This is a genomic window from Proteus sp. Marseille-Q3619 (genome assembly GCF_965283115.1).
The window spans coordinates 3,921,430-3,979,100 of record NZ_CBDIMP010000001.1 but is presented as its reverse complement, the minus strand read 5'-3'; the positions used below and the strand labels follow the sequence as shown (position 1 = coordinate 3,979,100).

The 57,671-nt window shown below is 37.7% G+C and carries 51 protein-coding genes, 2 tRNA genes and 1 pseudogene (2 of these 54 only partly in view); 25 read left to right on the top strand and 29 right to left on the bottom strand.

Going from position 1 to position 57,671, the window contains the following annotated elements; all coding sequences use genetic code 11:
- Together pdxH and anmK are read right to left on the bottom strand one after the other, a co-directional pair.
- Positions 1 to 396 carry the 5' portion of a pyridoxamine 5'-phosphate oxidase gene (pdxH, locus tag ACWPWK_RS18640; RefSeq protein WP_109372409.1) on the bottom strand. Its footprint begins 258 nt before the window's first position, so the window shows 396 of its 654 coding nt (coding positions 1-396); its start codon is at positions 394 to 396; its stop codon lies off the left edge, out of view.
- A gap of 43 nt (positions 397 to 439) precedes the next feature.
- The gene (gene anmK / locus ACWPWK_RS18635; protein WP_109372410.1) at positions 440 to 1,552 is read right to left on the bottom strand and encodes an anhydro-N-acetylmuramic acid kinase; all 1,113 of its coding nucleotides are present in this window, start codon (positions 1,550 to 1,552) and stop codon (positions 440 to 442) included.
- A gap of 221 nt (positions 1,553 to 1,773) precedes the next feature.
- On the opposite strand from anmK, the gene ACWPWK_RS18630 reads away from it, so the two are divergent.
- A complete protein-coding gene (locus tag ACWPWK_RS18630) occupies positions 1,774 to 2,241 on the top strand; it encodes an outer membrane lipoprotein (protein WP_075672187.1) in 468 nt (155 codons plus the stop codon).
- Positions 2,242 to 2,551: 310 nt separating this feature from the next.
- On the opposite strand, the pseudogene slyA reads toward ACWPWK_RS18630, so the two are convergent.
- Together slyA and ACWPWK_RS18620 are read right to left on the bottom strand one after the other, a co-directional pair.
- A pseudogene (slyA, locus tag ACWPWK_RS18625) lies at positions 2,552 to 2,979 on the bottom strand (transcriptional regulator SlyA).
- 451 nt (positions 2,980 to 3,430) lie between these two features.
- Entirely contained in the window at positions 3,431 to 3,670 is a 240-nt protein-coding gene (locus ACWPWK_RS18620; RefSeq protein ID WP_109372412.1) for a DUF1289 domain-containing protein, read from the bottom strand.
- Between the two features lie 185 nt (positions 3,671 to 3,855).
- Between ACWPWK_RS18620 and gloA the strand changes: the two genes are divergently transcribed.
- Both gloA and rnt read left to right on the top strand, forming a co-directional pair.
- Positions 3,856 to 4,263, top strand: coding sequence for a lactoylglutathione lyase (gloA, locus tag ACWPWK_RS18615; protein WP_036937247.1), 408 nt, complete (start codon positions 3,856 to 3,858; stop codon positions 4,261 to 4,263).
- A 95-nt stretch (positions 4,264 to 4,358) separates the two neighbouring features.
- Positions 4,359 to 4,997, top strand: a complete 639-nt coding sequence (gene rnt, locus ACWPWK_RS18610) for a ribonuclease T (RefSeq protein WP_075673239.1) — start codon at positions 4,359 to 4,361, stop codon at positions 4,995 to 4,997.
- A gap of 122 nt (positions 4,998 to 5,119) precedes the next feature.
- On the opposite strand, the gene ACWPWK_RS18605 is transcribed toward rnt, so the two are convergent.
- Positions 5,120 to 5,461 carry a Grx4 family monothiol glutaredoxin gene (locus tag ACWPWK_RS18605; RefSeq protein ID WP_006537039.1) on the bottom strand — a complete coding sequence of 114 codons (342 nt, stop codon included), beginning with the start codon at positions 5,459 to 5,461 and terminating at the stop codon, positions 5,120 to 5,122.
- Positions 5,462 to 5,964: 503 nt separating this feature from the next.
- Between ACWPWK_RS18605 and ACWPWK_RS18600 the strand changes: the two genes are divergently transcribed.
- Both ACWPWK_RS18600 and sodB read left to right on the top strand, forming a co-directional pair.
- Complete coding sequence (locus ACWPWK_RS18600) at positions 5,965 to 6,780, top strand: sulfite exporter TauE/SafE family protein (protein WP_109372413.1); 816 nt, start codon at positions 5,965 to 5,967, stop codon at positions 6,778 to 6,780.
- A 284-nt stretch (positions 6,781 to 7,064) separates the two neighbouring features.
- Positions 7,065 to 7,643, top strand: a complete 579-nt coding sequence (gene sodB, locus ACWPWK_RS18595; RefSeq protein ID WP_109372414.1) for a superoxide dismutase [Fe] — start codon at positions 7,065 to 7,067, stop codon at positions 7,641 to 7,643.
- 137 nt (positions 7,644 to 7,780) lie between these two features.
- On the opposite strand, the gene cydH is transcribed toward sodB, so the two are convergent.
- Entirely contained in the window at positions 7,781 to 7,864 is an 84-nt protein-coding gene (gene cydH, locus ACWPWK_RS18590) for a cytochrome bd-I oxidase subunit CydH (protein ID WP_103004765.1), read from the bottom strand.
- A gap of 268 nt (positions 7,865 to 8,132) precedes the next feature.
- Between cydH and purR the strand changes: the two genes are divergently transcribed.
- A complete protein-coding gene (gene purR, locus ACWPWK_RS18585; protein ID WP_023582340.1) occupies positions 8,133 to 9,158 on the top strand; it encodes an HTH-type transcriptional repressor PurR in 1,026 nt (341 codons plus the stop codon).
- A gap of 26 nt (positions 9,159 to 9,184) precedes the next feature.
- On the opposite strand, the gene punR is transcribed toward purR, so the two are convergent.
- On the bottom strand, positions 9,185 to 10,087 hold the full coding sequence (gene punR, locus ACWPWK_RS18580) for a DNA-binding transcriptional activator PunR (RefSeq protein WP_109372415.1): 903 nt from the start codon (positions 10,085 to 10,087) through the stop codon (positions 9,185 to 9,187).
- A gap of 118 nt (positions 10,088 to 10,205) precedes the next feature.
- Here punR and punC point away from each other — a divergent pair, with 118 nt between their 5' ends.
- Positions 10,206 to 11,423, top strand: a complete 1,218-nt coding sequence (gene punC, locus ACWPWK_RS18575; protein ID WP_109372416.1) for a purine nucleoside transporter PunC — start codon at positions 10,206 to 10,208, stop codon at positions 11,421 to 11,423.
- Positions 11,424 to 11,728: 305 nt separating this feature from the next.
- Positions 11,729 to 12,883 carry a cyclopropane fatty acyl phospholipid synthase gene (gene cfa / locus ACWPWK_RS18570; protein WP_109372417.1) on the top strand — a complete coding sequence of 385 codons (1,155 nt, stop codon included), beginning with the start codon at positions 11,729 to 11,731 and terminating at the stop codon, positions 12,881 to 12,883.
- Between the two features lie 87 nt (positions 12,884 to 12,970).
- Here the strand turns inward: cfa and ACWPWK_RS18565 are convergent, their stop codons facing one another.
- Entirely contained in the window at positions 12,971 to 13,642 is a 672-nt protein-coding gene (locus ACWPWK_RS18565) for a riboflavin synthase subunit alpha (protein WP_109372418.1), read from the bottom strand.
- A gap of 308 nt (positions 13,643 to 13,950) precedes the next feature.
- Here ACWPWK_RS18565 and ACWPWK_RS18560 point away from each other — a divergent pair, with 308 nt between their 5' ends.
- The 4 genes from ACWPWK_RS18560 (at position 13,951) to pykF (ending at position 17,538) form a co-directional block, all read left to right on the top strand.
- Positions 13,951 to 15,324, top strand: coding sequence for an MATE family efflux transporter (locus ACWPWK_RS18560; RefSeq protein WP_109372419.1), 1,374 nt, complete (start codon positions 13,951 to 13,953; stop codon positions 15,322 to 15,324).
- A 148-nt stretch (positions 15,325 to 15,472) separates the two neighbouring features.
- A tRNA-Val gene (locus ACWPWK_RS18555) sits at positions 15,473 to 15,549 on the top strand.
- A 29-nt stretch (positions 15,550 to 15,578) separates the two neighbouring features.
- A tRNA-Val gene (locus ACWPWK_RS18550) sits at positions 15,579 to 15,655 on the top strand.
- Positions 15,656 to 16,125: 470 nt separating this feature from the next.
- Complete coding sequence (gene pykF, locus ACWPWK_RS18545) at positions 16,126 to 17,538, top strand: pyruvate kinase PykF (protein WP_109372420.1); 1,413 nt, start codon at positions 16,126 to 16,128, stop codon at positions 17,536 to 17,538.
- Positions 17,539 to 17,652: 114 nt separating this feature from the next.
- On the opposite strand, the gene gadC is transcribed toward pykF, so the two are convergent.
- Positions 17,653 to 19,209: a glutamate:gamma-aminobutyrate antiporter gene (gadC, locus tag ACWPWK_RS18540; RefSeq protein WP_109372421.1), complete on the bottom strand. Its 1,557-nt coding sequence runs from the start codon at positions 19,207 to 19,209 to the stop codon at positions 17,653 to 17,655.
- A gap of 103 nt (positions 19,210 to 19,312) precedes the next feature.
- Positions 19,313 to 20,704: a glutamate decarboxylase gene (locus ACWPWK_RS18535; protein ID WP_109372422.1), complete on the bottom strand. Its 1,392-nt coding sequence runs from the start codon at positions 20,702 to 20,704 to the stop codon at positions 19,313 to 19,315.
- Positions 20,705 to 21,148: 444 nt separating this feature from the next.
- Here ACWPWK_RS18535 and ACWPWK_RS18530 point away from each other — a divergent pair, with 444 nt between their 5' ends.
- The gene (locus tag ACWPWK_RS18530) at positions 21,149 to 22,207 is read left to right on the top strand and encodes a linear amide C-N hydrolase (protein WP_109372423.1); all 1,059 of its coding nucleotides are present in this window, start codon (positions 21,149 to 21,151) and stop codon (positions 22,205 to 22,207) included.
- 265 nt (positions 22,208 to 22,472) lie between these two features.
- The gene (locus tag ACWPWK_RS18525; RefSeq protein ID WP_036913221.1) at positions 22,473 to 22,712 is read left to right on the top strand and encodes an Lpp/OprI family alanine-zipper lipoprotein; all 240 of its coding nucleotides are present in this window, start codon (positions 22,473 to 22,475) and stop codon (positions 22,710 to 22,712) included.
- 89 nt (positions 22,713 to 22,801) lie between these two features.
- On the opposite strand, the gene ACWPWK_RS18520 is transcribed toward ACWPWK_RS18525, so the two are convergent.
- The 11 genes from ACWPWK_RS18520 to ydiJ form a co-directional block, all read right to left on the bottom strand.
- Positions 22,802 to 23,323, bottom strand: coding sequence for a hypothetical protein (locus tag ACWPWK_RS18520; protein ID WP_109372424.1), 522 nt, complete (start codon positions 23,321 to 23,323; stop codon positions 22,802 to 22,804).
- Between the two features lie 106 nt (positions 23,324 to 23,429).
- Entirely contained in the window at positions 23,430 to 24,347 is a 918-nt protein-coding gene (locus ACWPWK_RS18515; RefSeq protein ID WP_109372425.1) for a L,D-transpeptidase family protein, read from the bottom strand.
- 117 nt (positions 24,348 to 24,464) lie between these two features.
- A complete protein-coding gene (gene sufE, locus ACWPWK_RS18510) occupies positions 24,465 to 24,893 on the bottom strand; it encodes a cysteine desulfuration protein SufE (protein WP_109372426.1) in 429 nt (142 codons plus the stop codon).
- A gap of 21 nt (positions 24,894 to 24,914) precedes the next feature.
- A complete protein-coding gene (gene sufS / locus ACWPWK_RS18505) occupies positions 24,915 to 26,153 on the bottom strand; it encodes a cysteine desulfurase SufS (RefSeq protein ID WP_167392476.1) in 1,239 nt (412 codons plus the stop codon).
- An 11-nt stretch (positions 26,154 to 26,164) separates the two neighbouring features.
- A complete protein-coding gene (sufD, locus tag ACWPWK_RS18500) occupies positions 26,165 to 27,472 on the bottom strand; it encodes a Fe-S cluster assembly protein SufD (RefSeq protein WP_109372428.1) in 1,308 nt (435 codons plus the stop codon).
- Positions 27,447 to 28,193 (bottom strand): Fe-S cluster assembly ATPase SufC, encoded by a 747-nt coding sequence (sufC, locus tag ACWPWK_RS18495; protein WP_023582353.1) that lies wholly within the window; start codon positions 28,191 to 28,193, stop codon positions 27,447 to 27,449. Before sufC ends, sufD begins: the two co-directional genes overlap by 26 nt.
- 44 nt (positions 28,194 to 28,237) lie before the next feature.
- Positions 28,238 to 29,740 (bottom strand): Fe-S cluster assembly protein SufB, encoded by a 1,503-nt coding sequence (gene sufB, locus ACWPWK_RS18490; protein ID WP_109372429.1) that lies wholly within the window; start codon positions 29,738 to 29,740, stop codon positions 28,238 to 28,240.
- Positions 29,741 to 29,757: 17 nt separating this feature from the next.
- Complete coding sequence (sufA, locus tag ACWPWK_RS18485; RefSeq protein ID WP_036913225.1) at positions 29,758 to 30,126, bottom strand: Fe-S cluster assembly scaffold SufA; 369 nt, start codon at positions 30,124 to 30,126, stop codon at positions 29,758 to 29,760.
- Positions 30,127 to 30,544: 418 nt separating this feature from the next.
- Positions 30,545 to 31,165, bottom strand: a complete 621-nt coding sequence (locus ACWPWK_RS18480) for a hypothetical protein (RefSeq protein ID WP_454209230.1) — start codon at positions 31,163 to 31,165, stop codon at positions 30,545 to 30,547.
- A 174-nt stretch (positions 31,166 to 31,339) separates the two neighbouring features.
- The gene (gene menI / locus ACWPWK_RS18475) at positions 31,340 to 31,753 is read right to left on the bottom strand and encodes a 1,4-dihydroxy-2-naphthoyl-CoA hydrolase (RefSeq protein WP_109372431.1); all 414 of its coding nucleotides are present in this window, start codon (positions 31,751 to 31,753) and stop codon (positions 31,340 to 31,342) included.
- The gene (gene ydiJ / locus ACWPWK_RS18470) at positions 31,750 to 34,806 is read right to left on the bottom strand and encodes a D-2-hydroxyglutarate dehydrogenase YdiJ (protein WP_109372432.1); all 3,057 of its coding nucleotides are present in this window, start codon (positions 34,804 to 34,806) and stop codon (positions 31,750 to 31,752) included. Before ydiJ ends, menI begins: the two co-directional genes overlap by 4 nt.
- Positions 34,807 to 35,022: 216 nt before the next feature.
- Between ydiJ and ydiK the strand changes: the two genes are divergently transcribed.
- Positions 35,023 to 36,135 (top strand): AI-2E family transporter YdiK, encoded by a 1,113-nt coding sequence (gene ydiK, locus ACWPWK_RS18465; RefSeq protein WP_109372433.1) that lies wholly within the window; start codon positions 35,023 to 35,025, stop codon positions 36,133 to 36,135.
- Positions 36,136 to 36,590: 455 nt separating this feature from the next.
- Here ydiK and ppsA read toward each other — a convergent pair whose 3' ends face one another.
- A complete protein-coding gene (gene ppsA, locus ACWPWK_RS18460) occupies positions 36,591 to 38,963 on the bottom strand; it encodes a phosphoenolpyruvate synthase (protein WP_109372434.1) in 2,373 nt (790 codons plus the stop codon).
- 218 nt (positions 38,964 to 39,181) lie between these two features.
- Here ppsA and ppsR point away from each other — a divergent pair, with 218 nt between their 5' ends.
- The 10 genes from ppsR (at position 39,182) to ACWPWK_RS18410 (ending at position 50,624) form a co-directional block, all read left to right on the top strand.
- Positions 39,182 to 40,048: a posphoenolpyruvate synthetase regulatory kinase/phosphorylase PpsR gene (gene ppsR / locus ACWPWK_RS18455; protein ID WP_109372435.1), complete on the top strand. Its 867-nt coding sequence runs from the start codon at positions 39,182 to 39,184 to the stop codon at positions 40,046 to 40,048.
- A 121-nt stretch (positions 40,049 to 40,169) separates the two neighbouring features.
- Positions 40,170 to 41,219 carry a 3-deoxy-7-phosphoheptulonate synthase gene (locus tag ACWPWK_RS18450; protein WP_109372436.1) on the top strand — a complete coding sequence of 350 codons (1,050 nt, stop codon included), beginning with the start codon at positions 40,170 to 40,172 and terminating at the stop codon, positions 41,217 to 41,219.
- A 260-nt stretch (positions 41,220 to 41,479) separates the two neighbouring features.
- Positions 41,480 to 41,662 (top strand): hemin uptake protein HemP, encoded by a 183-nt coding sequence (hemP, locus tag ACWPWK_RS18445; protein WP_109372437.1) that lies wholly within the window; start codon positions 41,480 to 41,482, stop codon positions 41,660 to 41,662.
- Positions 41,663 to 41,743: 81 nt separating this feature from the next.
- Positions 41,744 to 43,918: a TonB-dependent receptor domain-containing protein gene (locus ACWPWK_RS18440; RefSeq protein WP_109372438.1), complete on the top strand. Its 2,175-nt coding sequence runs from the start codon at positions 41,744 to 41,746 to the stop codon at positions 43,916 to 43,918.
- 71 nt (positions 43,919 to 43,989) lie between these two features.
- Complete coding sequence (locus ACWPWK_RS18435) at positions 43,990 to 46,017, top strand: TonB-dependent hemoglobin/transferrin/lactoferrin family receptor (protein WP_109372439.1); 2,028 nt, start codon at positions 43,990 to 43,992, stop codon at positions 46,015 to 46,017.
- A 35-nt stretch (positions 46,018 to 46,052) separates the two neighbouring features.
- Positions 46,053 to 47,102 (top strand): hemin-degrading factor, encoded by a 1,050-nt coding sequence (locus tag ACWPWK_RS18430; protein WP_109372440.1) that lies wholly within the window; start codon positions 46,053 to 46,055, stop codon positions 47,100 to 47,102.
- Between the two features lie 15 nt (positions 47,103 to 47,117).
- Positions 47,118 to 47,933 carry a heme/hemin ABC transporter substrate-binding protein gene (locus ACWPWK_RS18425; RefSeq protein WP_109372441.1) on the top strand — a complete coding sequence of 272 codons (816 nt, stop codon included), beginning with the start codon at positions 47,118 to 47,120 and terminating at the stop codon, positions 47,931 to 47,933.
- Positions 47,933 to 48,937 carry a FecCD family ABC transporter permease gene (locus ACWPWK_RS18420; RefSeq protein ID WP_109372442.1) on the top strand — a complete coding sequence of 335 codons (1,005 nt, stop codon included), beginning with the start codon at positions 47,933 to 47,935 and terminating at the stop codon, positions 48,935 to 48,937. Before ACWPWK_RS18425 ends, ACWPWK_RS18420 begins: the two co-directional genes overlap by 1 nt.
- Entirely contained in the window at positions 48,934 to 49,728 is a 795-nt protein-coding gene (locus ACWPWK_RS18415) for a heme ABC transporter ATP-binding protein (RefSeq protein ID WP_109372443.1), read from the top strand. The genes ACWPWK_RS18420 and ACWPWK_RS18415 overlap by 4 nt, the downstream gene beginning before the upstream one ends.
- Before the next feature lie 527 nt (positions 49,729 to 50,255).
- Complete coding sequence (locus ACWPWK_RS18410; RefSeq protein ID WP_109372444.1) at positions 50,256 to 50,624, top strand: helix-turn-helix domain-containing protein; 369 nt, start codon at positions 50,256 to 50,258, stop codon at positions 50,622 to 50,624.
- 92 nt (positions 50,625 to 50,716) lie between these two features.
- On the opposite strand, the gene ACWPWK_RS18405 is transcribed toward ACWPWK_RS18410, so the two are convergent.
- From ACWPWK_RS18405 to arnA, 7 genes are all read right to left on the bottom strand, one after another.
- A complete protein-coding gene (locus ACWPWK_RS18405; RefSeq protein WP_109372445.1) occupies positions 50,717 to 51,736 on the bottom strand; it encodes a lipoate--protein ligase A in 1,020 nt (339 codons plus the stop codon).
- 77 nt (positions 51,737 to 51,813) lie between these two features.
- A complete protein-coding gene (locus ACWPWK_RS18400; RefSeq protein WP_036937364.1) occupies positions 51,814 to 52,305 on the bottom strand; it encodes a C40 family peptidase in 492 nt (163 codons plus the stop codon).
- Positions 52,306 to 52,454: 149 nt separating this feature from the next.
- Positions 52,455 to 52,853, bottom strand: coding sequence for a 4-amino-4-deoxy-L-arabinose-phosphoundecaprenol flippase subunit ArnF (gene arnF / locus ACWPWK_RS18395; protein ID WP_109372446.1), 399 nt, complete (start codon positions 52,851 to 52,853; stop codon positions 52,455 to 52,457).
- Positions 52,850 to 53,191, bottom strand: coding sequence for a 4-amino-4-deoxy-L-arabinose-phosphoundecaprenol flippase subunit ArnE (gene arnE / locus ACWPWK_RS18390; RefSeq protein WP_109372447.1), 342 nt, complete (start codon positions 53,189 to 53,191; stop codon positions 52,850 to 52,852). Before arnE ends, arnF begins: the two co-directional genes overlap by 4 nt.
- Positions 53,191 to 54,855, bottom strand: a complete 1,665-nt coding sequence (gene arnT, locus ACWPWK_RS18385; RefSeq protein ID WP_109372448.1) for a lipid IV(A) 4-amino-4-deoxy-L-arabinosyltransferase — start codon at positions 54,853 to 54,855, stop codon at positions 53,191 to 53,193. The genes arnE and arnT overlap by 1 nt, the downstream gene beginning before the upstream one ends.
- Before the next feature lie 7 nt (positions 54,856 to 54,862).
- Positions 54,863 to 55,756 carry a 4-deoxy-4-formamido-L-arabinose-phosphoundecaprenol deformylase gene (arnD, locus tag ACWPWK_RS18380; protein ID WP_109372449.1) on the bottom strand — a complete coding sequence of 298 codons (894 nt, stop codon included), beginning with the start codon at positions 55,754 to 55,756 and terminating at the stop codon, positions 54,863 to 54,865.
- A 9-nt stretch (positions 55,757 to 55,765) separates the two neighbouring features.
- Positions 55,766 to 57,671: the 3' portion of a bifunctional UDP-4-amino-4-deoxy-L-arabinose formyltransferase/UDP-glucuronic acid oxidase ArnA gene (gene arnA / locus ACWPWK_RS18375; protein ID WP_109372450.1), read on the bottom strand. 77 nt of this gene lie beyond the right edge of the window; the window shows 1,906 of its 1,983 coding nt (coding positions 78-1,983); its start codon lies off the right edge, out of view — the gene reads right to left on this strand; the stop codon is at positions 55,766 to 55,768.

Below are 57,671 nucleotides of genomic sequence, written 5' to 3'. Positions count from 1 at the left end.
ACGACTATGAAAATATTTAATCACTTCGAGTGAAGAGAGCCTCTCTGCTTTACCTAAAAAGCAAACTTGTCTTTCCAAGGGATACCAAGGAAACAACAGACTGATTTTTTGGTTATGCTCTAAATGACTGGCTTTGCGGCTACCCAAATTGGTATAGAACACGAGCCCTTTCTCATCAAAGTGTTTTAGTAACACGATACGTTGATAGGGTTGTCCATTTTCATCAACTGTGGCGACACACATGGCAGTAGGATCGCTTAAACGTGCTTCACAAGCCTGTTTTAACCACTTTTCGAACAAGACTAATGGCTCTTCTGTTAATTCATGACGTCGTAATCCGCCTTTCATATATTCACGGCGTAAATCTGCAACATCAATAAAATCAAGTTCTGTCATTTTTCACTCTCTCTTTTGAGAAACTGCGTTCAGCATATCACGCTTAACGAGGATTTGTAGGGTAAATCGCCCCTAAAACGGTTTCTCTTGATGCCCCTGTTACAGAAGGCAAATTCCCTGATTCATTTGCAATAGTTCGAGCGGCTAACCAAGCAAATGCCAACGCTTCCATATCATCGCCACTTAAACCATATTTATCCGTTGTTGCGACTTCTGTACCTGGTAATAATGAAGCTAAACGATGCATAATTTGTCCATTTCTCGCTCCACCACCACAAACGAGTAAACGTTCACATCCACCGTTTAATTGGATCTGTTGCACAATACTTATCGCGGTTAATTCAACTAAAGTGGCTTGTACATCTTCAGGAAAAACATTAGGTACTCTTGCTAAATGGTAATTTAGCCATTGTGTATTAAAATATTCTCGCCCTGTACTTTTAGGTGCTGAACGCGAAAAATAAGGATCTGAAAGCATATCTTTCAATAAAGTTGCGTTTACAGTGCCGGTAGCAGCCCATTTACCATTATCATCATAGGGTGTTTGGTTATGGATCCAATTCCAACTATCTAATAGCATATTTCCGGGTCCTGTATCGTAGCCTTTGACTGCAATACCAGGTAATAACAATGAGATATTGGCAATACCACCAATATTTAAAATAACACGTTTTTCAACAGAGTGTCCTAACACGGCAAGATGAAAAGCGGGTACTAAAGGTGCACCTTGTCCGCCATAAGCAATATCTCTGCGACGAAAATCACCAACTGTCGTAATTCCTGTGAGTGCAGCAACACGGTTGTTGTCACCAATTTGCATAGTAAATGGCATATCACTTTCTGGCTCATGCCAAACGGTTTGTCCATGACACCCTATCGCCGTAATATCACTCGCGCTAAGTTTTACTTTTGCGAGTAACTCTATAATTGCTTGCGCATAAAGTTCGCCCAGTTGGGCATCTAATAGGCCGATTTCATGCAAGGTAGTAGGTTGCCCTTGGCAAACAGCTAAAATTCGTTGGCGTAGATTTTGTGGATAAGGCAGAAAGTGATTTTCTTGTTGTGCTACGAACTTATTATTGATTGCAGCTAATACAACATCAACACCATCTAAGCTTGTGCCAGACATCACGCCAATGTACCGCCCTGCTATCATGTTCTTTTCCTTATAATCAAGATGATGCAAATTTTTAACATATAATGTTATATTCTCTTTTTTCAGAAATCTCTTCTGTTTTTACGATCGGCCTTTACTATATAGTAAGCTATATATTATTAAAATCAGTGTCGACATACGCAAAAAACGAGCTATAACTGATACTAGATAACATTGGTATAATCTGAACAATTTACCTCAGATTTTCTTTAGGAGTGACTATGTTTAAGCATTTACTTATTGGTCTTTTTACAATGACTGTACTTACTGGTTGTGTGAATACAAATTCACTATCTGGTGACACTTATACCGCAAGCCAAGCAAAACAAGCTCAAAATATTACTTATGGTACAGTGGTTTCTGTGCGTGCAGTAAATATTCAAGCGGGTAGCGATGAGAATATTTTAGGCGCTATCGGTGGTGCCGTTCTTGGTGGTATGCTAGGTAACACTGTGGGGGGTGGTACAGGTCGTAATCTTGCAACAGCCGCGGGTGCAATAGCAGGTGGTATGGCAGGACAACAAGCACAAGGCGCTTTAAATACCACTAAGGGTGTTCAAATTGAAGTCCGTTTAGATAGTGGTAGAACTGTCGCTATCGTTCAAAAAGCAGATAATACTGTTTATAGCCAAGGTCAACGTGTTGCAGTTATTGGCAACGGAAATAACTTAACTGTTTCTCCTCGCTAATGAACAACAAAAAACAGGCAACATTAAAGTTGCCTGTTTTATTTTATGACTCAATAATAAGTAACCTAAAGAGAGAACGAATATATAATCTAGTTATGACAATTAGGATTATATAATGATTTTTGTTATATACTCGTCATATTTCAAATTTCAGTATTGTTGACATCGTTTACTCGCACCAGTGACATATTTTATATATCCCTAGTGACTCATTCACTTGTTATCTAGCTGAACATCAAATTATTTAGAGTATAGTTATTATCATGTCATTAATCTTATTTAAATAGAATATATATTAAATTTGAAATTATTAGTCATTTAACCTATTTATATTTTTTTCTAATTTTTGGATTGTACCTATTAGCCTTTCGATTTCGTCTAGTTGGATACCACCTAATATTTCTCGTCTCGTTTTTTCTATAACAGTATAAACCTCATTAATAAAAGGCTCAGATTCTTTTGTTAATTTTATACGTTTTGCTCTACGATCATTTGCACATGTATGCCGACATATCAGCTTTTTTCTTCCAGTTGATCTAAGGTTCTCACTAAAGACGGTTGCTCGATCCCTATTGCTTTTGCCAATTGGATTTGTGACTGATCTGGAGGTAATTGGCTGATATTGTACAAAGTAACCCAGTGGGTTTGGGTTAATTTTAATGGTTTGAGACGATGATCAATTAAAGCACGCCATAATCGAACTAAACGCGCTAAATCAGCTCCTAATGTTGATTCCACTTATCTCTCCTTAATTAGCATTTTCAGTCAACTTATTACAAAGTTTAGATATTCATTTTTAATACAATATTTACCTATTCTTTTTAATTAAAACATTACCTTTAATAACTAATATAGTTATAACCCCATTTATTAGATAAGTAATTATTTTCCAGATATAATTAAAGCTTTTCTTTCTAGCAATGAAAGTTCATAAAGAATAACCTTGTTATAAAAACTAATCTATATTTTTTTACATAATAATTATTATTATTTTAAATCCAACACTAAAACCAAGAAAAAAACCATTTTTATCAATTGATTGCAAATAAAAATAGAGCAATAACACTTTAAAGTTATAACTTTATATTAATAAAGAAAAAATAATAAACCACATAACTACAATAAATAACAATAATGAATTAAAAAGATAGTTAATTATTATTTTAATATTAAAAAATAAGTAGCACATTTAAAATAAATTGAGTTGATCATTTTCTCTTTCAATTGAAGAACTCAGTTTTTTTAATGTTCTTAAATAACGTTGCTGACAAAGTCGTAATATATTTCTTTTCTCTTGTTGATTCATTGTTGACCAATTAAACCGCTCTTGGCGACTGCGATAGCACCCAACGCAATATCCTTGCGCATTCATTTCACAACGCCCAATACAAGGACTAGGAATATCAAAAAATTCTAATTGTTCTTGCATTTGATTTTCCCTCCCTATTGTTTGTTACAATAGAGTATAGTTAATAGAGATATTATCTGCACGACATGATTTATTGAACTGTTAAAGGCGTAGTAAAATTGAACTTTAGGGCTTTAACGCGTTATAGTACTCCGCCATCAGTTTAACTGTAGGGTTTAATCATTAGAAAAACACAAGAGGTTTATATGCGAGTACTTCATACCATGATCCGTGTGGGCGATTTACAACGTTCTATCGACTTTTATACCAAGGTTTTAGGTATGCAACTTCTACGCACTAGCGAGAATGAGGAATATAAATACTCGTTAGCTTTTGTTGGTTATGGTGATGAAAGCACTGGTGCGGTTATCGAATTAACCTATAACTGGGGTGTAAACAGCTACGAAATGGGAACCGCTTTTGGGCATGTAGCATTAGGTGTTGATGATGTTGCCGCAACCTGTGAAGCCATTCGCCAAGCTGGCGGTAATGTTACCCGTGATGCGGGTCCAGTAAAAGGTGGCTCAACAATTATTGCTTTTGTTGAAGATCCTGATGGATATAAAATCGAGCTCATCGAAAACAAAAGTGCAAGTCACGCTCTAGGTAACTAATATTTATTAAAACCAGAAAGATAACATGTGTATCTTTCTGGCCTTACTGATTATCAATTTCCGATATTCTATTTTTATCGGATAAGTACAACTTAATGCCTGATATAAATAATCCCAATAAGCTTTGTAACCGTTTTCGGGGTTACTACCCTGTTGTCATTGATGTTGAAACAGGTGGATTTAATGCGAAAACAGACGGTTTACTTGAAATCGCCGCCATTACACTAAAAATGGATGAGCAAGGTTGGCTAAAACCTGATAACACATTACATTTTCATGTTGAACCCTTTGAAGGGGCTAATTTAGAGCCAGCAGCCTTAGAGTTTACAGGTATTGATCCAACTAATCCTTTACGTGGCGCAGTCAGTGAATATGAAGCCTTTCATGCCATTTTTAAAATGGTACGTAAAGGAATGAAGGATGCAGATTGTAATCGCGCTATTATTGTCGCTCATAATGCAAATTTTGATCACAGCTTTGTGATGGCTGCTGCTGAGCGTGCTGGATTAAAACGTAATCCTTTTCACCCTTTTGCCACCTTTGATACAGCGGCTTTAAGTGGATTGGTATTAGGGCAGACAATTTTGGCTAAAGCCTGCATCACTGCTGGCATTCCCTTTGATAGCAAATTAGCGCACGGTGCATTATACGATACTAATCGCACATCATTACTTTTTTGTGAATTAGTTAACCGTTGGAAAAAGCTTGGTGGATGGCCATTGCCTACACCTTGAAACTATGATTTCGCTGATACATTTATGAATAACAGAAAAAAGCCAGTTCAATGATGAACTGGCTTTTTTATCGAAGATCTCATTATTTTTATGCGTTTCAATACCGAAACAATAAAAATTAATTACTGTGCTTCTTCTTCACCACGGTATTTATCAGCAGTCTCTTTTAATAACTTCTGTAATTCACCGCGCTGATACATTTCTAAAATAATGTCACATCCACCGACTAATTCACCATCTACCCATAATTGTGGGAAGGTTGGCCAGTGTGCATATTTTGGTAGTTCTGCACGAATATCTGGGTTTTGCAAGATATCAACATACGCAAAACGCTCACCACAAGCAGAGATAGCTTGAACTGCCTGAGCAGAAAAACCACAACTTGGTAATTTTGGTGAACCTTTCATGTATAAAATAATTGGGTTTTCATTGATCTGGCGTTCAATTTTTTCAATAGTCGTCATTTGTAAGTCCTTACAGCCTTTTATATTCGATATGCTTTATAGGGGAAAACATGAAAGAAGAATACCACTTTATATTAGAAACCTCTATATAAGTTTAGTTCTCGATATAAAACAATAAGTTGGTATTAATCTATGAGATTATTGATGAGAAAAAACACAATAAAGCATAAAAAATAAATCAATGCGTTACCGATGGTTATGAGTGTGTTTTATCCTATTAGCTCCCTTTTTATTTTTGCAGTTTTTCCTTTCTTAATTTTAAGCGCATTTTTTCTTCACTTGATTTTAAAGTATATAAAGCACTGCTTTATTATGAAATGAAATAACAACGGCTTTAGGTGGTGTTGGTTTATAGAATAAGCAAGAAGAAAAGAACAAGTCACTTTTATATCAAAATCAATATATTAAATTTCATAATCTATACATTAAGATAAAACGCTACTTTATTAAAAGGATATAATGTATATAAATAAGTTTGTTATAAACCTTGATGAGTATTAACTATGGATATGATTTTGCTGTTTCTTTTAGTGGGATGTATCACTGGCTTTTTTGCTGGACTACTTGGCATAGGAGGCGGTGCAATCATTGTTCCAGTAGTTATGTATGTAGTGAGTCAACAAGCTATCCCAACAGATATGGTGATGAAAATTGCCTTATCTACCTCGTTCTCTGTCATTATATTTTCCACAGCATCTTCAGCGTATTCACATAACAAACATAAAGCCATTTTATGGCAGCAATTTCCTCTATTATCTATCGGCACTATCATTGGTATGCTTGTTGGGACATTTCTGGTACAAAAAATGTCAAACACGATATTGCAAATCGTGTTCTGTATTTTCATGGTATATACCATCTATGGATTATTAACCAAAAAGAAAGAAGCAGAACGCATAGAAAATGTGAAAGATCCTGTTGTTTCAAAACCGGCATTAACCAGTGGTGGCTCTTTAATTGGCTTTATATCCAGCTTTATCGGCATTGCTGGTGGGACTATCACCATTCCTCTTTTAAGTCATTGGGGATTTAATACACGCAAATGTATTGCAACCTCTTCAATGATTGGTGTCATCATCGCTTCCATTGGCACAATCATGGGTATTATCTATGGTTGGAATCAAACAAATATTGATGACTATTATTTAGGCTTTGTTTATTTACCTGCCTTTATTGGAATAAGCATTACCAGCATTCTCTTCGCCCCTGTCGGTGTAAAAGTTGCTTATCGCCTACCTATTCCAAGAGTTCGCCAAATATTTGCATTATTTCTATTCTTAGTCGTAGTGAAAATGATGTATACACTGATGATAGAGTAAGCAGAAAATGCAACAATCAGAGGATATAGGCTCTAAACACAGTCGATATTTTACTGCTTTACGAGTTGCTCTGTGGGATATACTCTTATGAGTATAATTAATCTATATGGCTTATAACTATAGATAAAAGATATTTAGCTGTTATTTCAGCAGATTTTTGTTAAAATAATTAGCAAAATAGTAACAACTTAGTGATTCATTTGCCTCATTCTATCAATTCAAATGATTTTGATGGAATGATTTCAGGCACAAAACCCGAAATAGATAGTTTAAAGGAGTACGCAATGTCTTTCGAATTACCAAAATTACCTTATGCGTTAGATGCTCTTGAGCCACACATCTCTAAAGAAACTTTAGAATATCACTACGGCAAACACCACCAAACTTACGTAACCAATTTAAATAACCTGGTTAAAGGTACTGATTTAGAAAGCAAATCCTTAGAAGAAATCATCAAATCTACTGATGGTGGTATCTTTAATAATGCAGCTCAAGTATGGAACCACACTTTCTACTGGAACTGTTTAGCACCAAATGCAGGCGGCGCACCAACAGGTAAAGTTGCTGATGCTATCAACAAAGCATTCGGCTCTTTTGAAGAGTTCAAAAAGCAATTTAATGATGCGGCAGCTAAAAACTTCGGTTCAGGTTGGACTTGGTTAGTTAAAAAAGCAGACGGTTCAGTTGCGATTGTTAACACGTCTAATGCTGCTACTCCAGTTTCAGGCGCAGACAAACCACTGTTAACAGTAGACGTATGGGAACATGCTTACTACATCGACTACCGTAATGCGCGCGTTAAATATTTAGAAGAGTTCTGGGCACTGGTTAACTGGTCATTTGTTGAAGCTAACCTTGCTTAATTGAGCTTGATAATCAAAGGTGAGTGATTGAGATTCATTTTTGGTGACAAAATAACAAAGGGCCTTGAGCCCTTTGTTATATTCAGATATTCGATAATCTATTATTTAAATTGATCGGATATTCTATAAAGCAGTGATTAGAACAACATAGTCGAAAATAAAACAATCATAACAAGCGCTGCTACTGCTGTACTCAAACCAAATTTCAGATCCGTATCCATCTATTTCTCCCTCAAAATGATTATAATACACTTTTTTAACCATAACCTTGTCATGGTTAATTATTATCACATATCAAAATTTGCTAAAATAGCGACTAGTGCACAATTTATAACATTGATTAATACTTTCACTTTTGAGCTAGATCATACAAAATTCACAGCTAATCGCTAAATTATTGCCAGTGTTTGCCCTATGTATGACTATACTGGCAGTTAAACCATAAAATTAGATAAAAGAGACCAATGAAGGTCAGGAGTTTTCCACACCATGGCAACAATAAAAGACGTGGCAAAACGCGCAGGCGTATCAACCACGACTGTTTCTCATGTGATCAACAAAACACGTTTTGTTGCTGAGAACACACGGGCAGCAGTTTGGGCCGCTATAAAAGAATTAAATTATTCGCCTAGTGCCGTTGCGCGTAGTTTAAAAGTCAATCACACCAAATCTATTGGCCTGTTAGCCACGTCCAGTGAAGCTCCTTACTTTGCTGAAGTGATTGAAGCTGTTGAAAATAGTTGTTATAGCAAAGGCTACACACTGATTTTATGTAATTCACATAATAACCTCGATAAACAAAAAGCCTATTTAGCGATGCTGGCACAAAAACGTGTTGATGGGTTATTAGTCATGTGTTCTGAATACCCCGATCACCTTCTGACACTGTTAGAAGGCTATCGTAATATTCCAATGGTTGTCATGGATTGGGGTAAGGCGCGTGGTGACTTTACCGATACGATTATCGATAATGCTTTTCATGGTGGCTATATTGCGGGTCGTTACCTTATTGAACGTGGTCATCGTGATATTGGTATTATCCCTGGTCCATTAGAACGTAATACCGGTGGTGGTCGCTTACAAGGTTTCTTAAAAGCCATGGAAGAAGCAAAAATCACAGTAAAAGATGAGTGGATTGTACAAGGCGACTTTGAGCCAGAATCTGGTTATAAAGCCATGTATCAGATGCTAAATCAAAAACATCGCCCTACTGCTGTTTTTTGTGGTGGTGATGTGATGGCAATGGGCGCAATTTGTGCCGCTGATGAGCTAGGTTTACGTGTTCCTTTCGATATTTCCATTGTGGGTTACGACAATATTCGTAATGCGCGTTATTTTACGCCAGCATTAACCACAGTCCACCAGCCAAAAGAGCGTTTAGGTCAAATGGCTTTGTCAATGTTGCTTGATCGCATCGTCAACAAACGCGAAGACGCCCAAACAATCGAAGTTCATCCACGATTAGTTGAGCGCCGTTCAGTTGCTGACGGTCCTTTTATTGACTACCGTCGTTAATTCAGATTTATTCGGCTATCTGATTTCTAGCGAAGCCATTCCTCATTTAAGGTTTGGCTATCTCCAAGATAATCTAACAACCATGTCAAAGCGGGTGATTCACTTTTATCGACCCACGTCAGGCAGCATGGGCTGTCTGGCAATGGTTGTGCCAGTTGTAAAGTAACCAGCTTACCTTGTTCAATTAAAGGTTCAGCACGATGCCAAGGCACCATTCCTACGCATAATCCCGCTAACAAGCATTCAAGCCCCATATCCCATGTCGGAACAACCATTCTACGCTGATTATTTAGCGCCCAAGTGTCACGCTTTGGTAAACTGCGTGAAGTATCTTCTAAGCATAAACTTGGATAAGGTCGCATCTCATCATCCGTTAATGGATGTTGTGCTTTCGCTAAAGGGTGATCAACATGACAAACACAGCGCCAAGGCATAAATCCCATATCTCTAAAACTATAACGTTCACCAATTGGTGAGGCTCTTGTTGCACCAATCGCTAAATCAACACGACCATTAACTAAGGAGTCCCATACGCCATTAAACACTTCAGGGTAGACATACAGCTCAATATCAGGAAAATGGCGGTAGAAATCGAGAATAAGTTGTTGTGTTCTTTCAGGTTTAACAATGCAATCAACTGCTATACTAAATTGACCGCGCCACCCATTAGAAACTTGTTGACAAAGATGCCGAGTGTCATTCATTTTTTTGATAACAGATCGTGCTTCTTTGATGAAAATTTTACCTGCATCGGTTAATTCTACATCACGGTGACGGCGCTCAAACAAAGGAACGGCAAGCCATTCCTCTAATTGCCGAACAGTGTAACTAACGGCGGATGGCACTCTGTGCAATTCTTGAGCAGCGGAGCTAAAACTTCCTGTTCTTGCAACTGCATCAACAACTTCTAAAGAGTATTCTGACCACATAGAGTTTATTCCTTTGAAAATTTTTCACAGCATTAACCAAATATTCCCGTTTCACAAGTAAAATAGGTCTTAGTTACAATACATAAAATGTTCTACATCACATAGCATAGAAAATAAAATGAATTCTAAAACTTCCACACAATCAAAAACACCTATGAGCTTTATGGTGTACCTAGCGGGTTTGAGTATGCTAGGTTACTTAGCTATTGATATGTACTTACCTGCATTTGGTATGATGCAGCGTGAACTCTCTATCAGCGAAGGTGCTATTAGTAATAGCTTAAGTATCTTTTTATTTGGCTTTGCTGTTGCTCAATTACTTTGGGGACCTCTTTCTGACAAAGTCGGTCGTAAACCTATTCTACTTATTGGTTTAAGCCTTTTCTCTTTAGGCTGTCTTGGTATGCTGTGGGTTGAGAGTGCAACTGGCTTACTTGCTATGCGCTTCCTACAAGCTTTCGGTGTTTGCTCTGCCGCTGTTATTTGGCAAGCTCTTGTCATCGACCGTTTTGATGAATCTCGCGCTCAGCACGTTTTTGCTTTAATTATGCCACTGGTTGCATTATCACCAGCACTTGCACCTTTAATCGGTGCTTCGTTATTAAATCACGGTGGCTGGCGTATGATTTTCATGGTGTTAATGGCTGTAACATTAGTTCTAATGTTACCGACATTAATGCTAAAAAACATTAAACAAAAATCAGTCACTGATGAAAACCAATCTACCGCTTCATTTACGACTTTACTAAAATCCCCTCTCTACACAGGTAACGTATTAGTTTACGCTTCTTGTAGTGCAGGTTTCTTTGCTTGGTTAGCTGGCTCACCAATCATTCTTGAAAAGATGGGCTACTCTCCACAGGATATCGGTTTAAGTTATATTCCACAAACTATTGCATTTATGGTAGGTGGTTATGGCTGTCGTATTTTACTGTCAAAAATGACAGGTAAAACGCTACTGCCACTGTTGTTAATTGGTTATGCTGTCAGTATGACTGCGTTATACCTTGTTGCTAAATTTACTGAGCCAACATTAACGACTATTTTAATTCCATTCTGTATTATGGCTGCAATGAATGGTGCATCATATCCAATCGCAGTATCTAATGCTTTATCTGCTTACCCTGAAATTAGTGGTAAAGCAGCTGCATTACAAAATGCACTTCAACTGGGTCTTTGTAGCTTAGCAAGTTTTATTGTGTCCGCATTTATCAGCCAACAACCTCTGATTAACACCACTGCAATTATGGCGTTAACAGCAATTCCAATGGCGGTTGGCTACTTTATTCAGCGCAATAAATCTGTTACCAAGCACACGATTCAAACCGCAGAATAATCGCTCTCCTTATTTTAAGAATCATCTTAAAAAGGCCATTTTATAAAAAATGGCCTTTTTCTTTTCTAGAGAAAAATATGCTACGTCTCTATACTTACCTATACGCTGTAATAGCGTTTTGTTTATTTTTCTTTCGGATTTTGAGACATTAAACAGATTATTTGCTGATTATGTCAGATTAGTTGTTTTATTAATTCTATTCGTTCAATTCATAATGAACACAATACCATTTTAATACTATCAATCTGTACACATCCTTTCTTAGCTTTATGTTTCAAAACCCGCTTAGTTTACGCGGAGAGTATATGAGTACATCTTGTGTAGAAGAAGGCCGAAAGACCTCCAACGATCCTTATGAAAAGATCGTAATAGAACTGTTAACTCACACAGATATTCGAATTAATGGTTCAGAACCTTATGATATTCAGGTTCATAATCAGAATTTTTATAAAAGAGTATTACAGCAAGGCTCATTAGGTCTCGGCGAAAGTTATATGGATGGTTGGTGGGATTGTGAGCGGCTGGATATATTCTTTCATAAAGTCTTACGTGCTGGTCTTGAAAATAAGCTCCCACAAAATCTACGTGATATTTTCAAGATTGCGACAGCCCGCCTTTTTAATCTGCAAACACAAAAACGCGCATGGATGGTAGGTAAAGAGCATTACGATCTTGGTAATGATCTATTTACCGCCATGCTTGATCCTAATATGCAATATTCCTGTGGTTACTGGAAAAATGCAGATAATTTAGCCCAAGCCCAAGAGCATAAATTAGATTTAATTTGCCGAAAATTAGATTTAAAGCCAGGTATGACCTTATTGGATATTGGCTGTGGCTGGGGTGGACTAGCAGGCTACGCAGCCAAATACTTTGGCGTATCTGTTACGGGTGTCACCATTTCTGTTGAGCAACAAAAACTAGCACAAGCTCGATGCCAAGGACTTGATGTTAATATTATTTTAGAAGACTATCGTGATTTACATGAAAAATTTGATCGCATAGTTTCAGTGGGGATGTTCGAACACGTTGGGCCTAAAAATTATGCAACTTATTTTGATGTAGTTCGTCATAATTTAAAAGAAGATGGTCTGTTTTTATTGCACACCATTGGTTCTAACCGCGATAAAGTGAATGTAGATAGCTGGATAAGCAAATATATCTTTCCTAATGGGTGTTTACCGTCTATTCAAAAAATTGCTCATGCAATGGACAATAAATTTGTGATGGAAGATTGGCATAACTTTGGCGCTGATTACGATAAAACATTAATGGCATGGTATCAGCGTTTTTTAGCGTGTTGGCCGAATATTGAATCTAACTACACACCGCGTTTTAAACGTATGTTTAGCTATTATCTTAATGCCTGTGCTGGCGCATTTCGTGCCAGAGATATTCAGTTATGGCAAATAGTACTAAGCCCTAAAGGCCATATTGGCGGTTTACAGATCCCTCGTTAATTATTTTTTTATAACAAGAGAAAAGCCAGTTTGATTGATAAACTGGCTTTTTCTTTGGTTCTCTTTTAAGAACAACAACATTAATCATTAATTGTGTGAAGCTTGTTCTTTATTTTCAATTTGTTGTGTTGCAAATAAAGCTTGTTGCTGTGCTTGTTGTGCCATAACGCGCTCTACTGTATCGACAATCGCTTGAGTTTGAGGATCAAGCTCAATATTGACTTTATCACCAAGGCGCTTACGACCTAATGTTGTTCTATCTCGAGTTTCTGGAATTAAATGGACACAAAAACGGTTATTCACCACATCGCCCACAGTTAAGCTTATTCCATCAATACCAATAAAACCTTTGTGTAAAATATACTTCATTAATGCTTTATCAAAGATACGAAACCATATTTGTAGATTATTTTCTGAGGTAATGATTTTGGCAACTTCGGCAGTTGTTACAATATGACCAGACATCACATGCCCGCCAATTTCATCACCATACTTAGCCGCACGTTCAATATTTACTTCGGAGCCGACTTTTAATTCACCAAGGTTAGTTAAACGTAATGTCTCTTTCACCAAATCAAAGCTAATATGTGTACCTTCAATTTTAGTGACCGTTAAACAGCAACCATTATTTGCAACAGAAGCACCTGTTTCTAAATTGCCGACTAACTCGCTGGGTAATTCAATGATATGGGTACGAAAATCGCCTTTATCTTCGATAGCAATAACCCGCCCTTTTCCCTGAACAATACCTGTAAACATCTTACATCTCCTTGGATCGATAAACTGGTAAACTCAATTTATGTTTATGCTATTAAGGATAACATAGCTCGTATTAATACAAAGGAACAATTATCGCATTTATTCCTTATCGATTATTGCCGTTAAATATAACGTAAAAACACCTAATAAATTATCAAAATTCTGTGCTTGAAAAGCTAAACTTCTTTCGTTGCTAATTAAACTTTTATCATTAGAATAAGCGGTCTTGAGGATCTCTTTACGTCATTTTAACAATACGACGTTTGTTCTCTTCCTTTCATTTTCTTATAATAAATAAAGGTGTATGCGTGCAGAAGTACATAAGAGAAGCGCGTAGCTTACTTGCTCTCGGTATCCCCGTTATCATCGCGCAATTTTCCCAGACAGCAATGGGTGTAGTTGATACTGTCATGGCGGGTGCTGTAAATGCCACAGAAATGTCGGCAGTGGCAGTAGGTACGTCTATTTGGTTACCAACGATTTTGTTAGGCCAAGGCATATTAATGGCATTAACCCCAATCGTTGCACAATTAAATGGTTCAGGACAACGAAAACACATTGCTAATCGTACACAGCAAGGTTTTTGGCTCGCCACTTTCTTATCAATCATGGTAATTGCTATTCTTTATAACAGCCGTTTTATTATTGAAGCGCAACATGATATCGAACCGGAATTAGCCGAAAAGGCCATTGGATTTATTCACGCCATTATGTGGGGTGCGCCAGGTTGCCTTTACTATCAGGTACTAAGAAGCCAATGTGAGGGATTATCTAAAACAAAACCCGGCATGATAATTGGTTTTATTGGCTTATTAATTAATATCCCTGTTAACTATGCGTTTATTTACGGTAAATTTGGCGCACCACAATTAGGGGGTATTGGTTGCGGTGTTGCAACGGCCTCTGTTTTCTGGGCTATGTTCTTAATGATGCGTTATTACGTGCGTCGTGCACCGACACAACGTGATGTTATGCCAAAGAAACGTTTAGTAAGTCCTGATTTCCACACAATAAAACGTATTACATTTTTAGGATTACCCGTTGGTTTAGCCTTATTCTTTGAAGTAACACTCTTTGCTGTTGTTGCATTATTAGTTTCAACTTTAGGCGTTACTGCGGTTGCTAGTCATCAAATAGCACTTAACTTTAGTTCCCTGATGTTTATGTTCCCTCTGTCATTGGGAATAGCGGCAACAATCCGTGTTGGTCATAACTTAGGACAACGCTCCACAGAACAAGCCCGCACTTCAGCCATTACAGCACTTGCTGTTGGACTAATGTTGGCAAGTTGTACTGCGATTTTCTCTATCATCTTTAGAGAAAAAATCGCATTAATGTATAACGATGATATTGAAGTGGTGACATTAGCATCTCATCTTATGTTATTCGCTGCGCTTTATCAGTTATCAGATTCGGTGCAAGTTATTGGTTCAGGTGTATTACGAGGTTATAAAGATACCCGCTCTATCTTCTTTATTACCTTTATTGCCTACTGGGTAATCGGATTGCCTTCTGGTTATATCTTAGGGCGTACTAATTACGTTGTTGAAGCGATGGGACCTGCTGGTTTCTGGATTGGCTTTATTCTAGGTTTAACTGCCTCAGCAATTATGATGGGTTCCCGTATTTGGTGGATCCAACGCCAATCTGATGAAGTGGTGTTATTACGCTCTGAGCGTTAAAGATAAACGGTTATTTAGGCAAGGGAATGACACAAATATCAACAAATAGCTTTAAATACGAGCAGTTGAATATAAATTTGTGTTTTTCCTCTTGCCAGAATCGAATCATCTCGTTAATATTCGTCCCCGTTGTCACCCAATAGATAATGCGTCCATAGCTCAGTTGGTTAGAGCACCACCTTGACATGGTGGGGGTCGGTGGTTCGAGTCCACTTGGACGCACCATTTATTTTTCGGCAACATCTCAATACAGTGCGTCCATAGCTCAGTTGGTTAGAGCACCACCTTGACATGGTGGGGGTCGGTGGTTCGAGTCCACTTGGACGCACCATTTCTCTTTCTCTATATTTTCTTATTTTTGTTCATCTTACCTACCCTACAAAATAATTAATCTAGCTTGCAATATTTTATTGCGCAACAAATTGTTTAAAAAACAAGCAGTCAGCGCTGTATTTTGATCACATCACTTAAATTTACCTTTTTTCGATTTTCTTCATAGAAATTAACCTCTATAATACGAAACATAATTTTGTTGAAAGGTTTCAGCGTATTGATTTACGGGCATCTTTAGAAAACAGAACAAATGAATCGTGATAGACTATAATGTAAGATGTCTACCAACCCTTGAAACAAAATAGTGACAAGATTTTTATGATGTTGCTGAACCATTAACATGTTGCGCAACTTACTCCATTAGAGATAAGTATGTACATCCTGTTTTGCACCGTTGATACAGTTAATAGAAAACGGCGACATTAATCCTTATTCATCCATTACAATACAACCATTAAATAGACTGCCATGAAAAAGACAAAAATTGTTTGCACCATCGGGCCAAAAACCGAATCTGAAGAAAAACTGAATCAATTACTAGACGCAGGCATGAACGTTATGCGTCTAAACTTCTCTCACGGTGACTATGAAGAGCATGGCAACCGTATCAAAAACCTGCGTAACGTTTGCGCTAAAACAGGCAAAAAAGCCGCTATCTTATTAGATACTAAAGGCCCAGAAATCCGTACCATCAAATTAGAAGGTGGTAATGATGTTACTTTAGTTGCAGGTCAAACTTTCACTTTCACCACAGACAAAACTGTTGTGGGTAACAAAGACCGCGTTGCTGTAACTTACGAAGGTTTCGCTAAAGACTTAACTGTTGGTAACACTGTTTTAGTTGATGATGGTCTTATCGGCATGAAAGTAACGGCTGTAACTGATACAGAAGTTGTTTGTGAAGTTTTAAACAACGGTGACTTAGGTGAAAACAAAGGTGTTAACTTACCTGGCGTTTCTATCGGTTTACCTGCATTAGCTGAAAAAGATAAACAAGATCTTATCTTTGGTTGCGAGCAAGGCGTTGATTTCGTTGCTGCATCATTTATTCGTAAACGTTCTGACGTTGAAGAAATGCGTGCTCACTTAAATGCACACGGTGGCGAAAACATTATGATCATCTCAAAAATTGAAAACCAAGAAGGTTTAAACAATTTTGATGAGATCTTAGAAGCCTCTGACGGCATCATGGTTGCTCGTGGTGACTTAGGTGTTGAAATCCCAGTTGAAGAAGTTATCTTTGCACAAAAAATGATGATCGAAAAATGTAACGCTGCGCGTAAAGTGGTTATCACTGCAACGCAAATGTTAGATTCAATGATCAAAAACCCACGCCCTACTCGTGCTGAAGCGGGTGACGTTGCGAATGCTATCTTAGATGGTACTGATGCTGTTATGTTGTCAGGTGAAAGTGCTAAAGGTAAATACCCAGTAGAAGCTGTGACTATCATGGCAACTATCTGTGAGCGTACAGACCGTATCATGCAATCTCGCCTTGATTACAAACAAACAGCTGCGAAATTACGCGTAACTGAAGCAGTTTGTCGCGGTGCGGTAGAAATGGCTGAAAACTTAGATGCACCTCTGATTGTTGTTGCAACTTTCGGTGGTAAATCAGCTCGTTCTATCCGTAAATACTTCCCAACTGCACCAATCTTAGCATTAACAAACAACGAAGAAACAGCTCGTCAGTTACTGTTAGTTAAAGGTGTAACAACACAATTAGTTAACGAAATCTCTTCTACTGATGACTTCTACCGTATTGGTAAAGAAGCGGCATTAGCAAGTGGTTTAGCTCATTCAGGTGACCGTGTTGTTATGGTAACTGGCGCATTAGTTGATAGCGGTACAACAAATACTTCATCTGTTCACGTTCTGTAATTCTTTATTCATTTAGTCGCTTTACAATTTAAAACACCACTTCAATATTTGAAGTGGTGTTTTTTTAATGCTTTATTTATTAGTGACAATTTCCTTTACCTGTTCGTCTTTTTATTACACGTTATTCTTATTTGTCTCTTCTTTATTTTCTAATAACAGATAATGTGTTGCACGAGCACGAGGATGAATAAAAAAGTGCCCTGCTGGCGCATTATGGCTTTTAATGTGAACTAAAGACACGTTGCTGAGTGTTTTACCTTGTTTAGAACGACACGCGTAAACAATAAAGGGTAAAGCAAAGATAACAAAGAAGCCGACTATCAGTAAGGTCACATACGTTTTATCACTACTTGCGTTTGGCAAAGAGCTTGGTGGGAAAAAAGAAACCACAAACGCAATAATAGAGAGTAATAAACCAGCCATTGCAACAATAAGTTTAACGTTTTTACCACCAGGAATACTAAATGCCCGTTTTTTATCTACTTGCTTACAAGTAAGTTGCATATACCCTAAGAAAAGCATGAAATAACTACAAAGATAAATAACGACCGTTAAGGCTAAAGCAATCAAGAATGACATATTACCGCCACCACCAGTGTTAGTCAGAATAATGATCGCAATACTTGTTATCAATAATTGAGAAATCACTAAAGCAACAGGTACTCCGTTTTTATTCACCTTCGCCAATGCTTTCGGTAAAATTCCTTTTTCAGCGGCAACATACATGCCACGAGAAGGCCCTACAATCCAAGAAGCTATCTCAGCTAAAACTCCTAGCAATAATAACGTAGCAATAATCCTAACCGTCCAATCAAGTGTACTACTGAAATGGGAGACTAAAACACTGAACGTTTGTACCACGCCTGCTGATAAATTAATTTCATTATTAGGTATCACTGCTGCAACAGATAATCCCCCAATAGAGCTTAAACAAATTGCCACTATCATGAGTAAAAACATGGCGATGGGGTAATCTCGTCCAGGATTTTTCATCTCATTAACATGAGTTGCTGAAGCTTCTACGCCCATATAACTTAAAATGAATGCAACAAAAACCACTAATGTTCCAATTTGGGTAAAATCAGGGAAAAAGGTTTTTGCGCTTATTTCAATCGCTAATGGTGCTCCACTCATTAAATAGCTAACAGCTAAAATAATTAAAATTAAAGCAGGTAATAAAATACCTGCAAAAAAACCAAGTTTGGCAATAGATGCCGTATATTTTGTACCGCCAAATTGCGTAAATGCTAATACCCAAAGAATAATTAAAGCTGCGACTGTTTTAATTACTGGATCGGTATTTAATTCAGGCCAATTGAGAATATAAGAAAGCGCGCCTAAGACGAAGTAAAGCATAGGAATAAAACCAATAGCAATTTGTAGATAACCAAAAGAGATGGCGGCAAACCCCCAGCGTTCTCCTAATGTATTCGATACCCAAGCAAATATTCCCCCTTCTTGCCAGCCTTCTACGGTAGCCATTTCAGCTGCACATAACGCAACAGGAATAAACCACAGCAATCCACCTAAAAGTAAGAAGAAAACAAGGCTAAAACCAGATGTGGCAAAAGTCGGATATTCATATACCGCCATAACCATCGAAGCGGTAATAGCAAAAAAACCAACTAATGTAAGTTGTTTTGGTGCTGAATTTGTTGATGATGTAGTCATACAATCCTCCTGAACTTTATTCAGAAAAATAATTACAGTCTAATTATTATCGAGAAAGAGGTTGAGAATAGATAAAGATCCTCAACCTCAAAACGAACAGAATTTAGCTATGGTTAAAACCTCTACCATCTTCTGCTGATAGAGGATTGCAGACAGGATGCTTATCAAAATACTCTAGCGTACGTTTGAAATCATCCACTAGTAATGAAGCAAGATCTAGACTTACACCATGGCGAACTAAAATACGCTGGATCACTAAATCCTCCCGATTGGCTGGCATAGAGTAAGCGGGAACCTGCCAACCACGACTACGTAATTTATCTGCAACATCGTATAAAGAGTAAGTGACTTTAGCCCCTTTTTTTAGTTTCCATGCTAATGCGGGGATACCTTCTTTACAGTCACCACTAAATATCATTTCAAAAGGGCCTAACTTTTCAATTTCCCTTGCTAAATATTGTGCTGTTGAGTAGCAAGCATTATGAATTTTTGCATATCCTTCTCGGCCTAAGCGTAAGAAGTTATAATATTGAGCGATAATTTGACCACCAGGACGTGAGAAATTCAGCGCAAAAGTAGGCATATTGCCGCCTAAATAGTTCACATTAAAAATAAGCTCTTCAGGAAGATCTTTTGCTTCACGCCAAATAACCCAACCCGCACCTAATGGTGCTAAACCAAATTTATGCCCCGAGGCATTAATAGATTTTACTCGTGGTAAACGGAAATCCCATTCAATATCAGGTGCGCAAAATGGTGCTAAAAAGCCCCCACTTGCACCATCAACGTGAATTGGAATATCTAATCCCGTTTCTTTTTGAAGTTTATCTAATGCGTCATGAACCGCTTTAACAGGCTCATAGGTACAGGTAAAAGTAACGCCTAATGTTGGAACTACCCCAATGGTATTTTCATCCACACGCTTAATGACTTCTTCTGGGCTCATCATTAAACGATCACCTTCTAAAGGGATCTCTCTTAATTCCACATCAAAATAACGAGCGAATTTATGCCAACAAATTTGAACAGGACCACAAATCAAGTTCGGTTTATCAGTCGGTTTTCCCTGTGCAATACGTTTTTTACGCCATTGCCATTTTAATGCTAACCCGCCTAACATTGCGGCTTCGGATGAACCGATAGTAGAACAACCTAATGTATTTAATGCATCAGGCGAACACCACAAATCAGCCAACATATGAACACAACGATTTTCAATTTCAGCTGTTTGCGGATATTCATCTTTATCTATCATGTTCTTATCGATAGAAAGATCCATTAAATCGCGTATTTCATCATCAACCCAAGTTTGACAAAATGTCGCTAAATTTTGTCTTGAGTTTCCATCTAACATTAATTCATCACGAACAGCATCAAAAACGTTACGTGGATTATTTTCTTTCTGTGGAATTTTTGTTTTAGGTAAGGATTGAGAGAGATCGAGAGATGCATATACATCATCTAGGTCATTATAATTTGATGATTTGTTTTTCATATTATTACCCTACAATAATAAATATTATAAGACATGGAATAAGCTTAATGCTTATTTATTAAAGATAGTCAACAATATAAAAAGTGAGAAATAAAATTCAAATTTAATTTTTGAACTTTACAATTAATGCGAGATTTTGTTTTAAAAAAAAATCAAACTTCAATGTAAAACATTGAAATAACAAAAATTATAAGTACAAACACCTATCATAAAAACATTTCATTATCATAAAAACAACATTAACATCATAAAAAAACAGCGCCATTTTACTGAGTAAAATGCCCTCATCTAGTACTTATTATTATTTTTTACCCTATGAGATTTATGTTTGGTCTAATACAAAAGTAACGCTATATTAAACAAATATAAAAAATATCTTATATAAATGGCTATATCCAATACTATGTATTACAAATACTGAATTAATTCTATTAGGAATAAACTATGCCAGAAAATAACATTGATAGTAGAGTATTCGCTTGCACTACCCTCGCGATTAAAGATAAGAAAAATCGTATTTATCATGGTAGAACAATGGAATTTTCAGTAGACAAGCCTGCTTCAATATTTGCATATTATCCTAAAGAACATACTTTCCAGCAAAAGGCCCCTGATGGCACCCTTGGATTAAAATATACTGTCAAATATCCTTTTATGGCGATCGTTGCGCCAATCAATTTAGAAGGCACAAAAGACGTACTTGAAGGTGTTAATTCTCAGGGACTCTCTTTTAGCTTAAATATGTTACCCGATTCAAATCTCGATGATATTAGCCCACAAGATTACGCAACTTCAGTGCCTATCGCGGCAATTGGTGAATGGGCGTTAGCACAATATAAAACCGTTGAAGAATTAAAACTCGCGATCCCTAAAACGGTATTTTGGTCACAAAAACTACTCCTTTTACGTAACTTACCCAGCCCTTTCCATTATGCATTTTATGACAAAACAGGAGCTTGTATTGTTATTGAAGTTTCTGATGGAAAATTACATATTTATGATAATCCTACTTATTGCATGACCAATGGTCCGTTATTTCCATGGCATTCAACCAATTTAAATAATTACACCCATCTTTCGAATGTTAATATTTCCACCAGCACATTAGGAAATATGAAAATAAAACAACCTGACAGTGGAATTGCTTTAGCCTCGTTGCCCAATTCTGACACTTCTGTAGATAGATTTATTCGTGCTGTTTACTACACAACCTACTATCACAAGGTGTCTGATCCGGATACACAGTTAGTTGAATTAGCACATATCATGAATAGATTCGATCGACCTAAAAACGCCACTATTGATCCCCTATTAGGTCACGATACGTTAAAAGCACTTCATACTAGTGAATTTTCAGTATGGACAACACTAACGGATTTAGAACGCGGAATACTCTTCTTTAGGGGATACAACGATCTCAACTTCCAAAAATTTACACTTGAATCGTTTAGAAATGAAGTAGAACCCATTTTCATAAAAGTAAATTTAGGTGGTGCTTTATAGCTATAAATATAAGTAACAATAGAACAATGTAGATAAAATGTTTTTCTATCAGACTTTTATGAATAAAAATCTTTTGTGAAATAACACGCATTTTTTGTACTGAATATTTGCGTTTTAGGTGTTATTTTTTCTATTGTTCAACTAATAGCTCCGTAGAATGTGATAAATAAATCCAGCATTTTCCTATATATGTGCCATACTTATTAATGGTTTCATATAAATGCTACTTGTTCCTTTACACAAACTAATAATAGAGGTTGTAACTATGAAAGCGAAACTTGTACTAGGTGCGGTGATTCTGGCTTCAGGCTTATTAGCGGGTTGTTCTTCTAGTAATAATGCACAATTAGATCAAATCTCTTCTGATGTAAGCCGCCTGAATACTCAAGTTCAGCAACTAAGTGGTGATGTACAATCTGCTCGCGCTGAAGCTAAATCAGCTTACGACGAAGCAGCTCGCGCAAATCAGCGTTTAGATAACCAAGTCACTACTTATAAAAAGTAATTTGACTCACTGATAGGCTGAAAACAGCTTTAGGTAAGCATTAATCACAAAGCCCTAACATTGTTAGGGCTTTGGTTTTTATAAGGTTATTAATTGTTAAGTGTGTCGATACCAAGGGTTTTTATACGCTCATTTAAATTAAGATTCGTTGCTAGGTATGAGTTATATCTGATGTTTTTATCTGTTTGAGTAGATATCTGACTGAATGTATCCTTAATTTTATCAACATTTTTTTGTTGAGATATCGTCAGTACAAAATATTCCATGCCACTGACTTTTTTTAATTCATTCTCTAGAATATTAAATAACTCTGTCACTGACTTTGAATACTTTGAGTAAGATACTCTTGAGCTAACCAGATCAGGCAAAGTTTCTATTTCAATTAACTCATATTCTCTGCATCCCTCTTTAGGAATGACTCGTTGAAGAAGCTCCTCGCACATTAATTGAATATTTTCACTTTTTAGCTTTTTATCCCCAATTAAAAACGTTTTACAGCTATTTCTCGCCTGAGATAACTTATTAAATAGCAAACCAGAATTATCCGCCATGCTAGGCGTGATAGTGTTATTTCTCTTTATCAGATTTTCATTATTAACTGCAACTCTCACTAAATTTCCTTATTATCAGTAAAATAATATGACTTATAGTAAGGTATCTTTAACGCTATTGATTTTATAAAGAGGTCTTTTGCTATTTATAAAATATCATCCAAACTTAGTAGGCTGTAACCTCTACAGGAATACCAGAACGACGAATAAGCTCTGCATCGACTTTATTTTTATCGACTTTGCCACTTTCATACCAAGTATTAAATTGCTTCGTGAATGTAAGAGGCATGGTTTGTGGATCGTCATTTTCATTACGTGATAATGGCTGATGAACTTCAATAAACTGTCTACCATCCGCAGTTTCAGTAAATTTAATCGGCTTATTGATAACCTGAACACGGCTACCTTTAGGCACTACGTTAAATAACGTCTCAATATCATTGGGTCTTAAACGAATACAGCCTGAACTCACTCTTAATCCAATACCAAAATCTGCATTTGTACCGTGAATTAAATATTCGCCACGACTATGAGCCAATCTTAATGCATAAGCTCCCATTGGATTTTCAGGGCCAGCAGGAACGACCGCAGGGAGCGAGATCCCTTTTGCTGCATAGTTTTTACGAATATTTGCTGTCGGAGTCCATGTAGGATCTTTAATCAACTGAGAAATGGACGTCACCATTTCAGGCGTTTCTCGTCCTAATTGACCAATGCCGATAGGATAAACATCAACGGTGCTACCCTCTTTCGGGTAATAATAAAGACGCAATTCGGCAAGATTGATGACAATACCTTTATGTACCGTATCAGGCAAAATCATCTGCAATGGAATATTTAATGTTTTACCTGCATCAGGTAAAAGCGGATCAATACCAGGATTTGCTTCCATCATATTAAGCAATCCCACTTGATATTCAGACGCAATAGCTTCTAGTGAACGCTTATCATCCGGCACGATATACGAAACATTCTCGCCGATAATACGCTGACCATCAGTGGGTAACAGGTATTCTGTCGCATAAGATAAGTGGCTGTTCATCCCTAACAGCGATACTCCCAATAGGGTTAACCATTTATTCATCATTTATCCCGTGTGTTAGAAATAAAATAAACTGACTATTATGATGATAACATTATCATTGTTATGCCATTCATATAATAAGTCAGTTTAGAACATTAATGTGGGATTAGGTAACATTTATGCTACAGCGTATTCTGAAAAACGCTTAATCAGTGTCGTGACCATCGCATGCAAGCCTTGAGTTCGAGAAGGTGTTAAGTGGCTTTCTAGCGCTAGTGATGAAAAATACTGTTTTACATCTGTGGCTAATGCTTGTTCGAGCGTCTTCCCCTGAAATAAGATAATTACCAAGGCAACAAGGCCTTTGACAATACCTGCATCGCTATCACCAGCGAGAATGAGTTGCTTATTCTCATTAAGAGCAACAGCGATCCACACTTGACTTTGGCAACCCTCAATAAAATTAGCTGAAGTGCGTTGTTCATCTGTTAATGGTGGAAGGCGCTCGCCCAACTCCATCATATAGAGATAACGTTGTTCCCAATCCTGACAACGAGAGAAATTGCGTAATAATTTTGCTTCATCTGGCAAATTGGCCACTGCCATGAATAACCTCTTTTTTAATCTTTAACCTAATAACATTTCAACACGTAATAGCGCATTAACCAACGCATCGATATCATTTTTATTGGTATATAAACCAAGAGATGCACGACACATTGCAGGAACTTGGTAATAATCCATAATTGGCATTGCACAATGATGCCCTGTACGAATCGCAATACCATAATTATCAAGAAATGCCCCAACATCATAAGCATGGTGTTTACCTAAATTAAACGCTATCACACCTTGTCGAGAATCATTGCCATAAAGCGTTAAAGATTTTACTTTTTGCAACTGCTCTTGGGCATACTTCATTATACTATTTTCATACTCAGCAATATTATTCATACCTAACTGTGAAAGATAATCTAATGCAGCACCTAAGCCAATCATTCCCATTATATTAGGTGTTCCCGCTTCAAAGCGCCAAGGTGCATCTGCGTAGGTAATATCACCATTAATATGAACATGTTTTATCATTGCGCCACCGCCTTCCCAAGGCGGTAATTCATCCAGTATCGCTTTTTTACCATACAGCAAACCAATGCCAGTAGGTCCATAAAGTTTATGGCCGCTACAAACAAAAAAGTCACAATCAAGTTGTGAAACATTAATTGTTTGATGCATGGCACTTTGCGCCCCATCAACCAATATATGTAACTCCCCTCCTTGATCAATAGCATATTGGCGAGCATCACGAATAATTTGAGCGATAGGATTCACTGTGCCCAATACATTTGATTGGTGCGTAAGGCTGAATAATTTAGTTCGTTCGTCGATTAAGCGAGGTAATTGAGCTAAATCGAGCGTGCCGTCTTGTAATAGCGGTAACACACGAACATTAAAACCATACTGTTTTGCCAACATATACCAAGGAACAATATTTGCATGATGTTCCATTTCTGTGATGATGATATTGTCACCATCATTCAAAAATCGTTGGCTATAAACATTCGCAATTAAGTTAATGCCTTCGGTTGTTCCTTTAACAAAAACAATCTCGTCTTCGCTATTGGCACCTAAAAAATCACTGGCTTTTTTACGGACATTTTCAACTAAGGTTGTCGCATTTGCACTCAAGGTATGAATGCCGCGGTGAACCGCGGCATATTGTGTTAAGGCAAATTGTTTTTCATGTTCAATGACGCAAGCCGGTTTTTGAGCACTTGCGGCACTGTCGAGATAAACCAGAGGTTTTCCTTTCACTTGCTGTGAAAGAATTGGAAAATCATCTCGCGCTTTTTCAATGGAGTGCGTCATAATGCCCTATTTTATACCTCTAATAAGCGCTGATTAATTCTGTCTAATACATGCGCCTTGATCACACTATTTTCTAGCGATTCAGTTAATTCAGCCGCAAATGCATGGATGATCATTTTACGGGCGTTACTTAAAGAAATACCGCGTGAACGCAAATAAAATAGTTGCTCATCATCAATTCGCCCCACAGTGGCTCCATGACTACATTTCACATCATCAGCATAGATTTCAAGCTGTGGTTTAGTATCGATTTGCGCTTTCTCACCCAGCAACAGATTATTATTAGTCATTTGACCATCTGTTTTTAAGGCTTGAGGTGTCACCGTGATCATACCGTTAAATACAGCTTTCCCCGCATCCATCGCAATACTTTTATGCAGTTGACGACTCTGGCAATTTTTCTCACTATGAACCAGCCATGTACGGGTGTCCGCTATTTCGCCTGCTTTAGGTAATACAACGCTATTCATTGAAAGCTCTGTATTTTCACCTTTTAGTGCCGAACTCGTGTGATGACGACTAAGTTTAGCGCCTAATAAGAAAGCATAACTATTGACACGAGCATCACGACCTATTGTCAGATCGTTATGAGCAAAATGCTGACTTACGCCATTCTCAAAACTTAATTTGATATGGTTAAAAAAGGCATTATCACCAATCGCTGCGGTTAATCTTGCCCCTGTAAAATGACGGTTTTCGTTGTCACTGCTAATATAGTGCTCTACCACTTGCATCTGAGTATTTGCACCAACATCAAGGTGAAAACGATAATTTGCACTATTTACCTCTGCGCTTTGATCACCTTGAGTAATATTGAGGATATAAAGTGGTTTATCCGCAATAACACCCGTTTTCAGGGTAATCAACAAAGGATGTGGCGCTAAGCTTTCAACTAAATGCAGGAAAATTTCACCATTTACCGCTTTAGGTAATTCACTTTGATTATCAAGTAACGTCACTTGATAAGGACCAAAATCTTTACTGCTTTCTGTCGGTGAGAATGAGCCATTCACCATTACAATACGATAGCAATCAAAAGATAAAGCTTGTTTAGCTATTAAGCTTTGCACATCAAAAGGCGGCAATTGTTGATAACTTTGGCTTAACGTTTCTTCTAATGGCGTATAGTGCCAATCTTCATGACGATAAGCGGGAAAGCCTATTTTTTCAACTTGTAACCAGTGATTACGTGCATTCAGATTTTCGTCACCTTTACGTTGATGATATAACGTTGAAAACGTTTTTAATGCTTGTTGATTACGCAGTTCAACTTGGCGCTGTTTTTCACGCTTTTCATTGAGGGTCAATAAGCCAGCCATAACCTTGTTCCTCCAATTTTTGCGCCAATGAAAAATCACCAGATTTAATGATTTTTCCCTGATAAAGCACATGTACAAAATCAGGTTTAATATAGTCAAGAATGCGTTGGTAATGTGTTACAACAATAAAAGCACGTTTACCATCACGTAAGCTATTAACACCATTAGAAACGATTTTTAATGCGTCGATATCAAGTCCTGAGTCTGTTTCATCTAAAATACATAATTCAGGCTCTAACGCAGCCATTTGCAAAATATCGTTACGTTTTTTTTCACCACCAGAAAATCCCACGTTAACTGAGCGTGTTAACAAATCTTGTGGCATATCTAGCAATTTAATTTTATCTTCAATAAAATCTTCAAAATCAAAGCGATCTAATGGCTCTTGACCACGATATTCTCTCACTGCATTTACAGAAGATTGTAAGAAAAATTGATTGCTGACACCGGGTATTTCAACAGGATATTGAAATGCCATAAAGATGCCTTCACCTGCGCGATCTTCTGGTTCTAATTCCAATAAATCTTTATTTTTAAAGGTGATTGAACCTTCATCGACTTCATATTCATCACGACCAGCAAGTGTTGCTGATAAGGTACTTTTACCCGAGCCATTTGGCCCCATAATCGCGTGAACTTCACCTGCACGAACCTGCAAATCTAATCCTTTTAGGATCTCGTTGCCTTCAACACTGACATGTAAATTTTTAATCTCTAACATAATATATGCCTTCGGTATCTTTATACTCAGAATTTGGTTAATAGTTAACCGACGCTATGTTCTAAGCTGATTGCTAATAATTTTTGTGCTTCCACAGCAAATTCCAGCGGTAATTCTGAGAACACATCTTTACAAAACCCGTTTACAATCATTGAGATTGCATCATCTTCGCTTAATCCACGCTGACGACAATAGAACAACTGATCCTCACCAATACGTGACGTTGTCGCTTCGTGTTCAAGCTGTGCTGAGTTGTTCATTACTTCAACATAAGGGAAAGTATGCGCACCGCACTGCGTACCAATTAACATGGAATCACATTGGGTAAAGTTACGGGCATTTTGCGCACTAGGGAGTACTTTTACGAGTCCACGGTAACTGTTTTGGCTTTTACCTGCAGAAATACCTTTAGAGATAATGGTTGATTTGGTATTTTTGCCGATATGGATCATCTTAGTGCCCGTATCTGCTTGTTGATTGCCATTGGTTAAGGCAACAGAGAAAAATTCAGCGCTTGAATTATCCCCTTTTAAAATCACACTTGGATATTTCCATGTGATCGCAGAACCGGTTTCTGATTGCGTCCATGACATTTTGGCGTTTTCGCCTTCGCAAATAGCACGTTTAGTCACAAAATTAAGAATGCCGCCTTCACTATCGCCACCAGAGAACCAGTTTTGCACAGTAGAGTATTTTACTTCGGCATCTTTATGGATAATAACTTCAACCACAGCGGCATGAAGCTGATAGCTATCACGAACAGGTGCTGAACAACCTTCGATATAACTGACGTAACTACCTTCATCAGCAACCAAAATAGTTCGTTCAAATTGACCTGTTTGAGCCGCATTAATACGAAAATAAGTCGATAATTCCATTGGGCAACGAACCCCTTTTGGAATATAGACAAAAGTACCATCAGATGCGACCGCAGCGTTTAATGCAGCAAAGTAGTTATCATGGCTTGATACAACGGTGCCTAAATATTGGCGCACTAAATCAGGATATTCTTGAATAGCTTCGCTAAATGAACAGAAAATAATGCCATGTTCAGCAAGCTCTTCACGATATGTTGTTGAAACGGAAACAGAATCAAAAATAGCATCAACAGCAACGGCTTGCCCTTCTCTTACAGGTACACCGAGTTGGTTAAAAGCATCTTCAACTTCTTTGGTTAAATAATCTTGCGTGGCTTGTTTATCACTCATAACAGCTTCATTCGAGCCACCAGCACAACTGCCATTAGCACAACATGAACTACAAGATGGCGCTGAATAATAGCTATAATCTTGATAATTAAGCGATGGATAATCTGCTTTTAGCCAATGAGGCTCTTCCATTTCTAACCAATGGCGATAAGCATCTAAACGAAATTCCAGCATCCACTCTGGTTCGTTTCTTTTTGCCGATATTGCACGTACAACCGCTTCGTTTAATCCTTTTTCTAAGGTATCGGTTGAGATATCGGTATAAAAACCTTCTTTATAGTGGTGATCGCTTAGCCATCCCTGAACTTCATCACCAATTTCAACATTGCTCTGAGACATAATCTGACTTCACTATGTTATACCCCGAAGCTCTCACCACATCCGCAGACGTTTTGAGCTTTAGGATTATTAAATTTAAACATTTGATTAAGTCCTTCACGAACATAATCAACAACCAACCCATCGATAAATGGCATTGCTTTTAATGAGACAAAGAGTTTTGCTCCATTATGTTCATAAACAAGATCATCATCATTTGGGGCAGTAGCGAGTTCAATAACATAACCATACCCTGTACAACCAGAGGGTTTAATACTTAAGGAAAGCCCTTGTTTTTCTGGGTTTTTCTCAACTAAATGGCAGATATGCTTTGCTGCATTATCCGTTAATACAATGCCTTGCCAAGCTGTGTCATTAAGAGAAAAAGTTTCAACGTTGTTTGTCATTTCTGACCTCATTTCGAAAGGAGATTGATATCTTTCCTGACACTAATGGTAATGATAACCCTTATCACTTCAACCATGTCTTTTGAAAGGATATTCTATAAATGTGTATTTTTTGTTCTATTTTTGGGGTTACCTTGTTAACAATTAATGTTAACGCAATGTAATATAACACTTTTCTGCTCTTTCATTACAAAAAATAAAACTTTTAATTTTTCTTATATTTCGCACAATACGCACATAAGTTGCAATACAAATACACTTTATATGTTATCACTGAAATTTAGAGAAAAAAGCATAAAAATGTATTTTTACATTACAGCCTATTAGCTCTGTTTACATTCACTTTTATGCTTATTATGAAGGATAAGATAGCACCACTTATGCGATGACCTCTTATTGGATTGTGTGCTCTTTGAACTTATTTACTGATAGTGATGGTTTGAATATATTTGTTTGTACATTCAAGGATTTGACTGTTTTTTTGTTTGTTCGATTGGCTATTGAAGTTGCTAATCAATTGTAGTTGCCATACTCGGTTCGTTTTAAGATCAGCCGCTAAAACACCTTCATAGCTCACATTCTCTTTTGCGTATTTCCCTTCAAAAAAGACATGTCGGCTTTCCACATTTGGGATAGTTAATGGTTTTATCAATGTGGATATTTCATTCATACCATCTATTACCGCAATATTATCAACTATGCCTTGTGCTCCCGCATCCACATCGTAACTCATTGCATCAATCATTTTAAAATAAACCAGACGAACTTCTGTCAAATCACAAATAGGCTCTGATTTATAAACCATCATTTCTGTTGTGACGTCCTGAATATTATCTGGTAATGATTTAAAATAATTTTCAGTATCTTCTCTGCTCATTGTAAATGAAGTGGGATAAGCCATATTAAAGCCAGAAACAGTTTGTACTGGAATATTACTTATATCATTACTCGTTTCAGAGGTAGAATTATTATCGCATCCGCTGATAAATAAACCTGCAATTAATAATACTGTAGTGTTGAATTTATAAATAGTTAACATTATTGATCGTCTTATCTTTTATTATGAAGATAATGATTATCATTAAAAATAAAATCTAAATAAAGAAATAATTCTATTTTCTCTCTCTATTTTTATTCTTTTTGACATTATCTATAAACATAAAAAAACGCACAAAGCGAGTATTTCACTTTGTGCATATGTCTTTTTTATTCTTTAAGAAATAACAGATGTTGTTAATCTAGAAATACACACTTGACGACCTTCATCATCAAATATTTCTATTGACCAAACTTGGTGTGAGCGCCCTAAATGAATAGGTTTGCATACACCTCTTACCTTACCGTCTCTAGCAGAACGAATGTGGTTAGCGTTAATTTCTAAACCCACAATTTTCTGTTCGCCTTCAGTACAAAGATAACCCGCAACAGAGCCCAATGTTTCAGCTAAAACAACAGAAGCACCACCATGCAAAAGCCCCAAAGGCTGCTTAGTACGATGATCAACCGGCATTGTTCCTTCAAGATAATCATCACCAAGGCAGGTCAATTCAATACCTAGATGACTCATCATATTATTTTGCCCAATATGATTAAGATGCTCAAGTGTCGTTTCACGTTTCCATATCATGGCATAATCTCCAAAAGTGCCTGTAGTGGGTGTTTTAGCTCAATATTATCAATACGTTTCACTTGACTACGACAAGAGTAACCGGTGCTTAAACAACGCATTGTTGGTAACGTTTTTAATGCATTACCCCATGAGAGTTGATAAATGCCCAACGAGTTTTCATAATTATTTAGTTCATGTCCATAAGTACCTGCCATTCCACAACATCCAGTGCTCACAAATTCGAGTTGCTGCCCATAACGTTGGAAAATAACCTGCCACTGTTTCATACTTTGTGGTAGTGCCGTCACTTCTGTACAGTGCCCAAAAAGATACCATTTTTCAGCATCATCGCGAACTGCTATTGGCTCAGATACCAATTTACTTAGCCATTCATGAACAAGTTGAACATTAAAATCCCCACGTTTATCACCCAGTATTTCACGATATTCATCACGATAACAAAGCACTAATGCAGGATCGACTCCCACCATAGGGATACCTAATTTTGCAACACGATTAAGCATGGTTGAGGTTTTTTGCGCCGTTTTACTAAATTGCTGTAAAAAACCTTTAATATGCTGTGCTTTACCGTTAGGTGAGAATGGCAATAAAACAGGCTTAAATCCAATTTTTTCAATCAGTTTGATAAAATCAGCGACGACTTTCGCATCGTAATAACTGGTGAAAGGATCTTGAACCACCAGCACATGATGACTACGTTGCTTTTCAGATAACCGCTCTAAGTCTTCTAACGTCATATCTAACGCTTTATGCCCAGCCAATTGCTGTTTTAATGTCGGTGATGACAATAAAGGTAAATCGACCATACCAATAGCGTGTTTACTTAACGATTGCACCAACGGTTGTTTCATAAAAAAGTTAAAGAATCCCGGTGCTTTTGCCATAATCGGCGTAGTTAACTCAACATTAGCGACAATATGATCTTTTAACGGACGTAAATAGCGCTGGTGATAAAGCTCAGTAAACTTAGAACGAAACGATGGCACATCAATTTTAATCGGACATTGCGTTGAACAAGCTTTACAAGCCAAACAACCGTTCATTGCTGCTTTAACTTCATGAGAAAAGTCATATTCGCCACGTTTGGCTTTCCAAGTATTACGTGTTTTCTCAATTAAACCTCTTAAGCTAGGTTTATTATTTTCAAGGCTAGATTCAAGTTGTTTTGGGCTAACGCCTTGCTCTGTTAATAAGCGTAGCCACTCTCTTACAAGTGCAGCTCGTCCTTTGGGTGAATGGATGCGTTGTCCGCTGATTTTCATTGAAGGACACATGGGGCTTTTGGCATCAAAGTTAAAGCAAAGTCCATTACCATTACAATCTAATGCACCTTTGAAATCTTGACGCACAGATAAAGGAATTGTGCGATCAAAAGTACCTCGTTTGATAGTATCAACCTGCTTCATAGGTTCATCGACCTCTAATGGAGGGCATATTTTCCCAGGATTCAGTCTATTTCGAGGATCGAACACCGTTTTGATTTGACGCAGTTCATGATAGAGCGTTTCACCGAAAAATTCGGGGCTGTATTGCGCTCTAAAGCCTTTTCCATGTTCACCCCAGAGTAACCCACCATATTTGGCTGTTAACATGACAATGTCATCTGAGATGGATTTCATCAATAATTCTTGTTGTGGATCACACATATCAAGCGCAGGTCTTACGTGCAATACGCCTGCGTCAACATGTCCAAACATGCCATAATTGAGCTGATGGCTATCAAGTAATGCTCTAAATTCTGTAATATAATCAGCAAGATGCTCTGGTGGCACACAGGTATCTTCTACAAAAGGAATTGGCTTTGCTTGCCCTTTTGCATTACCTAATAAACCAACCGCTTTTTTACGCATGGCATAAATACGGTTTATATCTGCCAGATCTTCACAGACTTGATAACCGATAACACCACCCTGACCTTCTTTCATTAATAAATCTAAGCGTTGGCATAATGATGCGACTTGTGAAGCGATAAGATTTTCATCATCACCCGCAAATTCAACAATATTAAGGCCTTGCATATCTTTATCAGGGATATCAGTGATCAACTCTTTAACGGAGTGCCACACAATATCTTCACGAGCGAGATTTAATACTTTGGAATCAACAGTTTCAACAGAAAGTGCATTCGCTTTAACTAAGAAAGGTGCATTACGTAATGCTGAGTCAAAAGAATCGTATTTTACATTGACTAGACTGCGCTGTTTAGGAATTGGCGTGATATCCAGCGTTGCCTCAGTAATAAACGCAAGTGTTCCTTCTGAGCCTGTTAAAATTCGTGTTAAATCAAATCTTTTCATGTCATCACTAAAGACATGACGTAAATCATACCCAGTTAAAAAGCGATTTAATTTAGGAAATTTTTCAAGAATAAGCTTTCGCTGCTCTTTGCAACGAGATAAAACGGTACGATAAACTTTACCGATTGCAGAGCTCTCTTGGGCAATATTTTCTGCTAACGCGGTATCCATAGCCCGCGTTTCAAGCAGTTCACCACCTAATAAAACCGCTCTAACACCGAGAACGTGATCAGAGGTTTTACCATAAACCATTGAACCTTGCCCTGATGCATCAGTATTTATCATTCCGCCTAATGTGGCGCGGTTACTGGTAGATAGCTCAGGTGCAAAAAAGAAGCCATACGGTTTTAAAAAGAGGTTTAATTCATCTTTAATGACACCAGCTTCCACTTTTACCCAACGTTCTTCTGGGTTTATCTCGATAATACGTTTCATATAGCGAGATAAATCAACAACAATGCCATCTGTTAAAGCCTGTCCATTAGTCCCTGTTCCTCCTCCTCTTGGAGTCAGAGAAAGAGAATGAAATCGAGGCTCATCAACTAAGCGAGCAATAATAGTTACATCGGCTGTTGAGCGAGGAAAAACAACCGCCTGTGGCAATAACTGGTAAATACTATTATCTGTTGCCATAGTGAGTCTGTCAGCGTAACTGCTGGAGACATCACCGGTAAAACCGTTTTTTCGAAGGGTATCAAGAAATTCTGTTGTGAGTTCACTGACTTGCGGTGCTTGCGATATACGTGGGATCATTTGTTATAGCTCTTTAATCTAATAGTCCACATTGCTTAATTTTAGATGTTGAAATGTATGCTAAGAGGTACTTTGCCTCATTTTGTACTTTCAGACCGATACCTGTTCACCTTATCATACAATTCTGGCAAATTGCGTAGTGATATAAACAACGTGATATTTGCAATGTTTATTCATCTGCTTCTAGCATTTTTATTCGTGTAGGGATTTAAAACCATGGAAAAACCGCAGATCCATACAGATATACCCAAAGTTTTATTCACTGTTCTTTTTATTTCTTTTTTTATTATTGCCAGTTTTTGGATACTAAATCCCTTTATTGTGGGTTTTATTTGGGCTGGAATGATTGTTGTAGCAACGTGGCCTTTACTTCTTATTATTGAAAAACGGGTAAAATATCGTTGGCTATCAACCATGATAATGATGATTTTGATATTACTGATCTTCGTTATCCCTATTATCTTATTAATTAGTAGCGTCATTGATAATAGTGCCCCCTTAATTGAATTAGCGAAATCACCGTCGAATATTCAGCCACCGCAATTATTATGGCTTAACGATATCCCTATGATAGGGAGTAAGCTTTATGATACATGGCACTCTATTCTTGTCTCAGGGGGTAATGCGTTAATCTCAAAAATCCAGCCTTATGTTGGGCAAGCTGCAAACTGGTTTTTTGCTCAAGCCTTAAATATTGGTCGATTTGCCCTACATTTGGGGGTGATGTTGTTATTTTCTGGCTTACTGTTTTTACAAGGTGAAAATGTCGTATCTTGGTTGCGTCATTTTGCTATTCGCTTAGCAGGCCAACGCGGTGATGCCGCAATCTTACTTGCATCTATGTCTATTCGCGCCGTTGCATTAGGTGTGGTTTTAACTGCCTTAATTCAGGCTATTGTTGGTGGTATCGGCCTTGCTGTATCTGGCGTACCTTATGCTACGGTATTAACCGTCCTTATGTTTATTTGCTGCCTTGCTCAATTAGGTCCTTTATTAGTATTGATCCCTTCAATTTTATGGCTATTTTGGACGGGTGATACCACTTGGGGCATTGTCATGGTGATTTGGGGTGGTGCTGTTGCAACAATGGATGGTGTATTACGACCTTATTTAATCAAGATGGGTGCCGATTTGCCTATGGTATTAATTCTCACAGGCGTTATTGGTGGGATTTTAACATTAGGTATGATTGGTTTATTTATTGGTCCTGTTGTTCTCGCTGTTGCACATAGTTTATTAAATGCATGGATTAATGAAGTACCAAAACCTAATCCTGATTTAACTGAAACAGTAGAATTTATGAATAAAAACTTTATCGAAAAAGAATAAATAATAATGGAGCATGTAAGTGTAGCTACTTACATGCTCTAAAAATAACAGAGCAAAGTTTAATAAAGATTATCAATTTAGGAATAAATCATTATATTTCTATATTAAAACTTACATCTTGAAACAAATTACATTTTTTTAAACCTGTTTGTTGCCAGCAAGTTATATTCAATTTTAAATAAACCAATATTCTTTTTATTGAGATAATTCTTAGAGCATAATTAACGCATTTCTCTTAATATAAATATCAACGAAACAAATGTTTCATCGAATTAATAATTTCGCCGTTCATATTAATAGATTAATTGGCGGGATTAAAGAATATAAAATATTGCTGTGTGTAGTCTTTGCCTGTCAGCCCATGATAGGCTTTTTTTTTGCCTATTATTTAATAATTGTATAAAAAAAGCTCACGTAATATTGTGAGCTTTTTATTTATAACGATGATATTAATTCTATTGTGCTAATTTTACCCAAGTTTTAATTACGGTATCTGGGTTTAACGATAAACTATCAATTCCCTCTTCCATTAGCCATTGTGCGAAATCTTCATGATCAGAAGGTCCTTGACCACAAATACCCACATATTTTCCATTACGTTTTGCGGCTTGGATTGCCATTGATAATAAGGCTTTCACTGCATCATTGCGTTCATCAAACAGTGCAGAAACCACACCAGAATCGCGGTCAAGACCTAATGTTAATTGGGTCATGTCGTTAGAGCCGATAGAAAAACCATCAAAGTGTTCTAAGAATTTATCCGCTAATAAGGCATTTGATGGAATTTCACACATCATAATGACTTTTAAGCCGTTCTCACCTCGTTTCAAACCGTTTGCCGCTAATTCGTCAATCACCTCTTCAGCTTGGCGTACAGTACGAACAAATGGGATCATGACTTCAACATTTTCTAAGCCCATATCATTACGAACACGTTTTACTGCTTCACACTCAAGGGAGAAGCAGCGACGGAAATCGTCAGAAACATAACGACCCGCACCACGGAATCCTAGCATTGGGTTCTCTTCATCTGGCTCATAACGATCGCCTCCTACTAAGTTGGCATATTCGTTAGATTTAAAGTCAGATAAACGAACAATAACGCGTTTAGGCCAGAATGCCGCTGCTAATGTTGCAATCCCTTCCGTTAGTTTACTGATGTAATACTCAACTGGAGAGTCATAGCCCGCCATCATTTCATTGATTTCGGCTTTCAGTGCTTCAGTTTGGTCGTCATACTCTAATAATGCACGAGGATGCACACCAATCATGCGGTTAATAATAAATTCTAAACGCGCAAGACCGACACCATCATTTGGTAGGCCCGCAAAATCGAATGCACGATCAGGATTGCCGACGTTCATCATAATTTTGAGCCCTAATTCAGGCATATTATCGATTGCGGAGCTTTGAATAGAAAAATTCAGTTTGCCATCGTAAACAAATCCTGTGTCACCTTCAGCACAAGAAACGGTTACAACTTGTCCTTCAGCAATACATTCTGTTGCATCACCACAACCTACAACAGCTGGAATACCCAATTCACGGGCAATAATTGCAGCGTGACATGTTCTACCACCACGGTTAGTTACAATCGCAGAGGCTTTTTTCATGATAGGTTCCCAATCTGGGTCTGTCATGTCAGTAACCAGCACATCACCCGCTTCAATTCTATCCATCTCACTTAAGTTATGAATAACTTTAACGGCACCTGTACCAATACGATGACCAATAGCACGACCTTCAATAATAACAGAGCCACTTTCATTTAACTGATAGCGCTCCATAACTTGTTGGTTAGAACGAACTGTTTCTGGACGTGCCTGAACAATGTATAAACGACCATTATGTCCATCTTTAGCCCATTCGATATCCATTGGACGACCATAGTGACGTTCAATCAATACAGCTTGTTTAGCCAGCTCTTGAACTTCATGATCAGTCAAAGAGAAACGATTGCGCAGTGACTCTGGTGTATCTTCGATACGAACTTGTTTACCATGTTCAACACTATCCGCGTAAACCATTTGGATCTTTTTAGAGCCAAGATTACGACGAACAATAGAAGGTAAACCTTTTGCTAAAGTTGGCTTGTGTACATAGAACTCATCTGGGTTAACAGCACCCTGTACTACCATTTCACCTAAACCATAAGCTGATGTAATAAAGACAACTTGATCAAAGCCAGATTCAGTATCGATAGTAAACATCACACCTGAAGAAGCAAGATCAGAACGCACCATACGTTGAACACCCGCAGATAATGCAACACCACGATGATCGTAACCTTGGTGAACACGATAAGAGATTGCTCGATCGTTAAATAACGAGGCAAATACATGTTTGATTGCAACGAGTATGGCATCAATACCTTGAACGTTTAAAAACGTCTCTTGTTGACCTGCAAAAGAAGCATCAGGCATATCTTCTGCAGTCGCAGATGAACGAACGGCAAATGAAGCTTCAGATTCACCTTCACTTAATGTGAGATAAGCATCGCGAATATCTTTTTCAAACTGAGGCGTAAAAGGTGTATCAATTACCCACTGGCGAATTTGATTTCCTGCTTGAGCCAGTTGATTAACATCATCAACATCAACGCTATCAAGCAATTCATAAATACGCTGATTGATACCGCTCTGTTCCAGAAAATCATTAAACGCTTGCGCTGTGGTAGCAAACCCATTAGGAACAGAAACACCCAGTTCCGCTAGGTTTGTGATCATTTCACCGAGGGAAGCATTTTTCCCACCAACACGATCAACGTCATTCATACCTAATTGGTTATACCAAAGCACATTGCACGGGGTGAGGCTATTGCTGGACATTGAGAACAATCCTTTTTTAAACAATTATGAGAGAGAGAAAAAAAGAAAAACCCGCTGTCAAAACGACAACTGAAATAAGCGTATCACAATGTGATGCTGAATATAGAAAGGTGAATCGATCAACCAGAAAACTTTATTTTTTTATCCTTTATAATCACTAAAAATGCTTTAGATAATATTGTTTGATTTGCTAATTCAGCTAAAAAAAGGTGAGCGTTATGATATTAAGCTTGAATTCTATTAATTGTGATAATAATGAACCCATTGATAGAACAGTCTTTTTTATCTCTGATGGTACAGCGATTACGGCTGAGGTATTAGGCCATGCGGTACTTTCTCAATTTCCATTAAAAATGAAAAGTTATACACTACCTTTTGTTTCTACTGTGGAAAGAGCTGAAGAAATAAAACAAAAAATCTCTGAAATTTATAAAAAGAGTGGCGCTAAGCCCCTTGTTTTTTATTCTATTATCAGCCCTGAAGTTAAACAGATAATAAATAGCAGTGAAGGTTTTTGTCAGGATATTGTGCAATCTCTCGTAATACCACTTGAAAAAGAAGTAGGGATCCAGGCATCGCCAAAATTAAATAAAACTCATGGACTGACTGAAAAAAATCTTAGTAAATACGATGCTCGTATTGCCGCCATCGAATACACTCTTTCCCATGATGATGGCATATCATTACGTAATCTCGATCAAGCACAAGTGATCTTAATTGGTGTTTCTCGTTGCGGGAAAACACCCACCAGCCTCTATTTAGCAATGCAATTTGGTATTCAAGCAGCTAACTATCCATTTACTGCGGATGATATGGATTTCCTAAAACTCCCCGCAGAACTAAAAGAATATCAGCATAAATTATTTGGCTTAACCATTGCGCCAGAACGTCTTGCCGCTATTCGTGGTGAACGCCGCGAAAATAGCCGTTATGCCTCTATTCGTCAATGCAGAATTGAATTGTCCGAAGTAGAAGCGCTTTTTAGAAAAAACAATATCCCTTATCTCAACACCACGAATTATTCTGTTGAAGAAATTTCAACCAAGGTAATTGATTCTATGGGATTAGCAAGAAGAATGTTTTAACCCTTTATGGCGACTTTTTTATTCGTTTTTCTCTGTGAACGCTGTTGAAATTAGCTGAATTTCGTTTATTGTGATCTTAATCACTGGGTAGACTTACCCTGTATATTTATTGAGATGAATTATGTTAAAGACAGACGAACTACGGACTAAGGCTTTAGACAGTCTGGTAACACCAGAAACCTTAGCAAAAGAGTTCCCCATTTCTGATGAGATAATCCAAAATATCACATCAGCACGTAAACGCATTGAAGCGATCCTTACCGGAGAAGACAAGCGACTATTAGTGATTGTAGGGCCTTGCTCTATTCATGATCCTAAAGCTGCCAAAGAGTACGCCACTAAGCTTAATCAGCTAAAAGAACGTTATCATGACCGCTTAGAAATCGTCATGAGAACCTACTTTGAAAAGCCACGTACGGTCATTGGCTGGAAAGGTTTAATCTCTGATCCTTACCTCGATAACTCTTGTAACGTCAACGAAGGTATTCGCCTTGCAAGAAAGCTATTAATTGAAATAAATGCGTTAGGTTTACCCACTGCAACTGAATTTCTCGATATGGTCACAGGCCAATATATTGCAGATTTAATTAGTTGGGGTGCCATTGGTGCTAGAACGACTGAAAGCCAAGTTCATCGTGAAATGGCTTCCGCGCTTTCTTGCCCTGTTGGCTTTAAAAATGGCACTGATGGTAATACCCGTATTGCGATTGACGCTATTCGTGCTTCTCGTGTTGGTCACACCTTCTTATCGCCAGATAAAAATGGTCGTATGACAATTTACCAAACCAGTGGTAATCCGTATGGTCATATTATTCTGCGCGGAGGTAAAAAACCTAATTATCACGCAAGCGATATCGCTGACGCGGTTGATGCACTAAAACAAGTGGATTTACCAGAGCATCTTATTATCGATTTTAGCCATGGCAACTGTGAAAAAATTCATCGTCGTCAATTAGAAGTAGCCAGAAATGTTGGTCAACAAATTAAAGATGGCTCACAAGCGATTGTTGGCGTGATGGCTGAAAGCTTTTTACAAGAAGGCTCCCAAAAAGTTGTGCAAAATAAACCTCTTAATTATGGGCAATCAATCACTGATCCTTGTTTAAGCTGGAATGACACAGAACAACTTCTTGAGTTATTAGCACAAGCCGTTGAGAGCCGATTTCAATAGTCTTTTTTTTAAGGGGATATCCTTATCCCCTTTTATCTTTTATATTCATTATGTTCCTCCTGATTTTCCCTCTTCCTGACTTTATATTCAGGTAAAATATCAGCCTATTTTATTCCATTGTTTTAAATTTCATCACCTACCTCTTTATTACTCACAATATGACTTAAATTTACTTATTTACGTTAAAAAAAGCTTGTCTAAACACTTTTGTTAACGATAATGATTATCATAATGATAACGCTTATTACTCTTAGTGTATTATGAATAAAAAAGCTAATAATTTGGATAGTTCTTTAACTAAGCAGAATTCTCATTCTTCAATAATTCAATCGATTAATAGTATTGAGTTATTAGGTAAAGATGGCATGGTTTACATTCAACATAACGGAGAGTTGTACCAACTACGCCAAACTAAAGCAGGAAAACTTATCCTGACTAAATAATCTTTTTTGACAATAACGTGCAAGCCACCTATCAACTCAGCTAGGCAGCCAGCTAAATAACTCCATATACAAGGACTTTTTATGGATATTTATGGTATGTGTATGCTGAAAAAACATTTCAAATATTCAGGTATAGCAACAGCACTTTGTCTGTTGTATTCCCCTATTGCCTCTGCACACCCTGAAAATACAGGAACGGACTCTCTTACTGTTATTGGCTATAACGACGATCGATCCTCAGACTTTCACTCTGTTATTGATACTTCTTCGGCTAAAACACAAACCGCATCAACTACTGGTGAAATATTAAAAGATGTTGCTGGTGTGACGTTATCAGGAACGGGTATCACGAATGGCTCGAATATTTTGATGCGAGGATACGACCAAAAAGGTATCAAGATCCTCGTTGATGGAATTCATCAACCACTAGAGAACACCATAAATAATTTAGGTGGTATCTTTCTTGATCCCTCTTTAATTAGACGTGTTGATGTAAAACATGGCTCCGCATCCACTTTGCATGGTGCAGGTGCTATGGGAGGAGTTGTCGCGTTTAATACTCTTGATCCTCGTTCCATATTAGGTACGGATAAAAAATTAGGCGCAAAACTATTTAGCTCAGTTTCATCAGCAGATCGCCATTTTTCTTATGGTGGCATTATTGCAGCAAGACACGATATTGTAGAAGGTTTATTTGCGTATAGCCAACGTCAACGTGGTCCTATTCGTCTTGCTAATGGTGATAAATTAGAAAATCACGAGCATATTAAAAATTTCTTTGTAAAAGCTTATTTTTATCCAACTGAAAATCAAACGCTTATTATTTCAGCTCGCCATTATGATAATTCAGGTGAACAACGAGAAGTTTTGCATCGAATGGGCGGATTTGGCAAGAATGAAAGTAACCAGATGCAGCGCGACACTCAGCAAAAAAATTATGCGCTCACTCACCACTATGTTTCTGATACAAACTCATGGTTAGATTTAACCACTTATCTTTACTATTCACAGTTTGATATTAACCAAACTTTTTTAACGGATACTAAATTAACAACGTCAGATTTAAAAAAAAATATCCAAGGTAAAATAGGTAAATACGAAGCACGTACACAATCGACTTACGGGCTTAAATTTGAAGATAATGCCAGTATCAATTGGTTTGACACATTCAATCAATCTGTGATTATTGGTACAGAAGCTTATCAGCAGAAAATGCAATCAAATGAAGAAGCAAAAAACTTTCCTTTAGCGAAAAGGAATTATATCGCAGGTTGGTTGCAAAGTTCTCTCAGTACACCATCACTCCCTCTCACACTCACAACGGGTATACGTTATCACTATTACAAAAATATACCTGGTGAAGGGCTTGATCCTTTCTTCAGTAAATTTTCGGCTAAAACATTACAAGCAGAAAAACATACATCGAGTTATCGAGGAACAACTGAAAATATCACGTTAACATTCACACCAACACGTTGGTTACAACTTTATTCTACCTATTCAACTGCGTTTCGCGCGTCAACTTTAAATGAAATGTTTAATGATTCATTCCATTTTAAAGCGGGTTTTTTTAATGCGCATTGGGTGCCTAATCCAAACTTAAAACCTGAAAGAAATAGCACTTGGGAATATGGCGCTGATTTCTCATTTAAACAGCTTTTATCACAACAAGATAAACTCATTTTAAAAGCCGCTTATTTTGATACTAAATCAAAAGATTACATTACTTATGGTCCTTGGCATTCAAGTTCATTTGCGGGAAAATTAAATCTCCAAGCATTTAATATTCCCAACGCAATGATTGAAGGTATTGATCTTAGTCTGCGTTATTCACACCCATTAATTTCTCTAGGTTTAAGTTATAACCGTACTCATACCCTTGAGTTAACCACACATGAAACCATTTCGCCTGTTCGCCCTGAAATACTGACGACCTTTATTCAACTTCCTGTTACTAAAACCCCATTCTCATTAGGGTGGTCAGGAAAATTCGCTGGTACTACCGCGAATAAAGGCACACATCGAGGACAAGCGCCTCATGTAAAAGGCAAAACTACAAATCGAATGCAAGAACTTATTACCCAATATCCGGGCTATGGTATTCACGATTTTTCAATTAGTTATCAATCTCAAAACAATAAAGATATTCAAGCCGCGTTAGTGCTCGCCAATGCGTTTAATCGAGAACATTTCTCGGCATTAGGTGTGCCACAAGAAGGTCGAAATATCAAAATGTCCATCAGTTATCGCTGGTAGATGAGGAGCAATAATTTACATAACAAAGGGCTGTATTTTAACAGCCCATTAAATAACGGAGATCCATCTGCATGTCTCAGTCATCCCTATTGATTAAATTCAGTTTGCTGGCAATTGCAGTTTCTTCTGCTTGTGTATCTGCACAAGAGAAGACGCAAACTAATGAGAAGAAAAAAACAGAAGTGCTTACAGTTTATGCGACGGGTAATGAGCGTGATAGCTTTACATTACCGATGATGTCAACAGTTATAAAAAATAACAATGCGTTGTCAGAAACAGCAGGAAGTGCTTCTGAATTACTTCGCCATGTGCCTGGCATTTCAATTTCAGGCGCAGGTCGTACTAATGGTGAAACCATCAGTATGCGAGGATACAGTAAAAATGGAATACTGACACTTGTAGATGGCGTTCGCCAAGGAACAGACACCGGTCATATCGACAGTATTTTTGTTGATCCTCTGCTTATAAAACAAGTTGAAGTGATTCGTGGTCCTTCTGCTCTGTTATATGGTAGCGGCGCCCTTGGTGGTGTTATCGCTTACGATACGGTTGATGCAAGCGACTTGCTTTCAAACAATCAACAAGGCGGTGTTCGAGTTACTGGTCTTGGTAATACCGCCCAGCATAGTCAAGGTTTGGGTGTTACGGCTTTTGGCCGACACGATAATCTTGATGGACTCGTTGCATTCTCAGCCCGTGATAAAGGTGATACCCGTTATGGTGGTGGTTATCGCGCTCAAAATGACGAAACCATTATTAATCTCCTTTCTAAAGGACGCTGGTTAATTGATGATAACAACACATTAAGTGGACAATTCCGCTATTACCATAACAATACAAATCAACCTAAAAATCCTCAAGTTTCCTCAAATCCTACACTTGCTAATGTAGAAACTGATCGCACCACGACACAAAAAGATGTTCAGTTAACCTATCAATTTGATCCTTCAGATTCACAATGGATTAATTTGAAAACACAGGCTTATTACAGTGAAGTTGATATCAATGCCAAAACGGTACAAAAAGGATTTGAAGGTCGAGAGCAAAAAACCTATGGCGTAAAACTCGAAAACCGCTCACAAGTGGGTACGTACAGCTTTGCATCACATGGATTGACTTATGGTGGCGAGGTTTATAAACAAAAACAATCACCAAGCCAAAATGCAGAAAGCTTCCCACAAGCCGATATCCGTTTTATGTCCGGTTGGGTACAAGATGAAGTCACTTTACGTGATTTACCTGTCTCCCTAATTTTAGGAACACGTTTTGACAAATATAAGAGCCAAAACGATCGTTATGATGACATTACTGCGGATAAATGGTCATCAAAAGGGGCAATCAGTATCACACCAACTGACTGGTCAATGCTGTATACCTCTTACTCACAAGCATTTAGAGCGCCAACTTTAGGTGAGATGTATAACGATGCAAAACATTTTGATGCACCTTTCCCTGGCGCGCCAACAAACTATTGGCGTCCAAACCCTAATTTAAAGCCTGAAACCAATTCAACTACTGAATATGGGTTAGGTTTTCAATTCGACGACTTATTATCTAATAATGATAATCTGAAAATTAAAGCTGCCCATTTCAATACTCGCGCAAAAGATTATATTGATGCAGATGTTGCTATTTTTCAGGGATATACACAGTCAACAAATATTCCAAGAGCAACTATTTGGGGATGGGATGTTTCGATGAGCTATCAATCAAAATTCTTTAATTGGGATTTAGCTTATAACCATACCAAAGGAAAAGATAATGCGACAAATGCCTCAATTACCTCAATTGAGCCAGATACATTAACCAGTCGCTTTGATGTTCCTGTACCAAGTACCGATTTTTCTGTGGGTTGGGTCGGTCAATTTACCAAAAAAACGGACTTTACCAAGCATGACCGTTTTAATCGCCCAACCAATCGCCAACAAGCAGGTTATGGCGTTAATGATTTCTACCTTCGTTATGAAGGTAATGCCTCATTAAAAGGATTAACAACCTCATTTGTACTGGGTAACGCATTTGATAAAACGTATTACTCTTCTGCAGGTATTCCTCAAGAAGGACGAAATGCAAAAGTACTTGTGAGTTATCAGTGGTAATTAACAATAAAATCAACGATATAATAGGAGTTTCTGTGAATAAACCTCTTTATGAGAGCTACCTGCAAGCTAAAGCGGACAAAAAAGCATCATATGCACGAGATCTCGCTACTTACTTAAATGTCAGTGAAGCCGAACTCACTCATGCCCGTGTAGGACACGATGCAAAGCGTCTACGCAATGATGTACAAGAATTATTAAAAGCATTGAGTAAAGTAGGTGAAGTCAAAGCGATTACTCGTAATGATATTGCCGTTCATGAACACCTTGGTGAATACACAAATGCCCGTTTTAACGATCACGCAGGGTTAATCTTAAATCCGCGTGCAATGGATTTACGCTTTTTCTTCGCTTATTGGTCAAGTATTTTTGCACTTGCCGAAGAAACATCAAAAGGAACGCGTTATAGCATTCAATTCTTTGATATGCATGGTGATGCATTACATAAAGTCTATGCAACAGATAACACGAATATGGATGAATGGAATGCACTTATTCAAGCATTTTTATCTGAAGAAAACCCCGTTTTAGATATCACTCCTGTTGAACCATACTCAAACACACCTGTTAGTAATGAATTAGCGGAACAACTTGAACAACAATGGCGTTCAATGACTGACGTTCACCAATTCTTCAAATTACTAAAAGAAAATAACTTAAGTCGTCAACAAGCATTCAAAGCGGTTCCTGATGACCTTGCTTATCAAGTTGATAACAACGCACTGAAAACCTTATTAGAGCTCGCTAAAGAAGCGCAAAACGAGATCATGATATTTGTCGGTAGCCGTGGCTGTGTACAAATTTTTACAGGCCAAATTGATCGTCTAGTACCGCATCAATTTGAAAATAGTGAGCAAGTTTGGATCAACGTTTTCAATTCTGCTTTTACACTTCATTTAATTGAAAGTGAAATTGCAGAGAGTTGGGTAACACGTAAACCTACTCAAGATGGGTTTGTTACCAGCCTTGAAATCTTTGATAACAAGGGGCAGCAAATTGCTCAACTCTACGGACAACGCACTGAAGGTACTGCTGAGCAACTACAGTGGCGTGAACAAGTGAATACCCTCACTAAAATCGCCTAATCGGAGAATGATTTAATGAAAAAATGGCTTCTTTTGATCCTGTGTAGCGTCATATCGTCCATCACTTCGGCCAATGAGCGTATCGTTACTATTGGTGGCGATATTACAGAAATTGTTTTCGCATTAGGTGCAGGTGAGCAAGTTATTGCAAGAGACAGCACCAGTTTAGTTCCTGAACAAGTGAAAACACTTCCTGATGTGGGTTATATGCGAATGCTAAACCCAGAAGGAATTTTATCTGTCAAACCAACGTTGATCATTACCAGTGAACTCGCTCGCCCTTCTTTAGCATTACGTCGTATTAAAGAGGCTGGAGTTGCTGTTAAAACGATTACAGGTACACATTCATTAGAAGCCATTAATGAAAAAATAGACACCATTGCGACAGTTTTAAATAAAGAACAAGAAGGCAATCAACTAAAAGAGAAACTCGCCCTCTCTATTAAGCAAATTTCAACCACTCCTATCGATAAGAAAGTCATTTATATCATGAGTCATGGTGGTGTTGTTCCAATGGCTGCGGGTCAAAATACAGCTGCGGATACCATTATTTCACTGGTTGGCGGTAAAAACGCCATGCAAGGGTTTACAAGCTATCGCCCACTTTCTCAAGAAGGTGTTATTGCAAGCCAACCTGATATTTTGCTAGTAACCAAAGAAGGTATTAAAGGTATTGGCGGAATTGAAAAACTATGGGAGTTACCTGGCATAAAATACACACCAGCGGGTAAAAACAAGCATTATGTTATTGTTGATGATATGGGATTATTAGGCTTTACCCTTTCAACACCAGAAGTCATGCATCAAATTCGTCAAGCGTTGGAGCAATAATGTCTCGTTTTCGTTCACCGTGGATGAGTATTTTAGTTTTACTCTTTTTACTCACTACGGTTACATTAATTTCTGTGAATAGCGGTGCATTAGCCCTTTCGTTTCATACATTATGGAATAGCTCTTTTGATGATATGGAATGGCAAATTTGGCTAGATATCCGTCTACCTCGCGTATTATTAGCCATTCTTGTTGGAGGAGCTTTAGCAATATCAGGCGCGATAATGCAGGGATTATTTAGAAACTCATTAGCTGATCCTGGTCTACTTGGTATTAGTAGCGGTGCAGCACTAATGGTTGCCATTGTGATTATTCTACCGTTCTCTTTTTCACCAGCCTTTGCATTTTACAGTCATATTGTTGCCGCCTTTATTGGCGGTTTAATTGTGGCAATGATTATCTTCTCATTGCATCAATTAAGTGATGGTAATTTAGCGCGGTTATTGCTTGCCGGTATTGCTATCAATGCGCTATGTATGTCTTTTATTGGTGTATTAAGTTACATCAGTACCGACCAACAGTTACGTCAATTCTCACTTTGGATGATGGGTTCATTAAGCCAGATTGACTGGAAAACCTTATCTATTGCAACCCTTGTGATCATTCCTGTTAGCATTTTGGCATGTTGGCAAAGCCATAAATTAAACCTATTACAACTTGGTGATGAAGAAGCGCATTACTTAGGGCTAAATGTAAGAAGAACCAAATTTATTTTGTTACTTCTTAGCGCCATTTTAATTGGCTGTGCTGTCGCACTGAGTGGTGTTATTGGATTTATTGGACTTGTTGTTCCGCACCTTATTCGTATGCGCATTGGGAGTAATCATGTATGGCTATTACCTGCCACTATTTTAGGTGGTGCGACACTATTACTCGCTGCTGACACATTATCACGAACATTGGTATCTCCAGCAGAAATCCCTGTGGGGCTCATTACAGGATTAATTGGTGGTCCTTATTTCCTTTGGCTGATCTTACGACAACCCGCAGGAAGAATGTCATGATTGAAAAACAAAACACGCCATTACTCTATGGAAATAATTTAACTTACCGAATCGGCAATAAGACCATTATTGATGATGTGTCGCTTTCGTTTAATGCTGGGGAATTAGTTACCATTATTGGCCCTAATGGCGCAGGAAAATCATCGCTATTACGCTTATTAACAGGCTATACAACACCAACACAAGGTCAATGTTATTTTAAACAAAAAAACTATTCACAATGGAATAGCCAGCAATTAGCGCAAAACCGTGCTGTTATGCGACAAAATAGTCAGCTCTCATTTTCATTTTCAGTCGAAGAAGTGGTTGCTATGGGAAGAACACCTCATGGGCAACAACATAAAAAAATGGCAATTGAAACCGCACTACTCCAAACAGACTGTTTAAAATTTAAAGATAGAGACTATCGTCAATTATCGGGGGGAGAACAACAGCGAGTACAACTTGCTAGAGTGTTAGCGCAATTATGGCACCCTACACCACAAGAAGCCGTATTGTTCCTTGATGAACCAACCTCCGCACTTGATCTTTACCACCAGCAACACAGCTTACGTTTATTAAAAAAATTGGCAAAAACACAAAATCTTATGGTGTGTTGTGTTTTGCATGATCTTAATTTAGCGTCTCTTTATGCTGATAGAATTTTATTACTGCATCAAGGAAAGTTAGTTTGTGAAGGTACACCACACAGCGTACTCACAACAGAAAATATACAAAAATGGTATGGTGCAGATGTGAGTGTTAATACTCATCCAGAACATATATATCCTCAAGTTTTTCTACGCCCCTAAAAAGAGCACTACCTAAATTTTTATTACCAAGCCACCTTTTAGCATTACTTTCTAATAGGTGGCTTAGTTAATTTATTATCAATAAACTTAGCAATTGAAAATAAAATGGTGAAGGTAATATCACATCGATTGATTAATAAATCTTATTTTAATTTTTCGATACTCAGTCAAATAAATTGAATTTCAAATACACCTTAATCAATGATTAGCTTGTATTTCGCACCAAAAAGCATAACAGAGCGAAAAATAAAAGGTATAACAGAACTATTAAACTAAAAAAATAAATCAATAAATTCAACAAAGTAAAAGTCATACAAAATATCACTTTTAATCAGAAATATTCAGCAAACTGAACCTTACTTAAACTATATAAGTCACACCTATCGTTATGATAATGATTATCAATCACGAAAAGCACTTTTTGCCTACCTGTTATTTTCCCCATGCTTAAAATAGGTTATAAATAACATACGTTACTATTCTATTTACTTGGGCACTGTGTCCCCACCATTTTTGTGGGAGGTTTTATGGCTGAAAATGTCGTTAATGATATTCTGAAATGGTTAGAAACCCAGTTACAACGTAACGAAGGTATAAAAATCGATACGATTGCAAATAAAAGTGGCTACTCTAAGTGGCACTTGCAACGCATTTTTAAAGATTTTAAAGGCTGCACATTAGGCGAATATGTTCGCAAACGTCGCTTATTAGAAGCTGCTAAATCATTACAAGAAAAAAATATGTCTATTTTAGATATCGCTTTAATGTATGGTTTTAGCTCTCAAGCAACATTTACACGTATCTTTAAAAAGCATTTCAATACTACACCCGCTAAATTTAGAGAAAATGGCAAAATGCCAGACACTCATTGCTTTATGTCATGTGAAAATCACTAATCAATTTCGCATCACATTATTCTTCATGAAAAAACCAGCTTTTTAGCTGGTTTTTATGCTTATTGTTTATCGTTTTCTAACGTTGATAAAAATTACGCTATCGCTGTCACAAGCCATTCTTGAAGCTCGTTAAGCTCTATTTTATTATTAGGATATCGCTGAGTGAGTTGCTCAATAAGCGCTTTTAGAGACTCGGGTGTGTAACGTTGCCCTACCAACATCTCTGATAATGCTTCTAATGGCGCAGGATCTAAACTGTCTGTATATATTTGACTTCTAATAACGTTGCCACGCTCGATATCAAAATGTAGCTCAACGCCCCCCCATTTAAAACGATTATCTAAAAGATGTGAAAACGCAGGTGCTTGTCCAAAATTCCACTCCCAACTACTTTGTTTAGTGAAAGTTTCTTCAAAACCGGGTAAATCAGGTAATTTTTGCGGTGAAATAATCTCTGCTTCTACTCGTTCACCATAGTATTCAAAAAAGCTTTCAGTGATAGTTTCACAAAGTTTTTCATGGGTAATATTAGGTTGAAGCTCGATCAAATTAGCCACTCGAGAGCGAACAGACGTGATACCTTTAGCTTGAAGTTTTTTCGGATCTGGATTGAGGTAATTAGCTAATCTAGATAAGTTAGCATTTATTAATAATGTACCATGATGAAAACCACGATCTTTAGTCTCTTTATAGGCTGATCCAGAAACCTTTCTTTCACCATCATCTTGAGGAACCACCAAATCGTTACGTCCTGATGCCGTAGCATTAATGCCTGCTTTTAATAATCCATCAAGAATAATTTGAGTTGAAATTGTTTTATTATATTCTGGCTTTCCTGCCATAAAGGTAAAACAGGTATTGCCAAGATCATGGAAAACAGCCCCACCACCACTTGAACGGCGAGCTAATTTCACACCATCTTCATCCATTTTACGGGTGTTACACTCTTTCCATGGATTCTGTGCTCGACCAATAACTACCGTATTATCGTTACGCCAAAGAAAAAGTACGCGTTGATCAGCGGGCATTTGTCTAAAAATACACTCTTCAACAGCAAGGTTAAACCAAGGATCATAAGACTCGGAAATTAACAGACGCAATTTGCCTGACATAAGGAATACCTATATGAAGAAAATAAGGTATACGATACCATAACTCTCAATATATTAGGCTGTTAAATGGCACGAAACTACAATCGGCGAGCCTGCCAAAATGTCTTTTTCCAATAGACATTATCAAGGGATGAACGAGTTACCCCTTTGCTAGTTGATGCATGAATAAATGTATTATCAGTATCATAAATACCGACATGAAGCCCATTTTCACCACCGCCCGTTTTGAAGAAAACCAAATCACCAGGCATTAAATCACTTTTACTGATTTGTGTACCATATTTGGTTTGATCAATGGTCATTCGAGGAAGTTTTATATCAAAACGATCACTGTAAGTTTTATACACGAAGCCTGAACAATCAATACCAGAAGGCGTCATTCCACCATAGCTGTAAGGCGTACCATACCATTGCTCAAGTTGCGATTTTAATTGCACTATCACCATGATGGGATCGGAAAGTTGTGTTTTTAAGGGAGGCGCAGGTGGAATACGCTTAGATGGACTAGATGAACACCCAGCCAGCAGAATAATACAGAGTAAGAAAGGATAAAAAACGGACTTTCTCATTGCATCCACCATTGTTATTACCATAGATTTTAAAATCTATCTGCTTTTTTAAGCAAAAACAAGTTATTGAAGATAAATGAGTGATGATTGGTAGAATAAATCGCACAATTAACAACAGGGATCAGAAAATAAATTCTGCAATCATTAAGTTAGTGTGATTGTGCTTCTTTCGTTTTTTGGCTTATTAACCACACTCCGACCATGATAAATGCTACACCCGCTGTTTTTGTCCATGATGGTGTTTCTTGAAACCAAGGCAATATCACTGCAAGAATATAAACAAACACATAACTCAAGCTGATCAGCGGATAGGCTTTATTTAAAGGAATGGTACGTAAAGTGAATAGCCAGCAAACCATAGAAAGAACATAACCGACAAGGCCAACAAACACGATAGCGAGTGGCGTTACATTGGCCCACAACCATGAGAAATCAACCCACTGTTTTTCTAGCTGTAAAGCTGGTAATTCAGACATACCAAACTTTAGCAACAATTGAGCCGCTGTCACTAATAATGCGCTTCCAATTGCCCATAGATAGCCTTTCATACTTGTATACTCATCAATATAATACCAACCATAATTGACGCGATACCAATCCAATGTTTTACATTAACGGGCTCTTTATAAACAAACTGGCCAATTAACGTCACCACAATAAAGTTAATACTTAACATAGGATAAGCAATACTAAGAGGCAGAATTTGCAATAACCGTAACCAAAACAACATCCCCAAACCAAGCATTGCAATGGCAATAAAAAGCCAGAAAATCGTTTTTCTGGCTTTTGTTAATGAGTCACTTTGCCAGCTAACCACCGCTTGCTTTTGACAAACTTGCCCTATGCAGGTCAAAAAGCTCACGATCAGCAATAAAACAAATGACATTAATTACGCTTCTCATAAGTTAAAATAGCAACTCGATGGTTTGTCACCAGCTCTTCAGGTCTTGGTAATTGTGCTAGTTTCTTAGGATCTTTAAAGGTAATAACAACTGAAACATTCCCCTCTTTTCTTGCTTCTTCTAACCACTGAGCCAAATTATCAGGTTTAATTAATTTATGCTGTGAATCAGGGTACTCTTCAACACCATAAGTTAATTCGCCTGTTCTTTCATAAAGGTAAATATCGCTACGCTGTAATTCCCACGCTAATCCCGCACCGATACCAACACTATTGCTCACAATGTATTTGCTTGCGTTTAATGTCTCTATATTTTGGCGAATAAATTCTTGAGGTAACTTTCCATCTACGCTGCTATTTGGTATTGCCTGACCGATACATAAGCTAACACCTAGCGAACAAGACGCCGCCCATAACCAGTGTTTTCCATTAAGTGTAGAGCAAAGATAACCAATAATGCCCCATAATGAAAATGCCACTATAGCTAATACCCATTTAGACCATTCATATGGCATATATATAGGTTTTGAAGAAGCGAGTTGGATAATTAAAATAGCGATAACAACAGCAACACCAATAAAGATATTGATATAACCATTTATACGCAGCGCTTTCATTCTAAATTTGCGGGCACAATCTACGCCATATTTCGCCATTAGCATTGCTAGCGGCGCCATAAACGGCAACATATACGTCGGTAGCTTACCTTTCGCAATACTAAAAAATAAGAATGGAACGACAAACCAGCATAATAAGAAAAATAATTCAGGACGCTTACGTCTTTTCTTCCATGCGCTAGTTAATGCTCCAGGCAATAGACCAAGCCACGGTATAACGCCGAGTAATACAACAGGAATGTAGTACCAAAATGGAGAACTATGTTGAGCATCTTCACCCGAAAAACGCTGAATATGTTCAACCCAGAAGAAGTAGTGCCAATAATCTGGCTCTGCCTTAGCAATAGCCAATGCCCACGGCAAACTAATTAATGCTGCACTAAATACGGCAAGTAAGCCATAGAGCAACATTTGCGTAAATTGTTTTTGATACAGCGTGATAGGTATCATAACAATGACCGGAATAGCTAACGCTAAAAATCCTTTGGTCATAAATGCCATACCACATGCAAGCCCTAATGTTATCCACGCCAATATTCGTGTTTTTACTGTGGTAGCTTTAAGCGCCCAAAAACAGCAAACCATACTCGCGGTAACCCAAAGTGCCAGCATAGGATCTAATACACTGTAAGTACCTACGCTAAACACTAAGAACATGGATAAATAGATTAAACTAGAAACAAAAGCGACTTGGCGGTTACGCCACATCATTCTTGCCAATAAATAGACAAGTAATGTGCTTAAGAGAATAGAAATAACTGAGCCAAAACGTACAGCAAAATTGGTGTGACCAAAAATTAATTGGCTAACATTATTGATCCAATAACCTGCTACGGGCTTCTCAAAATAGCGAATATCGAGCATATGAGGAACAATCCAGTTCCCGCTCACCACCATTTCACGGCTAATTTCCGCATAACGGGTTTCATCTGGTTGCCATAATAACCGGCTGTTCAATGGAAATAAGTAGGTAAGAACAAAAAAAAGAGCCAAGAGGATGGCCCCGATTTTACTCGCCCGGTTATTCAACATAGTTTCGTTAGACCTCTTGTTGGCACCCTAACCAGCCTTCTCGACCTGGAAAGTCAGATCGAACAACTTTACCCATCGGAAGCGTTTCTTTATCTAGTGGTAATAAATCGCTTAACGGACAGAATTCGATGCCTTCATTTGCAATCATTGCCAGTAACTGCTCAAATTGAGCGGCTTTTGACATTCCTTCAACTTCGGTATGAATAGTATAAACAGGTATTCCACTGTCTTTTTTGATTTCATCAATAATAAATTGATTAAAATCTTCATCCTTTACCTTTGTACCAACAACTTCATCATAAGTTGGTAATGTTACTGGAATTTGCACCGTACCGATAGAACCATTTTCTAAAATGGGCCTAAAAGGATGCGTTCCTCGACAATCACTATTGTAATCGAATTGAAAAGTTTCTTTCACTGTTAATACGCGTTCATCTGCTCGCCATCCAGCAACTGCCGAACATTTTACAGGGTTTTCAAGTGCTTTTTCCAGTGCTTCAACACCTAAACGAACTTGTTGCATTAATTCTTCTGTTGACCAGCGCCCGACTTTTGCTTGCCAGCCTTGATGATCCCATGAATGCAATCCAACTTCATGTCCCGCATCTTGGGTTTCTTTCATCAAATAACCTAAATTTTTAGCAATTTTTTTACCCGGCCATGCTGTTCCTGCTAATAAAATATCTAAGCCGTACAGTGATGCAGCATTAGATCTCAGCATTTTCCATAAAAATTTAGGCTTTAAAAGGCGCCATAAATGGCGCCCCATATTATCTGGACCCACACTAAAGAAGAAGCTGGCATGAATGTTATGTCTGGCAAATACATCCAGCAGTTGTGGAATACCTTGTTTCGTTCCTTGATAAGTATCCACATCAACTCTCAAACCAACTTTCTTCATTATTTATTCCTATTTAGTGCCTAATTCTTCAACTGCGCCACGTAAGAAGAAATCTAATGTTTCTTCTACTGTTTGGCGAGTTTCAATACTTGGTTTCCAATCCAATAAACGCTCTGCGTTTTTAATGCTCGGCTTACGGTGTTCAACATCTTGGTAGCCTTTACCATAGTAACTGCTACTTTCAATTTTCTTGAAGCCTGCAAATGGAGGAAAGTGACCACGTAACTCATGTTTTTCAAAGCAATCTAACAGCATTTCTGCTAATTCTCGAATACTTGCTTCGTTAGTTGGATTACCGATATTGATAATTTGGCCGTCACATTTGTTATCACGGTTTTCAATAATACGGAATAAAGCTTCAATACCGTCATTGATATCAGTGAAACAACGTTTTTGCTCACCACCATCAACCAATTTAATTGGAGAACCTTCAACCAAGTTCAGAATTAATTGTGTGATTGCACGAGAGCTACCAATACGTGCTGAATTTAAGTTATCTAAACGAGGTCCCATCCAGTTAAATGGACGGAATAACGTAAATTTCAAACCTTCTTTGGCACCATAAGCCCAAATAACTCGGTCTAATAACTGTTTAGATACAGAGTAAATCCAACGTTGTTTATTGATTGGGCCAACAATCAGACGTGAATTATCTTCGTCAAACTCTTTATCATCACACATACCATAAACTTCTGATGTGGATGGAAAAATAATACGCTTATTATATTTAACACAATAACGTACAATTTTTAAGTTTTCTTCAAAGTCTAATTCAAATACACGTAATGGATTTCGGGTATATTCAATTGGTGTTGCAATAGCCACTAATGGCAGAATAACATCACATTTTTTAATGTGGTATTCAATCCATTCTGTATGAATGCTCACATCACCTTCAATAAAGTGGAAACGTGGATTACCAATAAAGCGCTCAATTGCAGAAGAACCGATATCCATACCATAAATATCATAGTTATCATCTTTCAATAGACGCTCTGTTAAATGGTTACCAATAAAGCCATTCACACCTAAAATCAGAACACGTTTACGACGTTTTACTTGTGCCGTTGCTTTGGGTCCAACGCGAACATCAGTCACAATGCCCATTTCTGCCGCTAAACGACTTCCTTGAACATAAAGACCATTTTCACTTTGACCAGTAACAACTTCGATTGCACCTTTCGCACACGCAATCACTAAAGGTTCTGTTGAAATGACAGTACCAGGACGTTTGCCTTGATTATCAGCAATAGCGCGTGAACGCCAGATAATCATTTTGCGTTCACCTAAGAAAGTAAATGCACCTGGATATGGTTCTGTAACAGCACGTACTAAGTTGTGGACTGTTTTTGCATCTGCATTCCAGTCGATTAAACCATCATCAGCGCAACGACGGCCAAAATAAGTTGCTTGGCTTTCATCTTGTGCAGTTGTTGAATAATCACCTGATGCGATATGTGGCAACGCACTAGAAAGTAACTTATCAGCGGCTTCTCTTACTTTTTCATGTAAAATCAGAGAAGTATCATTATCTGCAATAGTGACTTTTTCTTGAGCAACGATATCACCTGCATCAGCTTTCGCTGTCATTTTATGCAGAGTAACACCCGTTTCTGTTTCACCGTTCACAATCGCCCAATTAATTGGTGCGCGGCCGCGATATTTTGGTAATAAAGAACCGTGTAAATTAAACGCGCCTTTTGGTGCCAAATTCAGGATCTCATCACTTAACATGTGACGATAATAGAAAGAAAAAATGACATCAGGTTTCATTTCACGAATACGTTCAATCCACAATGGGTGATTGACATTTTCAGGTGCAAATACTGTCAATCCCATTTCTGCACTCACACGAGCAACAGATGAGAAGAAATGATTTTCATTAGGATCGTCAGTGTGGGTAAATACAGCCTGA

Excerpts from the sequence above, each read along its gene's own strand:
- sodB (WP_109372414.1), top strand. The coding sequence starts at position 7,065 with ATGTCTTTCGAATTACCAAAATTACCTTATGCGTTAGATGCTCTTGAG.
- arnT (WP_109372448.1), bottom strand. The coding sequence starts at position 54,855 with ATGTTGAATAACCGGGCGAGTAAAATCGGGGCCATCCTCTTGGCTCTT.
- ACWPWK_RS18425 (WP_109372441.1), top strand. The coding sequence starts at position 47,118 with ATGAAAAAATGGCTTCTTTTGATCCTGTGTAGCGTCATATCGTCCATC.
- ACWPWK_RS18410 (WP_109372444.1), top strand. The coding sequence starts at position 50,256 with ATGGCTGAAAATGTCGTTAATGATATTCTGAAATGGTTAGAAACCCAG.
- sufA (WP_036913225.1), bottom strand. The coding sequence starts at position 30,126 with ATGACAAACAACGTTGAAACTTTTTCTCTTAATGACACAGCTTGGCAA.
- ACWPWK_RS18605 (WP_006537039.1), bottom strand. The coding sequence starts at position 5,461 with ATGACGACTATTGAAAAAATTGAACGCCAGATCAATGAAAACCCAATT.
- gadC (WP_109372421.1), bottom strand. The coding sequence starts at position 19,209 with ATGACTACATCATCAACAAATTCAGCACCAAAACAACTTACATTAGTT.
- ACWPWK_RS18415 (WP_109372443.1), top strand. The coding sequence starts at position 48,934 with ATGATTGAAAAACAAAACACGCCATTACTCTATGGAAATAATTTAACT.
- ACWPWK_RS18630 (WP_075672187.1), top strand. The coding sequence starts at position 1,774 with ATGTTTAAGCATTTACTTATTGGTCTTTTTACAATGACTGTACTTACT.
- ACWPWK_RS18600 (WP_109372413.1), top strand. The coding sequence starts at position 5,965 with ATGGATATGATTTTGCTGTTTCTTTTAGTGGGATGTATCACTGGCTTT.
- pykF (WP_109372420.1), top strand. The coding sequence starts at position 16,126 with ATGAAAAAGACAAAAATTGTTTGCACCATCGGGCCAAAAACCGAATCT.
- arnF (WP_109372446.1), bottom strand. The coding sequence starts at position 52,853 with ATGAAAGGCTATCTATGGGCAATTGGAAGCGCATTATTAGTGACAGCG.
- cfa (WP_109372417.1), top strand. The coding sequence starts at position 11,729 with ATGAGTACATCTTGTGTAGAAGAAGGCCGAAAGACCTCCAACGATCCT.
- sufS (WP_167392476.1), bottom strand. The coding sequence starts at position 26,153 with ATGACGCACTCCATTGAAAAAGCGCGAGATGATTTTCCAATTCTTTCA.
- ACWPWK_RS18435 (WP_109372439.1), top strand. The coding sequence starts at position 43,990 with ATGTCTCAGTCATCCCTATTGATTAAATTCAGTTTGCTGGCAATTGCA.
- ACWPWK_RS18480 (WP_454209230.1), bottom strand. The coding sequence starts at position 31,165 with ATGTTAACTATTTATAAATTCAACACTACAGTATTATTAATTGCAGGT.
- sufB (WP_109372429.1), bottom strand. The coding sequence starts at position 29,740 with ATGTCTCAGAGCAATGTTGAAATTGGTGATGAAGTTCAGGGATGGCTA.
- cydH (WP_103004765.1), bottom strand. The coding sequence starts at position 7,864 with ATGGATACGGATCTGAAATTTGGTTTGAGTACAGCAGTAGCAGCGCTT.
- sufD (WP_109372428.1), bottom strand. The coding sequence starts at position 27,472 with ATGGCTGGCTTATTGACCCTCAATGAAAAGCGTGAAAAACAGCGCCAA.
- gloA (WP_036937247.1), top strand. The coding sequence starts at position 3,856 with ATGCGAGTACTTCATACCATGATCCGTGTGGGCGATTTACAACGTTCT.
- ACWPWK_RS18525 (WP_036913221.1), top strand. The coding sequence starts at position 22,473 with ATGAAAGCGAAACTTGTACTAGGTGCGGTGATTCTGGCTTCAGGCTTA.
- ppsA (WP_109372434.1), bottom strand. The coding sequence starts at position 38,963 with ATGTCCAGCAATAGCCTCACCCCGTGCAATGTGCTTTGGTATAACCAA.
- anmK (WP_109372410.1), bottom strand. The coding sequence starts at position 1,552 with ATGATAGCAGGGCGGTACATTGGCGTGATGTCTGGCACAAGCTTAGAT.
- rnt (WP_075673239.1), top strand. The coding sequence starts at position 4,359 with ATGCCTGATATAAATAATCCCAATAAGCTTTGTAACCGTTTTCGGGGT.
- ACWPWK_RS18620 (WP_109372412.1), bottom strand. The coding sequence starts at position 3,670 with ATGCAAGAACAATTAGAATTTTTTGATATTCCTAGTCCTTGTATTGGG.
- punR (WP_109372415.1), bottom strand. The coding sequence starts at position 10,087 with ATGTGGTCAGAATACTCTTTAGAAGTTGTTGATGCAGTTGCAAGAACA.
- ACWPWK_RS18535 (WP_109372422.1), bottom strand. The coding sequence starts at position 20,704 with ATGAAAAACAAATCATCAAATTATAATGACCTAGATGATGTATATGCA.
- ACWPWK_RS18565 (WP_109372418.1), bottom strand. The coding sequence starts at position 13,642 with ATGTTTACAGGTATTGTTCAGGGAAAAGGGCGGGTTATTGCTATCGAA.
- ACWPWK_RS18515 (WP_109372425.1), bottom strand. The coding sequence starts at position 24,347 with ATGAATAAATGGTTAACCCTATTGGGAGTATCGCTGTTAGGGATGAAC.
- arnD (WP_109372449.1), bottom strand. The coding sequence starts at position 55,756 with ATGAAGAAAGTTGGTTTGAGAGTTGATGTGGATACTTATCAAGGAACG.
- ACWPWK_RS18450 (WP_109372436.1), top strand. The coding sequence starts at position 40,170 with ATGTTAAAGACAGACGAACTACGGACTAAGGCTTTAGACAGTCTGGTA.
- arnE (WP_109372447.1), bottom strand. The coding sequence starts at position 53,191 with ATGTCATTTGTTTTATTGCTGATCGTGAGCTTTTTGACCTGCATAGGG.
- sufE (WP_109372426.1), bottom strand. The coding sequence starts at position 24,893 with ATGGCAGTGGCCAATTTGCCAGATGAAGCAAAATTATTACGCAATTTC.
- ACWPWK_RS18420 (WP_109372442.1), top strand. The coding sequence starts at position 47,933 with ATGTCTCGTTTTCGTTCACCGTGGATGAGTATTTTAGTTTTACTCTTT.
- ydiJ (WP_109372432.1), bottom strand. The coding sequence starts at position 34,806 with ATGATCCCACGTATATCGCAAGCACCGCAAGTCAGTGAACTCACAACA.
- ydiK (WP_109372433.1), top strand. The coding sequence starts at position 35,023 with ATGGAAAAACCGCAGATCCATACAGATATACCCAAAGTTTTATTCACT.
- sufC (WP_023582353.1), bottom strand. The coding sequence starts at position 28,193 with ATGTTAGAGATTAAAAATTTACATGTCAGTGTTGAAGGCAACGAGATC.
- menI (WP_109372431.1), bottom strand. The coding sequence starts at position 31,753 with ATGATATGGAAACGTGAAACGACACTTGAGCATCTTAATCATATTGGG.
- punC (WP_109372416.1), top strand. The coding sequence starts at position 10,206 with ATGAATTCTAAAACTTCCACACAATCAAAAACACCTATGAGCTTTATG.
- ACWPWK_RS18530 (WP_109372423.1), top strand. The coding sequence starts at position 21,149 with ATGCCAGAAAATAACATTGATAGTAGAGTATTCGCTTGCACTACCCTC.
- ACWPWK_RS18400 (WP_036937364.1), bottom strand. The coding sequence starts at position 52,305 with ATGAGAAAGTCCGTTTTTTATCCTTTCTTACTCTGTATTATTCTGCTG.
- ACWPWK_RS18440 (WP_109372438.1), top strand. The coding sequence starts at position 41,744 with ATGGATATTTATGGTATGTGTATGCTGAAAAAACATTTCAAATATTCA.
- ACWPWK_RS18405 (WP_109372445.1), bottom strand. The coding sequence starts at position 51,736 with ATGTCAGGCAAATTGCGTCTGTTAATTTCCGAGTCTTATGATCCTTGG.
- ppsR (WP_109372435.1), top strand. The coding sequence starts at position 39,182 with ATGATATTAAGCTTGAATTCTATTAATTGTGATAATAATGAACCCATT.
- purR (WP_023582340.1), top strand. The coding sequence starts at position 8,133 with ATGGCAACAATAAAAGACGTGGCAAAACGCGCAGGCGTATCAACCACG.
- hemP (WP_109372437.1), top strand. The coding sequence starts at position 41,480 with ATGAATAAAAAAGCTAATAATTTGGATAGTTCTTTAACTAAGCAGAAT.